Genomic DNA, 48,442 nt, shown 5'->3' on the forward strand with positions numbered 1-48,442 from the left:
TATATTCAATGTATCCGGCGCAGCTAAAACTGCAGATATCATCAAAAAAATTAGGGATTTAAATGATAAGGTTGCCATCATTGCCACGGGTGGAAAATCTGACGATTCTATAGTTGAAGCAATAGATGCCGGGGCAAATGCAATATCGTATACACCACCAAGTACAGGTGAACTGTTCAAGGAAATAATGGAGAAATATCGCGCTGAAGAAAATGCTTAGTTAGAGATGATTACACTACCACCACTAAAGGTAGTACGATATTCAAGCATGTCATAATATCGATTTTCATCATCTGGTCTATTCAATAGTTGACCGGTAAATAAGCTGTATTCATAATCTTCGCAAGAACACGTTGCAATTTGTCCATTTAGCTGCATGGTAGAGCAATCGTTAGGTGCATGATTTGGACAACTGGCCTCAAATGCCCTAAACTGATCAAAACCGGCATTGATGACAAAAACACCTCGTGTACCGGCAAGATCACTTTGAATATATACGGCACTACCCGTATTTGTAAGTGGGCTGTAGGAAGGCAAGTTTAAATTAGCTTCAAAACGAAAGCCTATTTCCTGTAAGTACGGATTTCTGTTGGTTCCATCATTGCTACAAGCAGTGATAATCAATAGAATTAGGATACTTAATCTTCTGAACATGCTATAATTTTGTTTTCAATAACTTCAACAAATGTGCGTAAAATTTATGTATATTTGTGTTAAATCCTCTCTTAAAAAGCCGAATTAACAGGCATTTGCAGAGGATTTGTCTATTTATAAAACGAGGAGGTTATGAGTAATATATCATACTATACTGTCGAAGGGTTAAAAAAACTAAAGGCAGAACTAGATCATTTAAGAGATGTTGAGCGCCCAAAGGCGTCTCAAGCAATTGCAGAAGCAAGAGATAAAGGCGATTTGTCAGAAAACGCAGAATATGATGCTGCAAAAGAAGCACAAGGTTTGTTGGAAATGAAAATTTCCAAGATGGAAAATACCGTGGCCAATGCACGTATAATTGATGAGTCGCAATTAGATACCTCTAAGGTATTGGTACTTTCTACCGTAAAGCTTAAAAACCAAAATAATGGTATGGAAATGACCTATAAATTGGTAGCGGAAAGTGAGGCGGATCTTAAAACGGGTAAAATATCTGTAAGCTCACCAATTGGCAAAGGTCTTTTAGGAAAAAAAGTGGGAGATACTGCTGAAATCACTGTTCCTAGCGGAGCAATAAAATTTGAAATTCTTGAAATAACAAGAGCTTAAATTTTTTAAATAACTATATTTAATCCTATCCTTTTGAAAAGGGTAGGATTTTTTATTTCCATTAAATAGTAAACGATTATGCCAACGATTTTTACCAAGATCATAAATGGTGAAATACCATGTTTTAAAGTAGCTGAAGATGAAAATTTCTTAGCATTCTTAGATATCAACCCAAACGCTAAAGGGCACACCTTGTGTATACCTAAAAAAGAGGTAAATAAAATATTGGACTTGGATGAAGAAACGTACTTGGGTCTCATGTCATTTTCAAGAAAAGTGGGCAAGGCTCTGGAAAAAACTGTTGAATGTAAGCGAATTGGTATGTCTGTTATTGGGTTAGAGGTACCGCATGTGCATGTTCATTTAATTCCGTTGAACGAAATGAAAAATGCAACTTTTCAATACAAGGTAAAATTAAGTAATGAGGAACTGGCAGACTTGGCCCAGGAAATTGGAGCTAAGATTTAAATGGCGCCAGAAATAAAAAGGTAAACAGCTCCTGCGACCAAGGCGATCATAACTAACAAAAGCCCATAAAATAATAGTGTTGGTTTAGATGATTTTTTAACTGGAACAGCCGTTTTTTGATAATAGTTGAACATTCGCTCTATATCATCCGTCCAACTTACTGGGTAGATTGTAGTGTGGCACGTATTGCAAACTAATTTATTGCTGAGGTCTCCAGTAATTTTATGAAAAAAGCTACCGTAGGTGTGTTTTTGATAAAAAGTAAGACTTAAATCCTGATTAAAACACTCCGGACAGTTATTGGTCAGTTGAGCTTCTTTAATAACTTCAAATTTTTCCTTCGCCATAATTAGTGAACCACTTTTAAAGAAATTTGCATTATAGTTCCTTCTTTGCCAGATGATAACACCTTTATTTTTCCATCGTGATACTCTTCCACAATTCGTTTAACCAAAGAAAGTCCTAAGCCCCAACCTCTCTTTTTTGAGGTGAAACCGGGTGTAAAGATACTATTATAGTTGCTTTTTGAAATACCGTGCCCGGTATCGGCAATTAAAATATTCACGAATTTATGATCTGGTACTATTTCAATGGCAATGCTGCCCTTGCCTCGCATGGCATCAATTCCGTTTTTAACCAAGTTTTCAATAGTCCAATTGTATAATGAACTGTTGAGCATAACGGGTAAGTGGTCCACTTTAGAGCTAAAAGAAAAGTGAATAAGTTTAGAACTTCTTCTTTTCAAATAATCAAAAGCATCTTGTGTTTCTTTTACAATATCACTTTCAACAAGTTTTGGCAATGACCCAATTTTGGAAAAACGTTCGGTAATGGTCTGTAGCCGGTCAATATCCTTTTCAATTTCTTTGGTAATACTTGGGTTAATGTCTTCAGATTTTAAAAGTTCGTTCCATCCTAAAAGAGAAGATAAGGGAGTGCCAATTTGGTGGGCGGTCTCTTTGGCCATACCTGCCCATAATTTATTCTGTTCAGCAGCTTTATTGGTCTTGAACAGAAAATAGATCACGGCGGCAAAAAGAAAAATAATAAGAAGTAAGGCAATAGGGTAAAACTTCAGCTTGGTTAAAACGTCAGAATTGCCGTAATACAAAGTGGCTAAATGTTCGCCTTGCTGATCAATTGAAATAGGGGTGTTTTCATTCTTGAATTTTTTTAGTTGACTTTGAATGTAGGCGGAGTCCTGTGCTTTGTTTGGCGGAAAATTATTCACCCTTATAGACTTGTCCTTGTTTATAAGGATCATTGGGGTAGAAGTGTTGTTTTGAAATACCTTTAAATGAAGACTGCCTAAATCTACAGTTTCAGAGGATTGCAAAAATTCTGATTGCGCAGTAGCCCAAATCTCCATTTTTAAACGCTCTTCCTCTTTAAATTGTTTAAAAAAGCTATTGGTATTCCATAAGATTAGACTAACCACAACAAAGGAGCCTACCAATAGAAAAATGTTGGAAATTTTGTTTTTAGGGATAAAGTTCATCCAATAGTTATCTAATACTAAAGATAACCCTAATTGTGAATAATTGTTGTGTTGTAATCAATGTACCGTGTTTTATTACCGCTTCATTTTATGTATTTTTGAAATCTATTGTAAAAAGAGTTCAAGATGGAAATAGAAGGTAAAGTTAAGTTGATAGGTGAAACCCAAACGTTTGGGTCTAATGGGTTTAGAAAAAGAGAGTTGGTCGTTACTACAGACGAGCAATATCCACAGCATATCATGATAGAATTTGTTCAAGATAAATGTGATTTGTTGAACAGTTATGCCGTAGGGCAAGATGTAAAAGTTAGTATTAATCTTAGAGGAAGAGAGTGGACAAATCCTCAAGGTCAGGTAAAATATTTTAACTCAATTCAAGGCTGGAGGATAGAATATTTATCTCAACAAGCACCGGCACCAGGTATGCCACCAGTACCACCAATGGAGGCATTTGAACCAGCTGATAATTTAAACGAAGAGGATCATGATGATCTTCCGTTTTAATAATTATAGCACAATAAAATAAGGGGTACTGTCCTTTAAATAAAAAACTTGTTTAGCTTAAAAAGTTGAACAAGTTTTTTTGTTTTCACACCTTTGGTTAATTTGAACAAAAACGAAAAAGCCTCAAAAAGAATCATGTACTTTATAACTGATGAACTTGTCTTTCCGCCCGTGGAAAATGCCAATGTTGAAGGCTTGTTGGCTGTTGGTGGCGATCTTTCCCCAGAGCGGTTGTTGTTGGCCTACCAAAACGGAATTTTTCCATGGTTTGATAACGATTCTATAATATTATGGTGGAGTCCGGATCCTAGAATGGTGCTATTTCCAAATGAGATTAAGGTCTCTAAAAGCATGAAAAAAGTAATACGAAACAAGCAATTTAGGCTTACTAAAAATACTTGTTTTGAAAGGGTTCTAGAATATTGTTCTTCCGTACCAAGAGAAGGGCAAGACGGTACATGGATTACCGAAGCAATGATAACCGCATATATTAAGTTACATAAAAATGGCATTGCCCAATCGTATGAGGTTTGGGAAGAAGATAAACTGGTAGGGGGCTTGTACGGTGTTGATCTAGGTCATGTATTTTGTGGAGAAAGCATGTTCAGTCTTACATCTAATGCATCAAAGTTTGCCTTTATTAAACTAGCGGAGGAATTGTCTCTAAATGAGTATAAGGTAATAGACTGCCAATTGCACACCGATCATTTGGCCAGTATGGGAGCCAAAGAAATTGCAAGAAAAGATTTTATGGCAATCTTAAAGTGATATAACCAAACTATTTAAAAAGAGAAAAACGTGTTCAGTTTTTTCAGTGTAATTCTCCATTCTGAACTGTACGCCCAATTGTGCTTTTAAATGGTTTGAAATAGACCAACCTACTTGCGATGTTATGCGTTGGTCATACATTGCTTTGGCATTTTTTTCAATGCTTAATAAAGATTCTGTGGTAGCCACTAAGTATGGTTCTCCAATATCTGTTCTTAAACCTTTTAAGGGAATGTCAATGGCAAAACGATATCTAAAACGATGAATAAGTGTAGAAGGTTGTATGCGCTGCTCAATTCTAAACCGGTTACCAAAGCGGACGCTATTGGTAATTTTGGTAATGTTGAATTGTTGCGTTAACCGTAGTTCATTTTCCTTGTCATTTTCAAATGCTTCTCTAAATCTATATTGTACTCCTAAGCCTATGCTCTTATAGGGATCTATTGTTAAAGAGGAAAAATGGGCTATTTCTATTTGGCGTACAGTTAACTGAGATTTGTTATTGTGATAGGTATAATTTCTATTTGATAAAGAAAAATTTTGTTTAAATAAAGGGGTTACTTTGTAGTTTAAAGCTACTTCAGGCTCCCAATATGCAACAGTGTTATTTTGAGATTGAACATAACGTACACATAAGAACAGCAATAAGGTAAAAATGAACCGAAATCTAGTACAATACATGGTCATAGTTAGGAGGAAGAGAGGTTCTTATATCCATAAAATTTCCATCAGCATCAAATAGAATCTCATAATCTAAATAGCCTTTTTCTTTTCTTCCAACAACTACCAGTTCGTAATTGTTAGAGGGTAGTATCAAGTTTTGAAATGCGTTTTTAAAAGTGTGATCAATAGGATCGGTATTTGAAGGATATTGCTGTTGCAACCTTTTAATACGATATTTAGTGAAATTATTGTTCAAATACTCTTCTATTCTGGCATAGGTATCATTAGGTATATCGTCTGGTTTAATTAGTATTTCAATATCTTCAAGATTGCCTTTTTTATCAAACTCAATGCTGTACCAAAGCTTGTCTTTTTTCAATTTCGCCTCATAACTAACTTTAGTGCTATCCGTCTCCTTATAGAACTTAATACGCCTATAATCTGTAACATTTTCTTCTATGGTAGAGATAGCAACAGCAGGAAACTGAGATTTTAAAATACGATGTTCCCTTTCGTATTTATACTGAGCCTGCCCAAACTGACTGTAAAAAAACAGAGTGGTTATTAGTAATAGCGTTTGAATATTTTTCATAATAACGGTGTTATGTTACTTACACTTCAGTGTATCTAAAACAATCTAGTTGATGATCATTTACCATGCCAGTGGCCTGCATAAACGCATAAATAATAGTACTGCCCACAAACTTAAAACCGCGCTTTTTTAGGTCTTTACTAATGGCATCTGATATGGGTGTATTGGCAGGGGCATCTTTGTAATTTACTACTTTGTTCTTAATAGGTTCATTGTTTACAAATTCCCAAATATAACTACTGAAACTACCAAATTCTTTCTGAATTTCCATGTAGGCAATGGCATTGGTTACCGTTGCCCTAACTTTTAATTTGTTTCTGATAATGCCCTCATCTTGTAGTAAAGAGAGGATTTTGGTTTCAGGATATTTAGCAATTTTTTTATAATCGAAATGATCGAATGCAACCCTAAAATTTTCTCGTCTTTTTAAAATAGTGATCCAGCTTAAACCAGCTTGAAAGGTTTCCAACACTAAAAACTCGAACAGCAAATCATCGTCTTTAACGGGTACGCCCCATTCTTGGTCATGATATGCTTCATAAAGCGTATCGCCCTTGCACCAACCGCATCTTACTGGTTCCATAGAAAGTTTCTTTAATGACAAAAGTATTTAAAAAGATCAGAACATGCATTTACCTATAATTTGGTAGTATAGTTTTTAATTTCTTTTAAACCCCATTAAAGAAAGTTTAAATTTAAGTTAATAGTTGTTAAACTATTATTAGTTGATAGTAATACTATTATATTTGCATTTTATGTAATTAATAGTATTATGGATATGCTGTTGCAAGGGGTGCGGATAAAAGTTAATGAGAAACTTTATTTAAAGGACCCTGAATCTTCTGGACTAGGTAAAAAAATCGTTGAGTACAGTATTCAAATGATCAACGAAATTGGTTTTGAAAGGTTTACTTTTAAAAAGCTAGGTCATCAAATAGGTTCTAACGAGAGTTCTATTTATAGATATTTTGAAAACAAACATAAATTACTTGTTTACCTAACCTCTTGGTACTGGGGGTGGATGGAATATCAATTGGTCTTTGCAACGCACAGTATCAAAAATCCAAAAGAAAAATTATTAAAGTCCATTATTATCATAACTAGGGAAATCAAGGAAGATTCCGCATTTTCTCATGTCAATGAGGTCTTTTTAAATCAAATTGTAATCAATGAATACTCTAAAGCTTATTTGACCAAGGAAGTAGACGAAGAGAATAAAGAAGGTTATTACGCTATATATAAAAGATTGGTAGGGCGTTTGTCTACTATGATTTCCGAGGTTGATGCAGATTATGAATATCCTACGAGTTTAGCAAGCACCATTTTGGAAAATGGTTTGCACCAACATTATTTAAGAGAGCACTTTCCGTCACTTACAGATTGTAATAAGAAAGTGACACCAACACAATATTTGACCCACCTTGTATTCAATACATTAAAACAACACTTAAATGAGTAAAAACATACTAACTGCCTGGCAGCGTTTTTTAGGACTGTTAAAACTGGATAAAAAGGATATTTTTCAAGTTTTCTATTATGCCATATTCGCGGGGGTCGTCAACCTATCGTTACCATTGGGTATACAGGCAATAATAAACTTAATGCAAGGTGCCCAAATTAGTTCATCTTGGATCGTATTGGTCATTTTGGTGACATTGGGTGTTGCTTTTGTTGGTGTGCTGCAGCTTATGCAAATAAGAATAATTGAAAATGTACAGCAAAAGATATTTACTAGGGCATCTTTTGAGTTTGCATATCGTTTTCCTAAAATTAAGATGAGCGAACTGCACAATTACTATCCGCCAGAATTGGCAAATAGGTTTTTTGATACCTTGACTATTCAAAAATCGTTATCAAAAGTATTGATAGATTTTCCAGCGGCATTACTGCAGATTGTTTTTGGGTTATTGCTACTATCGTTTTATCACCCATTTTTTATTGTTTACGGTATGTTGTTGCTGTTGTTGATTTATGTGGTGTTCAAGTTTACTGCTCAAAGAGGTCTGGATACGAGTTTAGATGAATCTAAGAGTAAATATAAAATTGCGCACTGGCTTCAAGAGATAGCCAGGTCTATAGTAAGTTTTAAGTTATCTGGTAAAACATCTCACGCATTGGATAAAAATGATACCCTCGTAGTCAATTACCTCAATGCAAGGGAAAGTCATTTTAGGGTTTTGGTATTGCAGTTTATTCAAATGATCGGGTTCAAGGTTTTGGTCACCGCAGGTCTTTTATTGATTGGTGGATTATTGGTGCTTAATCAAGAGATGAACATTGGTCAGTTCGTAGCGGCCGAAATTATTATTCTTTTAGTAATCGGTTCGGTTGAAAAATTAATCTTAGGATTGGAAACGTTTTATGATTTATTGACATCTCTAGAAAAGATGGGGCAAGTGGTAGACAAAGAACTAGAGGCTCAAGAAGGAGAAAAACCATTTATGGAGAACCAGGCTTTTACTGTTGAGCTAAGTGAAATATCTTACAGTGTACCACAGCCAAAAAGACAAATAATTAAAGATTTAAGTTTAACCATATCCCCTAGTTGTACTATTCTTCTAAGGGGTAATAGTGGTTCTGGTAAAAACACTTTATTGCGTTTAATTGCGGGAATCATTGAGCCAGACAGTGGTGGTGTTTACGTGAACGGAGTTTCGTTAAAAGGTATGAACCTTAATTATTACCGTTCGCACTTAGGTCAATCATTACCGGAAGAATCCCCATTTGAGGGTACGATCTTGAACAACATCACCTTTGGTGATAAAGAGACCACAAATGAGCAAGTGTATTGGGCGTTAGATAAAGTAGGACTTACGGATTTTGTGAAAAAACAACCAGAAGGTCTTAATACGGTATTGTACCCTGAAGGTAAACAGATTCCATATACCGTGTCAAAAAAGATAGTGTTGGCTAGAAGTATTGTCCGTAAACCAAAACTGCTCATTCTTAAAGACCCGCTTGATCAGTTCAATGTAGATGAAGCAGACCGTATTTTGAGTTTTTTAAGTGATCCAGCTAACGGTTGGGCATTACTTGTAGTAAGTGAGAACGATAAGTGGATCAAAAAATGTTCGCGTATCATAACCATGGAAAAAGGACAGATTATTAACGAAATCCAAGGAAAAGATGCTTAATATATCTCATAACAAACTTAACCAGAAAGTCTCTATAGATAGATTCAAATCGGTACAGAAGGTAAACCACAAGAGGCACTACAAGCATTTTAATAGGTTTCTTTTGGCATTTGCCGTGGTAGGTGTCATAGTACTGTTTTTGCCTTGGACGCAGACCATAACCGCTAGAGGTAATTTAACTACGTTGACCCCGGGGCAAAGACCTCAAACTATTCAATCACAAATACCGGGTAGAATAGAACAATGGTATGTACAAGAAGGAGATTATGTAGAAAAAGGAGATACCATATTGTTCATTTCTGAAGTGAAATCAGAATATTTTGATCCAGATTTAGTGGAGCGCACAGGGCAACAATTAAAATCTAAGAGTTCATCTGTAACCTCATATGGTGAAAAGGTGAAGTCGTTGGACAATCAAGTTGCGGCACTTATCAATGAAAGAAGGTTAAAACTTGAGCAAGCAAAGAACAAGCTGCTACAGGCCAAATTAAAGGCACAAAGCGATAGTATTGATTTTGAGGCCGCTAAGACAAATATTCAAATTGCTGAAAGACAGTTTCAAAGAACTGTGCAATTAGAGAGCGAAGGTTTAAAAGCGGTAACAGATGTTGAGGCAAAACGGTTGAAATTGCAAGAAACCCAAGCAAAGTTGCTCTCGCAAGAGAACAAATTATTGGCGGCCAAGAACGAAATAATCAATGCGGAAGTAGAGATCAATAGTGTTCAAGCATCATATACAGATAAGATTTCAAAGGCACAGAGCGATAAGTTTACGGCGATGTCCAATCAATTTGATTCTGAGGCTCAGGTCAGTAAGTTGGAGAATGATTATACCAATTATAAAATGAGGAGTGAGCTGCGTTATATTAAGGCACCGCAAAATGGGTATATCAATAAGGTATTAACAGCAGGTATAGGAGAAACGTTTAAAGAAGGCACGCCGTTGGTAGGTATTATGCCGGCAGATTATGATATGGCGGTTGAAACTTTTGTGGCGCCAATAGACTTGCCTTTGATTCATTTAGGAGAAAGTGTTAGAATACAATTTGATGGTTGGCCGGCTATCGTTTTCAGCGGATGGCCAAATGCATCATATGGTACCTATGCGGGCAAAGTGGTAGCTATAGAAACGTTTATAAACCCTAATGGTAAATATAGGGTGCTTTTATCTCCGGATGAAGAAGATCAAGCATGGCCAGATGCCTTGCGTGTTGGTTCAGGGGCAAATACTATTGCCTTATTGGAAGATGTGCCTATTTGGTATGAGCTTTGGCGTCAGTTAAATGGTTTTCCACCTAACTATTACCAACCTGAAGGTGCCCAGGACAAACCCGTAAAAAAATAATGATGAGAAGCATTTTTTTCTTTTTCTGTATATGTGCCGGTTTTTTTGTGTCGGCCCAAACGGTAGATTCTGTCCAGCTAGGGTTTAAAGAGTATTTAGGATATGTAAAAAAGTACCATCCTATTACTAAACAAGCTGAGATGGTAATGAGCGTTGGGCAAGCAAATCTAATGAAGGCCCGTGGTGGGTTTGATCCCAAAATAGCGGTAGATTATGCAACTAAAGAATTTAAGGGAACGGAATATTATGATCTTTTAAATACTACGTTTAAAATTCCTACCTGGTATGGTATAGAATTAAAAGGCGAGTTTGAGCAGTACTCTGGAGAATACTTGAACGCAGAGCGAAATGTACCTGATGATGGATTGTACAGTGCCGGGGTTGCCCTTTCTCTAGGACGTGGTTCATGGATCAATGAGCGTATGGCAACCGTAAAGAAGGCAAAGTTTTTTAGGGAGCAGTCTAAAGCCGATAGGGATCTATTGGTCAATCAAATTTTGTTCGATGCTTCATTGGCATATTTCAATTGGTTGCAGGCTTATAGAAATAGTATATTGTTCAATGATTTTTTAGAGAACGCTAAAGTAAGGTTAGAGGGGGTCAATAAAAGTGCCAACGCTGGTGAAATTGCTGCTATTGATACCGTTGAGGCTAAAATTGCCGTACAAAACAGAGCTTTGGAAAGAGAGCAGGCTAATGTAGTTTTACGTAACGCAAAATTGGAGCTTTCCAATTTTCTCTGGATGGGAGATAATATACCTATGGAATTACAACCAGGTGTGGTGCCAGAACTGTCTTTAGATGTAGAGATAGATCAAGCTTTGGAAATTTTAGGTAAACCTTTAGATAGTTTTGACCTTGAAAATCATCCTAAGCTAAAATCCTTAGGGTATAAAATAGATGGTTTACGCGTAGATAAGCGATTAAAAACAAATAAACTATTACCTAAAATTGACGTTGAATATAAGTTTATTACTGAAACGCCCGAGTATTTAAATTCATTGGAAACCCAAAATTATAAGGGTGGTTTAAATTTTGAGTTGCCTTTATTTTTAAGAAAAGAACGGGGAGATTTGAAATTGGCTAAACTGAAATTAAGGGATGCACAGTTTGAGTTAGATAACGCCGAGGTGCAAATTCAAAATAAGGTATTGGCTATATATAATGAGTTGGCTTCTTTTGAAAATCAGAATATTTTAATAGATGATATCGTTGCCAGTTATGAGGCGTTGCTAGCAGCGGAAGAACGAAAATTCAGTTTTGGGGAGAGCTCGTTGTTTTTGATCAATTCAAGGGAATCAAAGTTAATAGATGCGGTCTTAAAACAGAATCAAGTAGAAAATAAATATTTTACGGCGAAGGCCAAATTATTCAACAGCCTGGCCGTCAATCCTGAAAATTTGTAAGTATTCTATTTGTAACGCTACTAATGTGATCGATCAAGATATTTTAAAGTAAGCATTATGGAGTTATTATTGGAAGATATTAAAGCAAAGGGATTAAATAACGGTTATAGTTATGCCGAGTATAGGGCATTGGTTTCTGACCTAGCTGAAAAAGGAGCGTCTACCGGCCCTGAGCAAACTGAAGCACTTTCACAATATACCCAATTGAATAACAGCCGTATGCGTAGGTGGGATAAAACCTTAAAATTTACCGATGAGGTTGTTGACAAGATAAAGTCTGTGGATCAAAAAGTTTTATGGGTAGTATTATCAGAGAGCTGGTGTGGCGATGCTTCTCCTGCGCTGCCAGTTATGCATAAATTCACTGAAATCAATCCTAATATATCATTATCTATAATCTTAAGAGATGAGAACTTACATATTATGGATCAATTTTTGACCAATGGAGGTAGGTCAATACCAAAATTAATTGCCGTTGATGTTAAAGAAAATATGGTTGCGGCTACATGGGGTCCAAGATCTAAAAAGGCAACTAAGCTAGTGGAAGATTATAAGTCGGAGTACGGTAAACTAACGCCTGAATTTAAACAGGATCTTCAAATTTTTTACAATAAGGATAAGGGGCAAAGTATAGTTCAAGATCTGCTGGAATTACTTCCCTTGAAATAAATAGGTAATAGTGCCTTTTTGGGAATCTTTTTCAGAACTGTTGAATCTTGCTTTCAAAGCATAATTAATGGCGTTTTCAACAAGACATCCGTTAGATGTTCCAGAACTTTTTGCATTGTAATCTGCTTCGGTTACATAGCCTAGTGCATTTACTTCTATATTGATAACAACTTTTCCCCCTTCAATACAAGTGTATATTGGTGGGGGTAATTTATAATTATTTCTATCAACTAAAGAATAGGATACAGACGTTCGTCTGGCGGCAAGGTTATTGGTAAATTCTTTTTTTTGCGCTTCCTTTTCTCCTAAAAGCTGCTTTTTTTCTTCTCTCTTTTTGGCCAAGGCCTTTACCCTTTCAGAATAACCAGAATCGGAAATCATACTTTCAGTAGGGTCACCGTCACTCATTTCACTACGTTCTTCCATCAGCTCTTCTAAAGTCTGTAATGGTTCTGGGTTACCGTAGCTAGGTTTTGCGGTTTCGTTAAAAGCTAAATGACTTTTTATTGGATCGGCTTTCATTTCTTCATCAACCGGATCTTCTTCTTTGAGAATTTCTTCCAATACCTCTGGGTCCATGATCATTTCAACCACATAGTCTTCGTGAGATTCCTCTTGGCCACCGAACTGAATACCAAACAAAACCAGCACTACAATAGACAGGCTAAAGGTAGTGGCAAGTAATGATAATTGTTTTCTGTTCAGATTCATGAATATATAACCTTAATAATACCAAAATATTTTAGAAGATCGATAAATGGCATTTCAAAATCTGCTATTTATTTTCTTCTGGTGCCAATAATAAATCGGCGAAGTCCAAAGGGTCTTGGGCTTTATCTACGTTAAAATCACCTATTTTGGTTCTTCTAAGGGTCGTTAAATGTGCTCCGGAGTTTAATGCTTTTCCAAAATCGTGCGCCATAGACCTTATATATGTTCCTTTGCTGCATGCAATTCTAAAATGCACGTTCAAGTTGTCTATGTCGGTAATTTCAAATGCACTTACATGTACCTTTCTTTTTGGAATATCTACAGTTTTACCTTCTCTTGCCAGTTCGTACAAACGTTTACCATCTTTTTTTAATGCGGAAAAAACAGGCGGGGCTTGTTCTATTTCACCAATAAATTCATGGGTGGCAGCTTTTATAAGCTCTGGCGTTATATGATCCGTCAAAAAAGTCTCATTGATTTCGGTTTCCAAGTCATAAGAAGGTGTTGTACTGCCTAAAGTAATTATACCTGTGTATTCTTTTTCCTGACCTTGGAATTCGGTAATTTTTTTGGTGAACTTACCTGTACAAATCACCAAAAGACCTGTTGCTAAAGGATCTAACGTACCTGCGTGACCTATTTTAAATTTCTTTAAGCTGAACTTTTTTCTAATCGCCCATTTCAATTTATTGACCGCTTGAAAAGAGGACCATTCCAGTGGTTTATCGATCAATAATACTTGACCGTTTAAATAGTCTTCTTTGGTCAAATCTTTCATGAATTTGGGTGTTTTTGATGTTTTACGGATTAGTAAATCCGTAAATAACGGCGATCAATCCTACAATAAGACAATAGATGGCAAAATAGGATAACTTGCTTTTACGTACCAATTGGATCATCCAAGTACAAGCGGCAAGTCCCGCAACAAAGGCGGCAATGAATCCGGCACCCATTGCAACGTTGTTTTCCCCGTCAAAAGTTAAGTCTCCGCTCATAAGGTCTTTCGCGATCTTACCAAAAATCAATGGAACAACCATTAAGAAAGAGAATCTTGCGGCTTTAGATTTGTCTACGCCTAAAAGAACAGAGGTAGAAATAGTAGCACCACTTCGTGAAATACCGGGTAGCATAGCTATGGCTTGAGAAATGCCAACTATAAATGCATTTCCAAAACTTACTTTTTTATCGGTGTCTTTGGCTTTATCGGCAAAATATAAGAGTACAGCGGTAATGATCAACATAAAACCTACGAACCTTATATTGCCGCCAAAAAAAGCTTCTAATTGCTCTTCAAAAAACAGACCTACAAATACTGCAGGTAACATAGAGACAATTATTTTAGCAGAGAATTGGCTTTCTTCGTTCCATTTAAATTGAAACAAACCACTTATAATTTCCCAAATATCTTTTCTAAAGACTACAATGGTACTTAGTGCGGTAGCAAAATGAAGTACAACGGTGAACAATAAACTTTCTTCCTGTACAGAATTATCACCTAAAATAGCTTTACCCAATTCTAAATGACCACTTGATGAAACAGGTAAAAACTCGGTCAATCCTTGTATGATACCGAGTATAATAGCATCTAAAGTATCCAATTAATTTTTCTTTTTGTGTGGGTTCAACAAAATGGCATAAATTTCTATACCTAAGCCAATAAGCACTAAAGTAGGGGCAAGTCTTATTCTTCTAAAATTATATATTTCAGGGTTAAAAACGTTGGGGTCATCGCTGCCGCCACCGCTCATTAAAATAAATCCTATTGCAATACAGGCAAGTCCAATGAACATGAACATGTAATTCTTCTTTTGAAAAATAAATTCCTGTTTAGGTTGCTGTTCAATTTTGTTCTTTTTACTCATGCCGCAAATTTAATAATATAATTCGTCCGTTCTAAGGTTTAAGAAGCGCTGGGTGGCGAAATAGGTGCTAATGAACGAAATAAGTATACCCAGTAGAAAAACGCCTATAAATAAGGTGACTAAAATATAAGGTTCTTCTAGTAACCCTAAGTCTTCAAAATTAGTATTTACATAGTATACGACACCACCAATGGCCAACAATGCAATAGTAGCACCGATCATACCTAATTTAATATTTTGCCATATAAATGGTCTACGGATAAACGTTTTGGTAGCACCTACCATTTGCATGGTCTTTATGATGAATCTTTTTGAGTAAATAGAAAGGCGTATGGAGCTGTTGATCAGCAATACGGCAATAAAGGTGAAAATGGCGCTAGCTACTAAAATCCAGAAACCTATCTGTTCTACACTTTTTGCTACCATACTAACCAGCACCCTATCATAACTGACCTCGTCAACGAAACTTTTTTCAGAAAGTGTTGCGGCAATCTCTTCAACTTTTTCTGCGGTAACAAAATCAGCGTTTAGCTTTATGTCTATCGAGTTTTTAAGAGGGTTGTAGCCTAAGTAGTCTACAAAATCTTCCCCAATTTCTTCACTGTGTTGTTTTGCAGCTTCTTCTTTAGAAACATAGGTAGAAGACTTGGTGTATTCTGACATTGCCAAGGTTTTTTGAAGTTGTTCCACTTCAATTTCCTTGGTATTTTCTTTTAGAAATACAGAAATGGTAATCTGCTCTTTAGAGCGATCTGCCATTTTTTTGGTGTTTAAAACCAGTAGTCCTAAAATTCCCAATAGGAATAAGACCAATGCAATACTTAACACCACGGAAAAGTACGAGGAGATAAGTTTGCGTCTTTGATAATTTTCGAAAGAATTAGCCATAGTGCTTAAAAGTGCAGTAAAAATAGCAAAGTAAAGTGAAATGGTACTTAAAAAAATAAGCCTTAACGTTTTAAACTAAAGTGCCCCTTAAATTGAGCCGTGTCTGCTTCAATTAGATACCAATAGTCATCTTCTGGCATATCTTCTCCATTAAAGGTGCCATCCCAAGAGGTGGCGTTTGTGTTCCCAAATTTTATAAGCTTGCCATAACGATCATAAATAGAAATGGTGATGTTGCTAAAAGCCTCTAATCCGTCAGGTTCAAAAAAATCGTTGAACGTATCTCCATTAGGGGTAAAGAATTTTTGAATCACCAGATGATAAAAATCTTGGGTTACTACGCCACAATCTGTATTGTCCCGCACGTAAATAGTATAAAATCCACCTTCAACAGCATCAAAAATGGGGTTTTGTTGAAATGAAATTCCGTCTAGGGAATATTCAAAATTTCCATCGTTAATTGTAGTTATGCGTATTGATGCTCCATCGGATATAATGTTGTCTATTCTGGGAAGATCTATTTGTTCCACATTAAAATTTCGAATGGTAGAGCAACCATTTGCATTGGTAATGAACACATTGTAATCGCCCGGTGTGATAACATCAATTTGTTGTGTGGTTTCACCCGTGTTCCATTGATAGGCGACATTTTCAACCTCGGCATCTAAAGTGGTAAAAGAATCTTCACATAAAAATGTGCTCATGTCATCTGGTGCTATTGGTAAGGGGTTTACGGTGAGCGTTACTGCTGTTCTTGTGGTAGATGCACATACTATTTCAGTTGAGTTTGCTTCGGCATAATACGTGCCGCCGACACCAATTTCTAAATTTTGGCTATTGGATAAAATTAAATTTCCATCGGTAGGGGCGTCATACCAATTAACCGTGTAGTTATTTTGGGTGGCTACCGATAATATTCCCAATTCTCCTTCACAGACCATAATGTCCCCGTTACTTGTTGGAGCTGCTGGTATAGGTAAAACGGTAATATCAAAAACATCGGACACCACATTGCAAAGATCGTTATTGACATTGACTACATCTTCGGCAATTTTTGTTCTGAAATAGGTAGTTGTGGTTACTAATGGGGTATCTAAAATAGCACTATTCTCACCAGGAATATCTGCCCAGTTTTGTTGGTCCGTACTTTGCTGCCATTGATAGGCGTGTGTGCTAAAAACAGAAGAATCTGGTGTAGCCGTAAGTGTTCTTGAGACTCCGCCTTGGGTTTCACATACCACTAAACTTACTTCATTAGATGGTGTTGAGACCGTAACGTTGTCTCCGCATGATCTAAATAAAATGTCATCTATGGCTAAATCATTGCCACAACCGCCATTACTATTGTTTCTCATCTTTAAAATGACAGATGTTTGGCCTGGCTCGGTTTTAAAAACCAAGGCATATTGGTTCCACTCGGTGCTGCCGGTGTTGAAAATATTTCCTGTATCACCTTGGGCTAGAAGATTAGTGTCCGTTTCGTCCCAAATTTGAAAACGAACGTTAACGGGTATACTGTTGCCTTCGCAGCTATTTGCAGGTTGAAGGTTAATGAGCCAAGAAGAAAATTCATAGGTAGTGTTTTCACATAATCCCGTAACCTGACGTTGATAGAACTCCCCGGCAGTAAAACTGGCATTGACGATAAATGCTTTTCCATTGGTGTCTCCAGGGGTATGATCCTGTAATGATAGCCAATCAAAGTAATTTGTGGTGCTAGAAATAGTATAATCCCCATCATTAGGGGTAAAGGCGGTAAAGTTATATGTGGTTGTGCCAGCGGGCAAAGCTGGGCCGTTATTTGTCCCGGCACCAAAATCTTCTGTAAAAATAGGGTCGCCAGAATTGCCACCGCAAAATCCTAATTGGGCTTTCATTTCTATGGAAACCAAACAGAATATGAAAAGTAAAAAGACTAATTTTTTGGGACACATTAATTTCACGATTGTAAGATACCAAATTTAGTCAATAGGCAATAGTTCTATAGTTTGTAGAAGTAAAGCTGTTAATTAGCAATATCTTTTTAACTCTCAACGATTCAACCTATTTTTGCGACTTACAGAAAAGAAGTAACTATCATGCAATACAATTTCAACGAAATTGAGGCCAAATGGCAAAAATACTGGGCAGAAAACCAAACATTTAAAGCAGAGAATAATTCTGAAAAGGAAAAATTTTATGTGCTGGATATGTTTCCTTATCCTTCTGGTGCGGGACTCCATGTTGGTCATCCGTTAGGGTATATTGCCAGTGATATTTATGCACGTTACAAAAGACATAAAGGTTTTAATGTATTGCATCCGCAAGGGTATGATTCTTTTGGGTTGCCTGCAGAGCAATATGCCATACAAACAGGTCAGCATCCTGCAATAACCACTGCAGCCAATATTAAAACATATAGAAGACAATTAGATCAATTAGGTTTCTCTTTTGATTGGAGCAGGGAAGTAAGAACTTCTAGTCCTGAGTATTATAAATGGACACAATGGATATTCATTCAAATATTCAATTCTTGGTATAATACCGATACGGATAAGGCGGAAGATATAGATACTTTAATTTCAGTATTTGAGGCAGAAGGCAATGCCAATGTAAATGCGGTTTGCGATGATGACATTGCTATTTTTTCTGCGGAGGACTGGATCAATTTTTCTGATGTTGAAAAGCAAGAAATTCTTTTAAAATATAGATTAACGTACTTAGCGGATACCGAGGTAAACTGGTGCCCGGCATTGGGTACGGTTTTGGCAAATGACGAAATAGTAAACGGAGTGTCAGAACGTGGTGGCCACCCTGTGGTTCGTAAAAAGATGACCCAATGGAGCATGCGTATATCTGCCTATGCACAACGTTTGTTAGACGGACTGGATAAGATAGATTGGCCCCAGCCCTTGAAAGATTCGCAAACGAATTGGATTGGAAGAAGTCAAGGTGCATCGGCTATTTTTAATGTGAAAGACCATGATGAAAAAATAGAGGTTTTTACCACAAGACCCGATACTATTTTCGGAGTCTCTTTTATGACGTTGGCTCCAGAGCACGAATTGGTTGGTAAAATAACTAAGGCGGAGCAGAAAGCTGAGGTAGAGGCATATATTGAGGCAACGGCAAAACGCAGCGAGCGTGATCGTATGGCAGATGTAAAAACCATTTCCGGTGCATTTACAGGTGCCTATGCAGAGCACCCATTTACAAAAGAGCCTATTCCTATTTGGATCGGTGATTATGTATTAGCGGGTTATGGAACAGGCGCGGTAATGTCCGTACCATGTGGTGATCAGCGCGATTATGATTTTGCAAAGCATTTTAATATTGATATTCCTAATGTATTCGAAGGTGTAGATATTTCTGAGGAAGCTTTTGCTGATAAGGAAAAAACGGTTATTGCAAATTCTGATTTCTTGAACGGATTACCGTATAAGAAAGCCATGAAATTGGCAATCTATGAGTTAGAGAAAATAGGACATGGTGAAGGAAAAATAAATTATCGTTTGCGCGATGCTGTTTTTAGTCGTCAAAGATATTGGGGAGAACCTTTCCCTGTATATTATGTAGATGATATGCCGCAGATGATTGCAAAAGAACATTTGCCAATTGAGTTACCAGAAGTGGAAAAGTATCTACCTACTGAAACTGGTGAGCCACCATTAGGTAACGCTGAGGTGTGGGCTTGGGATACCGTTGCTAATAAAGTTGTCAATAATAGCGAGATAAATAATACCACTGTATTTCCATTAGAACTGAATACCATGCCGGGTTGGGCAGGTAGTTCGCAGTATTTTAATAGATATATGGATCCGCATAATAGCGAGGAGATATTTTCTAAAGATGCTATTAACTACTGGCAAGATGTAGATTTATATATAGGTGGTAGCGAGCACGCAACAGGGCATTTGTTATATAGCCGTTTCTGGCAAAAATTCATGTTCGATAAAGGTTTGGTACCTAAAGATGAGTTTGCTAAAAAACTGATCAACCAAGGAATGATTACGGGGACTAGTGCTTTTGTATTCAGAATAGTACCTGTTTTTAAGTATAATAACGAAGAAGTTCCGTTAGGTGGAGTTGTGTTGTTCCTTTCTAGAGGGCAAATTAATAAAGGAAAAGTGGAAAATGAAGAAGTTACTGAACTTGTTAAACAAAAATGGGATGAGTTTGTAAATTCTTTAGTTAAATCAGGTGAGAGATATGAAGAATTTAAGGGGATTAGTTCAAAACTTGATAAGGGAAAAATTTGGGTTGATACTAATTTAAACAATGTTCAAATACTGCATGCCGATGTTTCTCATGTGAATTCATCAAATGAACTTGATATAGAATCTTTTAGAAGTTGGCGAGAGGAGTATAAGTATGCAGTTTTTATAGGAGAAAAAGGAGAGATTATAAAAGATGAAAATGATAAGTATTTAGTAACTCGCGAAGTCGAAAAAATGTCCAAATCCAAATACAACGTAGTAAATCCAGATGCTATTTGTGAAGAATATGGTGCAGACAGTTTGCGTTTGTATGAAATGTTCTTAGGTCCGTTAGAGCAATCTAAACCTTGGAACACGGCAGGTATTACTGGAGCACATGGTTTTTTAAAGAAACTGTGGAAATTGTACACGCCATTTTTAGATGAAACTGCGATTGCTGAGCGTAGCCGAAGTGAAGAAGAGCCTTCTAAAGAATCTTGGAAAACATTGCACAAGACCATTAAAAAGGTAGAAGAGGATATTGAAAACTTCAGTTTTAATACATCGGTATCTACTTTCATGATCTGTGTAAATGAACTTTCAGCTCAAAAATGTGTCAGCAGAAAAGTGTTGGAGCCATTGGCAATATTGGTATCGCCATATGCGCCACATATTGCGGAAGAATTGTGGAGCAAATTGGGTCATTCAGATTCTATTGCTACGGCACCATTCCCAAAATTTGAAGAAAAGTATATCAAGGAAAGTGATAAAGAATATCCGATATCCTTTAACGGTAAAATGAAATTTACCATGCAGTTGTCTTTAGATTTAAATAAAGACGAAATAGAGGCGGCGGTTATGTCACATGAAAAAACCCAACAACAATTGGCAGGGCGTACTCCTAAAAAGGTGATTGTAGTACCTGGTAAAATTGTAAATATCGTTGGTTAATTCTTAGGTAGTATAACTAGAAAAGAGGCAATGGGAATTGCCTCTTTTTTTTGCGTTAAATATTCATCAAGGTAATAGCTAATTTTTGAAGTTTAATTGAATAATTCATCACAAAATGAAATGCACCCCCTAAAAAATAGGGGTATAGTGGTTATAAAATGATAATTATGACATGAGACCCCTGTGTTTTATCGAATTATTGTTTGATATATGACTAATTAGTATCAATTTTGCAGAGTAATATAAAATGATAAATCATGATTGTTGGTATTCCAAAAGAAATTAAGAACAATGAAAGCAGGGTAGGTATGACGCCGGCCGGTGTTTTCGAATTGGTAAAGAACAACCACAAAGTATATGTACAGTCAGAGGCTGGTGAAGGCAGTGGTTTTTTCAATCAAGATTATCAACAAGCTGGTGCAATTATTCTTGATACGATCGGGCAGGTATATGCCATGAGCGAAATGATCGTAAAGGTCAAAGAGCCTATAGAAGAAGAGTACGATCTAATTCAAGCAGGGCAAATACTATTTACATATTTTCATTTTGCATCTAGTGAAGCATTGACAAAGGCAATGATCAAACAAAAAGCCATTTGTATAGCGTATGAAACCGTTGAAGATGAAGAAGGGACTTTGCCACTTTTAACGCCCATGTCAGAGGTTGCAGGTAGAATGGCCATACAACAAGGTGCAAAATATTTGGAGAAACCTGTAAAAGGACGTGGAGTACTTTTGGGAGGTGTTCCAGGTGTTGCTCCAGGTAAGGTTTTGGTATTGGGTGCAGGTGTAGTGGGTATACAAGCTGCTAAAATGGCAGCAGGCCTAGGTGCGCATGTTACTATTTTGGATATTAACATGAAGCGCTTGCGTTATGTAAATGATGTAATGCCGCCACATGTGGTAACAGAATTCTCAAACGAGTTTAATATTAGAAAATTAATTAAAACGCACGACTTAATTATAGGTGGTGTTTTGTTGAAAGGTGCTAAAGCTCCTAATTTGATTACTAGAGACATGTTGAAAGAAATGAGACCAGGAACTGTAATCGTGGATGTTGCGGTAGATCAAGGCGGATGCGTTGAAACTACCAGGCCTACCACGCATGAAGATCCTATTTATATCATTGATGATGTGGTGCATTATTCTGTAGCTAATATGCCAGGTGCGGTACCTTATACGTCTACCATGGCATTGACCAACGTAACTTTGCCTTACGCGTTAAAGTTGGCTAATTTAGGTTGGGAAGCAGCCTGTGAAAAAGATGCATCTTTACATAAGGGATTAAATATTGTAGAAGGCAAAGTGGTATATCAAGAGATAATGGAAGCTTTTGGTTGGGAAGAGATTGTAGCCTAATCTGTACAAATTGTCAGTAAAATATGCCTCGTCATATCCGAAAGGAATTTGGCGGGGTTTTTGCTTTTATACATGTAGATTCATAATTAAGTATGAATCTTTAGTATATTTAATCGATTTAAAATTAGAAAAGTTATGATGGGATATTATATATTGATCGGGGCTATAGCTTTGGTCAGCTGGTTAGTTAGTAATAAATTAAAGAGTAAGTTCAAGCATTATTCTAAGGTGCATTTGCAAAATGGAATGAGTGGTGCCGAGATTGCTGAAAAGATGTTGGCGGATCATGGCATACGCGATGTAAAAGTGGTATCTACTGCTGGTATGCTTACAGATCACTACAACCCAAAAAATAAAACGGTCAACTTAAGCGAAGGTGTGTATAATCAAAGAAATGCTGCTGCAGCTGCGGTGGCCGCTCACGAAGTAGGGCATGCCGTACAGCATGCACAAGCCTATGAGTGGTTGGGTATGCGATCAAAATTGGTGCCTATTGTTAGTGTAACCTCTGGGATGTCTATGTGGGTTGTGTTTGGTGGTTTGGCATTGGGTGCCGCAGCCGGTGTTGGTTTTGGTTATTGGGTAGCTGTTGCCGGTCTAATAATGATGGGTATGGCAACACTGTTCAGTTTTGTAACCTTGCCTGTTGAATATGATGCAAGTAATAGGGCATTGGCATGGCTTAAGAATAAGAACGTTGTTACTCCACAAGAGTATGAAGGCTCAGAGGATGCTCTAAAATGGGCGGCACGTACATATTTAGTTGCTGCTATTGGGTCATTGGCAACTTTGGTCTACTGGGGGCTTCAAGTATTTGGAGGAAGAGACTAAACGTAAAGTATAAGTATAAAAAAAGGGGAGCTTACTTTTGTAAGCTCCCCTTTTTAAGTTAAATGAGTTATTTATTTAATACGCTCATCAATTAATTTAAGGGCAATTCCTTCTCTACCGATTACTTCAAATAGGTCTAGAATATCTCTCATAGATTTCTCTTCTTCTAATTGTTCTTTTACAAACCACTGTAAGAAATTCTCAACAGCAAAATCTTCGGTCTTTTTCGCCAAAGAAATGATTTTGTTGATCGAATTGGTTACGGCAATTTCTTGCTCTAATGCAGTTTCAAAAATTTCCTCTAAAGAAGAGAAGTCATGATTTATATTCGATATTTCCGGTGAAATTGCATTGCCACCACAATCGTTGATGAATTTGAAAATTTTCATCATGTGTTCACGTTCTTCATTTGCTTGTCGGTAGAAAAATTCTGCACTACCGGTATATGAATGCTGATCACACCATGATGCCATTGCTAAATAAGATGAAGAAGCCTTGCCTTCCATCTGTATTTGGTCATTAAGGGCATCTAAAGATGTTACCTTAATACTCATGTTTAATCTCGCTATATCTTTCATTTCTCTTAAAATTTAGTATAAAAGTAACGACTATAATATGAATTATAGTATTTGGGTCTTAATTTGAATTTGATTTAAGACCAATTATAAATAAGAAAACCGGGTAAACTTTAAGGTGTGGTTACTATGTGGTCTATATCAAGCGATATAAAACTATAGTCTACCAACGTTTTTAAGTCTAAAAGCTCAATGGTATTTAATATGAATAAGTGCTCTTTGTTGCAAAGCATTAATACTTCAAAACCATGTTTGTTAAGGTCAGAATCAAAATGATTTTCTATTGAAATATTTTGCACTTTGTTGCGTAGGGCAAGCAACTGGCAAAAAGATAGTTTAATGGTCTTTTGGTTCATGTCAAGGTAATGACATTTCTCTTTATCGGATTGATAAAGCGTATAAAATTTAGATTGAAAAACCACTTTCATAGGGCAAATCTAAAGCTTATTTAGATTAAATCAAAATATTAAATAGTGATTTGCCTGTCGATCTGTTGTGCCAATGAAATAAAGGTTTCTGTTCTTGAAACTCCCTCTATTGCTTGAATTTCCTTGTTTAACACTTGCATTAAATGTTCGTTGTCACGACAAAGTACTTTAATAAGAATAGACCAGTTTCCGGTAGTATAATGGCACTCTAACACTTCGGGTATTTTTTCAAGTTGTTTTACTGCCATTGGGTTGCTCATAGCTTTATCTAAATAAATGCCAATATACGCCATGGTAGTATAACCCAATGATTTAGGATTGACAATAAATTTAGAACCTGATAAAAGTCCAGATGCTTCTAGTTTTCTTAGTCGCTGATGTATTGCCGCCCCAGATATGCCAATACTTCTAGCAATTTCTAGTACTGGTTTACGAGCGTCTTCCATTAGAAATCGTAAGATCTTTTTGTCAATTCCGTCAATTTTAGCCAAAGAAGTAGGTGTTTTCATATATCGTTAAATCAATAACCCCAATCCATAGAATAGATTGGAGGTGAGCTTATGAATATGTTTATTATTTCAAGGAAAGCCTTAAAGAAATTGCATCTTCAATAAGGAATCAAAACATAAATGTACTTATTTGGTTTCAGAATGATAGTTAAAATACCTTATGTAATTACAGAATTGGGGTTGTACCCTAAATAAGGTACCTCATATTCCTTGAAATTTACACCATAAGTTTCCAGTTCCTTCAATATAGGTTCATAAACCTCTTTAGAAATGGGTATTTGAACTCCCGGTGTTGTTATTTCGCCATTAAGTATTTTTAATGCTGCCATGGCTACGGGTAAACCAACTGTTTTTGCCATGGCGGTAAAGGTTTGGTTCTCACCTGTTACCACCAATTTAGAATCAATTTGTTTTTTTTCTCCATCTAATTCATAACCAAATTTATGGTACATAACGATCATATCTTTTTCTTCGGCTTTAAGTGTCCAGCTATCTTCAAGAATTTTTTGAAGTGCTTGAGCTGGGGTGGCGTTTGGTATACCTAGTACTTTAGTTTGATCAAATATGTTGAGTTCAAGTAATTTATCCCATCTAATATCATCTTGGTCAAGTTTTAAGTAATGTCTTAGTTTAAGTTCTACGGAATCTGTAGGAGAATAAGGAAGAAATAGGTTAATGAATTCCCTGTAACTCATGTTTTCTGAGTTCTCAATGGAGTAAGTGTCATCTGTAACCCCTAATTGTATAAACATGTTCCATGCTTTGGAAAACCCTACACGGCGCATGGTACCTCTATATATGGTTAGGGCGTCTTGTAATTGGTAAGCTTCTCTATAGTTCAGTGAATCACGGTTGGCATAACCTTCAAATCTTCCGTAACCTTCAATTTCAAAAAATTCTGTTCTTCTAAAAAGTCTGTGGTAAGGTATGTATTTATAGGTGCCTTCCTGTATAAACTTAGCCGTGCCACCTTGTCCTGCGAGCACTACATTTCTTGGGTTCCAAGTAAATTTATAGTTCCATAGGTTGTTATCATGTTCAGGGGCAACAAGACCGCCACAAAAAGATTCAAACAGTATAATTTTGCCTCCTTTTTCACGAATACGGTCTATAACTTGCATGGCACTCATATGATCAACCCCTGGATCTAAACCTATTTCGTTCATAAAAACCAATCCGTTTTCCTTTACCTTATCATTTAAGCCCAATAATTGAGGGCTAACGTAAGATGCTGTGACTAAATGCTTCTTCAGTTGAACACAATCTTCTGCAACCTTAATGTGGAAATGGGCAGGTAGCATAGAAATAACCAAGTCAGAAGCTGCAATAGAATCCTTTCGCTCCGTTTCATTAAAAATATCTAAACCAATAACGGTACAATGGCTATGATTGGCAATAGATGTTGGTATGGCAGCGGGATTTATATCGCCAATAGTAATATGTAGATTTTCTGTGGTTGCTTTGCCTAATAGGTAGTCTAATAAATAGGAGGTAGATTTACCTGCGCCTATAACAAGAATTTTTCGCATCATACGATTTCAGTATTTTTGATTGGTAAGGATTTACTAAGGTATCAAATTGTTACATTTATAAAAAAAGTTATAGTTAAAGTTATGAAAAAAACAATTTTAACAACTGCATGCGTATTTGGAATGCTGGCGGTGGTGTTTGGAGCTTTTGGTGCACATGGGTTGAAGAAATTGGTAGATACCCAAGCAGTGACGACGTTTGAAACCGGGGTAAGGTATCAAATGTATCATGCTTTTTTCTTATTTGCGCTTGGTCTGTTGCCAAAAGAATTTCTAAAGTCAGAAAAAACAATTTATATATGCACGTTTATAGGAGTGCTATTGTTTTCATTCTCCATATACCTGTTGTCTTTGAATTCGCTATTTAGTATTGACCTCAAGGTAATTGGACCACTAACACCGATCGGAGGACTTTTCTTGATAGCGGCATGGTTGATCTTGGGTTATAATATATTAAGGTCTAAAATTGTGAAATAGCCGGCTAAATAGCTCTAGTTAGTTCTTAAATAACGTATTTTCAACCCGTTAATGGTGCTTTTATGAGTAAAACTAAATTATTGGGTCTGGTTTTGGGTCCTGTTTCCTTTATACTTATTCTGTTCTTTTTTCGTCCCGAAGGTTTGTCCGTACAGGCAAATGCCGTATTGGCATCTACCATTTGGATAGCTATTTGGTGGATAACCGAAGCAATTCCTATTGCGGTAACTGCATTGCTGCCCTTGGTGTTGTTTCCGTTATCAGGTGGTTTGGATCTATCGTCAACATCTGGCGCGTTTGGTCATAAGTATGTCTTTTTATATATGGGGGGCTTTATAATCGCCATTGCAATAGAAAAATGGAATCTACATAGAAGAATAGCGCTGAATATTATCAATTTAATAGGTTCTGATATTAGAAAGATAATTTTAGGTTTTATGATGGCAACTGCATTTTTGTCCATGTGGATCTCCAATACGGCTACGGCAGTGATGATGTTGCCCATTGGCTTGGCTATAATTAAACAATTACAGGATAACCCAGATACCGTAGAAGATGAAAACCAGACCTTTGGTAAGGCATTGATGCTGGCAATAGCCTACAGTGCATCTATTGGTGGTGTTGCAACCTTAATAGGTACTCCGCCCAATTTAGTGTTGGCAGGGGTCATATTGGATACCTATGGTTATGAAATAACGTTTATGCAATGGTTTGCTTTTGGTTTGCCTATTTCCGTTATCCTAATTTTTATCTGTTGGAAATACTTGACCAAATATGCCTTTAGCTTTAAACAAAAGTCTTTTCCGGGCGGGAAACAAGAAATACAACGCTTATTGTCAAGTCTTGGCAGAATAACTTATGAAGAAAAGGTCGTTGCCTTGGTATTTGCCTTGACCGCATTCTGTTGGATTACACGGTCAGTTTTATTACAAAAACTGCTACCAGCGCTTGATGATACCATAATAGCCATATTTTTTGCTATTGTGTTGTTTTTAATTCCTTCAAAGAAAAAAGGTGAGCAATTGATCAACTGGGAAGAAGCGGTAAAAATGCCTTGGGGAATTATTCTACTTTTTGGGGGCGGTATGGCCTTGGCCAAAGGTTTTGAATCTAGTGGACTAGCCGAGTGGATAGGTGGTCAAATGACAACTTTATCGGGTCTACCAATACTTATACTCATATTGGTATTGATAGCTTCGGTCAATTTTTTAACCGAGATAACCTCTAACTTGGCTACGACCGCAATGTTACTGCCGGTATTGGCGCCAATGGCCTTGACCATAGATGTGCACCCTTTTGTGTTAATGGTAGGGGCGGCGGTTGCGGCATCATGTGCTTTTATGTTGCCGGTTGCCACACCACCCAATGCCGTAGTCTTTGGTTCTGGTTACCTGCGAATTCCGGATATGGTAGGTAAGGGTTTATTTATGAATATAATTTCTATTTTTATATTGACCTTTTTTGTATATTTTATTCTCCCAGAATTATGGGATATCTCAATAAATAGTTTCCCCCAGAAATTTAAATAAATGAAACTATTACTAATTCCAGATAAATTTGAAGGCTCTCTAACGAGTGAAGCTTTTGCAGATGCATTTGTTTCCGGTATGAAAAAATTAGGGAAGCCTTTTAGTACCCAATATATTAAGGCAACCGATGGTGGAGAAGGGTTTTTAAATACCGTAGCAAAATATAGGCCATGTATTTCTGTTGATGTAATCAGTGAAAACCCAAAAGGTGAGCCAATACGATCGTACTACCTATATAATAAGCAGAGTAATTCCGCATATATAGAATTGGCAAATACTTCTGGTCTGCAATTGTTGTCCTATGATGAGCGAAACCCAATGCTTACTAGTACTTATGGAACAGGATTACAAATAAAAGATGCTATAGGGAAAGGTATTAAACATATTTATATAGGTCTTGGCGCAAGTGCTACCAATGATGGTGGAATTGGGATAGCCAGTGCTCTTGGATATGATTTTTTAGATGATAAGGGAGAAGTGCTAATGCCTTTGGGGTCAAGTTTGCAATTAATTAAATCCATAGACGAATCTAGAGTTATAGCACAATTGAAAGATGTAGACATTTTTATGGTTCATGATGTTGCTAATCCATTATTTGGTAAAGACGGTGCAGCTTTTGTTTATGCAAAATATAAAGGGGCAAGCGAAAATTCTATAATGGAATTGAATAAGGGTTTAATAAGGCTGAACAAAGTAGTTTCAGAAAAATATAAAGTATTTTATAATGATTTGCCGGGTGCAGGGGCTGCGGGTGGAGCAGCTTTTGGGTTGAAAACGTTTTTAAGTGCCAAAGGTTTGGGAGCCATGGACTTTAGTGTTGAATTATCTGGATTAAAACAACTGTTGAATCAAGAAAAATTTGATTATATCATAACTGGCGAAGGTAAAATAGATGAGCAAAACCTGAACAGTAAATTATTACAAGGAGTAATTAAACTTGGTAAAAATTATAAAATCCCGGTAATCACAATTTGTGGAGCACTACAAATATCAAAAGATGCTTTAAAGAGTAAAGGTGTTTTTGATGTATTGGAAATACAAGATACCAGTAAGGATCTTGATTATAATATGAAGAATGCCGCCCAACTTTTATCCGCTAAAACTGCAGAATATTTCATCTAAAAATTAGTAAAAAAAAGTCGTTTTTTTATTTATTTCTTAAAATTTTAAGGTGTAAATAACAATAATGCAATTATAATACGTTATTGCTTTATAATGTGTATTGAAAAATATAAAGTGCCTGCGAATAATTTTCCTTTTTACTCAATCTTTAATTGAATTCGTATTTCTTCGTGAAAAGGTGCTAATTGGACTCTGAAAATCAGAGGTTCAGCTTTTATTTTTTTAGTTTTACACGAACAAATTTTCTAAAGCATGAAAAGCTCAATGACAAATGCGAATACCATATCCCTAAAAAATTATGGGATTACACACGCCAATTTTCATTATCAAGAAACCCCTGAACAGCTTCAAAAAGCAACTCTGGAAATGGACATGGGAGTTGAAACCAGTAACGGAACACTTGCGGTCAAAACCGGTGAATTTACAGGCAGATCTCCTTTGGATAGATTTATAGTTAAAGATGATATCACAAAAGATAAGGTCTGGTGGGGTAATATCAATATTGCATTTGAAAAAGAAAAATTTCATGCACTATATACTAAGGTAATAGACTATTTAAACGAAAAAGAACTTTTTGTTAGAGATAGTTATGCCTGTGCAGATGAGGATTATAAATTGAATATAAGGGTCATTAATGAGTATTCTTGGTCTAATATGTTTGCGTATAATATGTTTTTACGACCTACCGAGGCGGAATTGGAAGATTTTACTCCAGAATGGACGGTAATTAATGCACCCGGTTTTATGGCAGATCCTGCTGTTGATGGTACAAGACAACATAACTTTGCTATTTTAAATTTCACCGATAAAATTGCTTTGATCGGTGGTACGGGTTATACGGGTGAGATTAAAAAAGGAATTTTCTCTGCATTGAACTTTATTTTACCGGTATATAAAGAAACATTGCCAATGCATTGCTCGTCAAATGTTGGTGAGGATGGTGATACAGCAATCTTTTTTGGACTATCAGGCACGGGTAAAACAACCTTGTCAACTGATCCCAATAGAAAACTAATAGGTGATGATGAACATGGTTGGACCAGTAGAAATACCGTTTTTAATTTTGAAGGCGGTTGTTATGCCAAGGTCATTAACTTGTCTGAAGAGCAAGAGCCAGAAATTTATGGTGCCATTAAGCCAGGGGCAATTCTGGAAAATGTGGTTTTAGATGATAAGGGTAATGTTGATTTTTCAGATACTTCAATTACTCAAAATACAAGGGTGAGTTATCCAATTCATCATATTGATAATATTCAGCAGCCATCAATTGGTAAGAATGTGAAGAATATTTTCTTTTTGACCGCTGATGCTTTTGGTGTGCTACCTCCAATATCTAAATTAACTCCTAGTCAAGCTGCATACCACTTTATTTCTGGTTATACGGCAAAGGTGGCAGGTACAGAAGCTGGTGTTGTAGAGCCGGTACCATCATTTTCTGCATGTTTTGGAGCTCCGTTTATGCCTTTGCACCCAACTAAGTATGCAGAAATGCTAAGTAAGAAAATGAAAGAGTCTGGTGTAGATGTATGGCTAGTAAATACGGGTTGGACAGGTGGTCCTTATGGAGTGGGAACTCGAATGAAATTAAAGTATACAAGAGCAATGATCTCAGCTGCCTTAAGTGGAGAGTTAGGTCTTTATTCTTATGATAAATACCATATACATTCAGTATTCGGTGTTGCACAGCCAAGAGAGTGTCCTGGGGTACCAACATCGGTTTTGAGTCCTAGAGCTACTTGGAACGATGATGAAAAATATTACACCACTGCGTTTAAGTTGACAAATGCTTTTAGGGAAAACTTTAAAAAGTTTGAAAGTTATGCCAGTGAAGAAATAAGAAGGGGCGGACCACAACGGTACGCGTTTTAGGAGATAAAAAAAAGCCTTGCATTGCAAGGCTTTTTTTTATGTATGTAGTTCGTTATTTGTTAACGCTCATAATATATTTCTGTAACGCCATAGTCATAGATGGTGTTTCTGGCGTTGGGGCTTTAATATCTATTCTTAACCCTGCGTCTGTTGCAGCATCTACGGTAGAATTTCCAAATACGGCTATTCTAGTATTTTTCTGGTCAAAATCTGGAAAATTCTGTAGTAAAGATTCAATACCGGACGGACTAAAGAAAACTAAAATGTCATAATAAACATTTCTTAGATCGGACAAGTCGCTTATAACGGTTTTGTAAAAAATTGCTCTTTTCCAATTGATGCCTAAAGATTCTAATGTTTCGGGCACATCTGGCTTTAATACATCAGAAGAAGGAAGTAGGAATTTTTCATCTTTGTACTTCTTGATCAATGGTACCAAATCGGCAAATAATCTTTTTCCAACGTATATTTTACGTTTTCTATAGACCACGTACTTTTGAAGGTAATAGGCAACCGCTTCAGATTGGCAGAAGTATTTCATTGAATCTGGCACTTTAAAGCGCATTTCATCCGCAATTCTAAAGAAATGATCTACTGCATTTCTACTGGTTAAGATAATCGCGGTAAAATCGTTCAGATCTATCTTTTGCTGGCGAACTGTTTTTGCGTCAACTCCTTCTACATGAATGAACGGTCTAAAATCAACCTTTACTTTCTCTTTGTCGATAAGCTTGGAATAGGGGGAGTTTTCCATTTTTGGCTCAGGTTGAGAGACCAAAATCGTTTTTACTTTCATATGCTGCACTATTTTAGAAAGCTTCCCATAATAACTAAGGGTGCAATTTCGAGTGCGCAAAGGTACAAAATAAAATAGAAAAAATAGGTGCTTATAAATTTTTGATAGTTGTTCAGAACTGTTATCCAACCAATTATATTGATAACTAAAAATAAAATTAAAGCTATGATTATGATAATTTTTGAGTCTATAAAAACATAAGCTAAAAATACGTTGGCTATAAACAGAATAATGCCAGAATAATTTAAGTAAGTTAATTTCTTAAATATCAGCTCGTTAAACGTATTGTATGAATTAAAAATGAATCCGTTAAAAAGCTGAGCCATGGTTTTTGTACCAATAAATAAGAAAACCCCTGCAAGTAGTAAAGGAAAAATATATGGGTTTTTTGCTTCGGTAGGATTAAAATAAGAACGCCAAATAAAAAAAATAAAAAGTGTAGAATTGATCACTTGAAACACGCTCATTAGAAAATGAAACCAATTAAACAGTTTTTCTTTCTTGGTGTACATGCTAATGTACTTGTTGTTGAACGGTAGTATTATAAAATTTAAAAAACGTGGATAATAGATGCTTTTTGCAATTATAGGGAACAAGAGACTAGCCATAAGGGTTATGGTAATCCAATCGGTTTGTCCAAATGTTCTTGCAATGGGTTCCATTATTTTACGGGAATTGGTTTTCCGTTTAGACCGTATAAAAGGTCATTTTCAGAAATCACAACCCTAAAGTAGCCAATATTTTCTGTTTTAGTTTTTGGTAGTTGAAATTTAAATACCGTAGTATCTTGCTTTTTCAAAGTTGTAATGCCATTAAGCAAAGTTTCTGGGGATATTCGTAAGGTTTCTAATGGATGTTTATAGTTATCCATGTACGTTACGGCGAATTTCAGTTTTTTAAGGTTTATGTCTTCTTTGTAAGGATTATATACTTTTAGGCCAATAGCCTTATCCGTATGCAATTTTACCTCATCATCTTCAATAATACAATCTAATTTGCGGTATGATTGAAAGTTAGAAATGTATTTACCTTTGTAGAGTCCGCCATCTTCTCTTGTATAGGTAAATGCAGGGTTGTTTAAATATTTAGAAACATAGGCAACATCTTTACCGCGCACTTGCTCTTCTGTATCGTTTATAGAATATTGATTTTTACGGTACATAAAGTTGTTTAAGGAAAACGTAGGTGTGCCATTTGTATAAAATGAATACATGGGGGCGTTTCTGTACGAGTTTTCAAACACTACCGGTATGTTACCAACCTCATCTTCAATGGCTTTTGCCCATTCTTTATTGCCGTGGCTTTCATAATAGAAATTAAAGAGCAAGGGCTGGTAGGCAAGTCCCATTCTCAAATAAAGTATTAAAACGGTATTGATGAGTCCTAATCTAAAAATCCAGGTTAAGGCTTGTTTGTTTTGTAGCATGTAGTTAAAAGCAATAACTACAAGAGGTATACAGACAATGATGATCCATTGTGTTTGTACTCTTCTATTGAAGCTAGAAATAAAAAAGAAAATCAAAACTCCGTAAGTTAGATATATTAGAGCTTTATTAAAGAGATCGTTGCCTTTGGTTTTAAAAAGTGCCTTATAGATAAAAGGAAAAGTTAGACCAAAGATAGCAACCAGGTTTACGAGAAAACCTAAAGTGTATTTTTCAAAACTATAAGCCGCATTGGGGCGTTCGTATAAATGATATTTAATGGATACAAAATCATTTTCATAAAGCCAGTAAAAATGAGGGGCATAACAACCTAATGCAACTATGACCGCTAACCAAGCATATTTGTTGGTAGTAAGTTTTAGGTTTGATAATAGCACAAAGAAAATTACCAAAACGGCATGATACTTACTGTACATTAACGCAGCCATAAAAACACCCATTAAAATGGCCAGGCCCCAAGTGTTTTTTTTGATGAAATGCTTATATGTCAACAAAAAACAACTTGTAAAAAATAAGAGAGGCGTATCTGGTAGAGTGAAAAAACCGTAGGCATTAAGCAGTGTCATGGAAAAAACCAGAACAAAATAGTGGGTAATGTAATCGTTCTTTTTTGGATTGTCTATCATTAACCACAGTAGAATAATATTGACGGCAGAAAGAATGCAGCTTATAAAGCGTACGCCAAGCTCACCATTAAAAAAGAAACTGCTGAGTTTTACCAGTAGGGCCACCATGGGTGGATGATCAAAATAGCCCCATGCCATTTTTTGGCTGTAATACCAGTAGTAAGCTTCATCAAAAATGAGTTGCGTAAAACTAGATTGAACAAGGTTTAGAATGAAAATTGCAGCCAAAAAAAAATAAAACTGCATGGGTATTTTAGTCAACATTTGCATAAAGTACTAAGTGGTAAAATTACAAATTTAAGACTACCTACCTAGATTAAATATTTCATAAAGATATTGTAGGCCATTTTAAGACGACTTTTAAAACCTTACTTTTGTCCAAACACCTAGAATTATCTTATGTCCAGTAGTATAGTAATCATACCTACTTATAATGAAATAGAAAATGTAGAGGCTATAATTAGGGCTGTATTTGTGTTGCAGAAAGAGTTTCATGTACTTATAGTAGATGATAATTCGCCAGATAAAACAGGAGATTGCGTTCGTGGACTGCAAGAAGAGTTTAAAGGAAGACTCTTTTTAGAAACTAGATTGGAGAAATCTGGTTTAGGTACTGCTTATATTCACGGTTTTAAATGGGCAATTGCAAAAGGCTACGATTATATTTTTGAGATGGATGCGGATTTCTCGCACACTCCATCAGACTTGTTAAGGCTTTTAAAGGCTTGTGAGAACGGGGCGGATCTTGCAGTGGGGTCTCGTTATAAAAAAGGGGTAAATGTGGTGAACTGGCCTTTGTATAGGGTGTTGTTATCCTATGGTGCATCAATTTATGTAAAATTGGTCACCGGTATGCGGGTAGATGATCCAACAGCGGGTTTTGTTTGCTATAGGAGAGAGGTGTTAGAAGCTATCAACCTAGACTCGGTTCGTTTTGTAGGCTACGCATTTCAAATAGAAATGAAATTTAGGGCGTACTTAAAACATTTTAAGATAGAAGAAGTTTCCATTATTTTTAGAGATCGGGTATTGGGAAAATCAAAAATGAGCTCGTCAATCATTAGTGAAGCGATTTGGGGAGTGTTTATAATGAAAATGAGAAGTTTATTTCTGAAAAATAAGTTTTAAATATGGGTAAAATAGTATTGAAGAACGGTACAATTGTTAATGAGGGAATAGTACAGGAAAAAGATATTCTAATAGTTGATGATGTAATTTCAAAAATAGCCGATGATATTTCTGATGCGGCTGCAGAGGTTATAGATGTTGCCGGTATGCATATTTTACCTGGGGTCATAGATGATCAGGTACATTTTAGAGAACCGGGCCTTACCCATAAGGGAACTATAGCAACAGAAAGTAGAGCGGCACTTGCCGGCGGTATAACTACGTTTATGGAGCAACCCAATACTACGCCGCAAACAACTACCATAGAGAAATTGGAAGAAAAGTTCGCAACTGCATCAAACTCTGCGTTTGCAAATTATTCTTTTCTATTTGGGGGAACCAATGATAATTTAGAGGAATTAAAAAGACTTGATAAAAATGCCTGTTCGGGAATAAAGTTGTTCTTAGGTTCTTCAACGGGCAATATGTTGGTAGATGATGAAAAAGTCATTGAAAACATATTCAGTAATACAGAGATGGTCATTTCTGCACATTGTGAAGATGAAACGACCATACGTGAAAATCTTGCGAAGTACAAAGCGGAGTATGGTGATGATATTCCGGTAGAGATGCATCCTATTATACGAAGTGAAGAAGCATGTTATTTGTCTTCATCAAGAGCAATTGCATTAGCTAAAAAAACAGGGGCAAGGTTGCATGTGTTTCATTTGTCTACCGGAAAGGAAACTGATCTGTTCCGTAACGATATTCCGTTAGGGCAAAAGAAAATTACGGCAGAAGTATGTATACATCATCTTTGGTTCTCAGATGCTGATTATGCAAATAAAGGAACACTGATCAAGTGGAACCCGGCGGTTAAAACCGCCAAGGATCGCGTTATGCTCTGGAATGCCTTGTTAGATGATAGAATAGATGTAATTGCAACAGATCACGCACCTCATTTATTAGAGGAAAAAAACAATGTTTATACTAAGGCACCTTCTGGCGGACCATTGGTACAACATGCCTTGAACGCAATGCTTGAAAAGGTCAAGGACGGTACCATTACCTTAGAAAAAATGGTACAGAAAATGTGTCATAATCCTGCAATATTGTTTCAGATAGAAAAACGAGGGTACATTCGTGAAGGCTATTATGCAGATTTGGTAGTAGCTAATTTAAATAGCCCTTGGACGGTTAGTAAAGAAAATATCGCTTATAAATGTAAATGGTCTCCTTTTGAAGATACTACGTTCTCATCTAAAGTGGTACATACTTTTATCAACGGTCATTTGGGATATAGCAATGGTGTGTTTTCTGAAAAACGAAATGCAAAAAGACTTACATTCAACAGATCATGAAACAGTTTCTATTTCTAACCCTGGCGGTGGTGTTATTTTCTTCTTGCGCGGAGGAACTTATTGAAAAACCGGATAATTTAATACCAGAAGATAAAATGGTCACCATAATTAAAGATATGGCCATTGTTAATGCCGGTAAAGCTACAAATCTTAGTAAGCTTAGGGAAAACGGTGTAGATCCAACGTCTTATATCTTTAAAAAGTATGAGATCGATAGTGCACAATTTGTAAATAGCGACAGGTATTACGCATCTAAACCACTGGTTTATGAAACTATGTACAAACAAGTGGAAAAAGAATTGGAAGAGCAACGATTAAAATTGGAAGCAGAAAAAAAAGTACGTGACAGTATGAACCAGGCAGAGAAGGTTAAAAAAAATATTGACCTTAATGAGAAAGACTCAACGTCGATCAAGAGTGTTCAGCAATAAATAGCTTTGATGAAAAAGTAATCTGCTCGTCCAAGCTCTCAAAATCGGTTTTTATGACCTGTTTAATTTTTGAGTTGTTGAAAATACTAGGGTGTTTTAAACCGTAAATGGTATTTTTAGTAATGGTTCTGTTGCTACCGGTAAATATTGTTTTTAATTTATCCAGTATTCTTCCAATATTCAATTGCCAAAACTTAAGTGGTTTTGTGGGAGGTCTTTTTCCCATGGTCAAGGCAATTTTATGCAGTACGTCTTTATAAGAAAGGTTTTCGGCCACTAGAATATAACGCTCACTATGAATATTAGAATTCATTAAAGTCGTCATTATCGTTACAACATCTGTAACGCTAATAAAACCAGAACCTCCAGGAGGGTAGTAGTTATAGCCTTTAGATGCTGTTTTGAAAAAAGAACCGCTGCCGGAATCCCAAAATCCCGGACCAAGAATTACGCCGGGGTTTACAATGACCACATTTAAATTTTCTTGGGCGCCGCGCCATACTTCCATTTCTGCAAGGTATTTTGTAATGGCATAAGGGTTGGCGTTTTGTCGGGTCCAATCGGTTTCTTCGGTTGCGGTTTCTCCGTTGAGTGTTCTTCCAATAGTGCCTATGGTACTTACGTGGCATAGGTTTTTGATACCCGCAGCAATACAAATGTTTACAATATTGGCGGTACCTTCTCTATTAACTCGTTCCAATTTTTTGAAATCGGAAGGGTCAAAAGAAATGAATGCGGCACAATGATATACTTGGGTGATATTTACAATTGCATTTTCTAAAGAGGGGATATCTAAAATATCGCCCTGGATCCATTCAATTTGGTTGAAAAGGGAAAGGGAATCATCCGTGTAATAACTAAAGATTTTTTTTACTTGAGAAATTTTGTCCGCAGATCTATATAAAGCCCTGACCGCAATATTTTCCCTTGTCAATTTCAGTAGCAAATGCGACCCCACCAAACCTGTGCCTCCTGTGACTAATACCATAATTCAAATTTAGGAAATACAGGTGGATAAATTCATGCTTTAAACTTCTGTGTACTGGCAAGAATTCCATTTATATTTGCAGTACAATTAAAATTAAGCAAGAAATGACAAATTTTGTCAAAGAATTACAGTGGCGCGGTATGTTGCATGATGCAATGCCAGGAACAGAAGAACATTTATTGGAAGATATGCAGTCTGCTTATGTGGGTATTGACCCTACGGCAGATTCTTTACATATAGGTCATTTGGTGGGCGTAATGATGTTACGTCATTTTCAATTGGCAGGGCATAAACCTTATGCATTGATCGGTGGCGCTACGGGTATGATCGGTGATCCATCTGGTAAATCTGCAGAACGTAATTTGCTTGATGAGAAAACGCTACGTCATAATCAAGAGGCATTAAAAGAGCAATTATCTCGTTTCTTGGATTTTTCAGGAGACGAAGAAAACGCTGCGGTATTGGTCAATAACTATGATTGGATGAAGAACTTCTCGTTCTTGGAATTCATTAGAGATGTCGGTAAGCATATTACCGTAAATTATATGATGTCTAAAGACTCTGTAAAGAAACGTCTTTCAGCAGAATCAAAAGAAGGCATGTCCTTTACGGAATTTACTTATCAATTGGTACAAGGGTATGATTTTCTTCACTTGTATAAAGAGCATAACTGCAGCCTTCAAATGGGCGGTAGTGATCAGTGGGGCAATATAACCACGGGTACAGAATTAATTAGAAGAATTGCCGGTGGTAAGGGGTATGCCTTAACCTGTCCGTTGATTACAAAGGCAGACGGTACTAAATTCGGTAAAACAGAAGGCGGTAATGTATGGTTAGATGCGGAAAGAACATCACCTTATAAATTTTACCAATATTGGTTGAATACCTCAGATGAGGATGCGGATAAATACATTAAAATATTTACTTTCTTAGGTCAACAAGAAATTGAGGAATTAATTGAGCAGCATAAAGAAGCGCCACATTTAAGATTGCTTCAAAAGAAATTGGCAGATGAAATTACCGTAATGGTACACTCCCAAGATGATCTTGATAATGCGGTAAGGGCCAGTCAAATTCTGTTCGGTAAATCTACGGCATTGGATTTAAAGGGGCTGAACGAAAAAACGTTCTTGGATATATTTGAAGGTGTACCGCAAGCGGAACTTTCTAAATCTGAGTTGGCAGACGGATTGGATATGATAGGTGCATTGGCTGCTAAAACAAACTTCCTGGGGTCAAATGGTGAAGCAAGAAGAGAATTGAAACAAAATTCTATTTCGGTAAACAAAGAGAAGGTTAAAGAAGACTTTTTAATTACTGAAGATGATTTGATCAATAATAAATTTGTGCTTTTACAAAGAGGAAAGAAAAATTATTTTGTACTGGTTTTCAATGACTAAAATGAAAACGTTTTTTGGCATGGAATAATTCTTTAAGTATCCCCTTAGTTATTAAAATAATTAAGGGGATACTTCGTTAATAAGCATAAACCCCTGAATTATGATCAAGAAGTATATTTCCATTATCTGTTTATTTGCCATTTTTTCTTCATGTGACAAATTAGATGAACTTACAAAGTTTGATATGGAATATAGTCAACGTGCTACCATACCATCTTCTGCGGGCATAGATTTACCTTTTGATGTTTTTACGCCAGAAATGGAAACGAACTCAGAATCTACTTTTGAAGTAAACGATACTAGAAAAGATCTCATAGAGGAAATTAAGCTCACCGAGTTAGAATTGGTGGTCATCTCTCCTGATACTGCAGATTTTAGTTTTTTAAACTCTATAGAGGTTTATATTTCGGCAGATGACCTAGAAGAAATTAGAATAGCTTACTTAGAAGAAGTGCCTGAAGATGCAGGCAATGTAATAACATTAGATACCTCTGATGCTGATTTAAAAGAGTATATCAAGAAAGATCAATTCAGTCTAAGGTTAAATACTGTAACCGATGAATTAATGAGTACCGATCATGAATTGGAGGTGAATTCTACGTTCTTTGTAGACGCCAAAATTTTAGGTCTTTAATAATTTAAGATTGCCTTAACGCAACGTTATGGACACTAGGGTATCTTGTAATTACTTACAAGTCTTGGTGCTATGAGAAATTATACAATTTATATTTTGTTAATAGTTACATTGGCTTCTTGTGCCAGTGATGATGATTATGGTTTAGCATCTACACAATTTGTGTTTTCAGAACAAAAATGGGTGTTGACACAAATGTCCGGAAGTTTCCAAAATTCTGAAACTAAGGGCGAGGATATGGAGTGGCAAGAGTATTATATTTTCTCTCCAGAAGGTACTTTTGTAAAATCTAGAACTGTGGAAGAAGAAGTAATGGAGGCAACCGGAAGTATTGAGGTTTTAGAATACGATGACGATCCAAATCATTATTTAGAACTCACTTTTGAAACAGGGAAAGAGTTAGCCGGTAACTGTACGGGCGATAATAAAGAAATACTGATCTACAGAAGTTCAACTGAAATTTCTAGTTTATGGATGGCCTGTGATGGTCCTGGGTTAGATTATCAACTGGTCAAATAATTGTTATTGCACAGTATTTTTAATGAATGATTCTGCTGTTATGGATTTGCTTTTGTTGTAAGTTGTAACAAAAGTATGTTTGACCCGATCAGAATATAGAAAATATGGTATCCAAATAGCGGCAGATAATGCAGCCCTAAAAATATCAGAACCAACAGTTGGGTCCGGTATACCAAATTGATTCAATAAAAAACTTTCCAATAAAATGATAACTAGGTTGCAACCGTAGAAAATCATCATCATAATTGGTGTACAGGTTCGTTTTTTAAATAGCAGAATTATAGTAAGGATTACGAATACTAAAAATGTAAAGTTGTAAAAAAGTTCCATACCTAAATACAACTTTAAAAAGCCTACATTGTCATAACCAGCATATTCAAAGCCTTCCCAGATACTATTGTTAAAATATCCGGTGTCAAATATTTGAGCTAAGATGAGAATTGGAGTAAGAACTATACCGATAATGGGTAAAATTAACCACCCGCCAAATGGTTGTGCAGGTAAAGCTGCAATTTCATTATTTGGGTTGAAATTTTTGAAAATTTTAAATGCAAAAAAAATGCTTATGGCAATAGCCGAAATTGCTATAAAAACTGAAAGCCAGCTAATGCCAGATGTGGCGGTGTTATAGGTATAGGTTAATTGAGTGCCAATATCTTCTCTTACCTTGTCAAGGCCGTTCAAAAATGTCTCGGTTTCTTTTGCGGGTACTATATCTGTTTTTAGTTCATAACTATAATCTATAGTGACCATATTACCGTTAACATGAATACTTTTCTTAAAGCTATAAAAATCATTATCTATTACAATGTCTTTTAAATCTATGTACCAAGGTTCTGGCATTAAAATACGGGTTACTTGGGTAAAGCTAAATGGTATGCCGGCATTGTAGGGCATATTTCTCTTTAATGAATTGTTGTAACTAACTAAACCATCTAACACCAAAGAATTGATGTCGAAATAAATGGTTTCTTCTCCCTCAATTGTGTTCCATAATTTTTCAATGGAATAATGCTCATTTGTTGTAACTATATTTTCATAAGGTCTTGTTTCGTCTAGTATGGTCACCTTGCCGCTAGAACTTATATTAGGGTAAAGGTTACTATAAAAACTTAAGTATTCTTTATTGATGTTTTGTTCGGTATTATTTTTAAAGTACGATCTTATCTCGTCGGCTTTACTACCAAAATATTCAGTTTTAACATCAAATTTTGCATTGCCGCCTATAGAATCCAATGTAATATCTTCTACTATATGGATCTTTGGTTTCGTAGAATTAGGTATTTCTTTAAGTTGGTTACTACCTTCTTTTAATACCAATCCAAATTTATAATTTGGCGTGGAAAGTCGATAAAGGTCTCCGCCTTGGTTGGCTATTGTAGGGTCTACAAAATACTCTTTGTCATCGTGTTCAAAATAGACGATACAATGATCAAAAATAAAGTGGTTAGGAGCATATTCATTTAAATGTTCATTTGATCCACTGTCAACTAAGATTGGATAAGCGTCCACTCCTTGTTGTTGCAATAATGTAGATAATAGCATTGATTTGTCTTTACAATCACCGTACCTGCGGTTCAATACATCATATGGTTTGTGCGGTTTAAATGCACCTACACCGGCCTCAAAACCTAAATATCTAATCTCATCTTGTACAAACCTGATTAGCTTTACAATGACATCTTGTTTTGAATCTAAGTTTTTGTCAATTGTAATAGGCAGTTTTAATGGCGTCCTTGGTATTTGGTAATGCGGTGTTAGCAATTCAGAAACATCTTTCCAGCTATTAAAAGTTGAAATGGAAATTCTTTTTTGCACGTTATACCAATACGGGGTATTGCTATCGTAAATTACAAATTCATTGCTATTGTTTTCCCAGGAATATTCTGTCCCAAAACTGGTATGTTCAATTTTAGGCTCATTGGCCCCATTTAATAATTTATAAAATATTGGGTTGTTTTTATCTGTTAAGACCTTACTGTATATTTTATTGACGGGTATAGTGTATTCCTCGTAAACTAAATTAGCGTAATTTCCTTTGTTTATAGGGTTGTAACCTTTTAAGGTGTAAGCATATTCAACGATATCACCAACTCTTATGTCCGATAGATTAATTACCGCAGTTAAGGAACCATCATATAATGAGCGCTCTAAATTGGTCTCTCTTTGGAAAGTATTAATAGTTGCGTTTTGTAGCTTATCTATTTTTTCACCATTACGAATAACTTGTATTTTGTGAAAAGCTATAGTTTGATATGCAGGGTCAAATACAGCATTTATGTCAGACATTTCCTGAATGCCTTCATTGTTTAAAATTTTAACCGCATAATGTATAAATTGCTCTTTTTGAACTAGATTATCCTGATAATCTAAAACCAGATATTTGTAAGCACCCTCATTATTAGGTTCTTTTTCTTCTTGGTATATAATTGGGGTTACCCAATTTGGAAGAGGTGTTTTTTTTACTTTTTGTGCATTAGTAGTAATGCTGAATATTAGATGTATGAAGAGATAAGTATAAAAGCGCATTAACATTTATTTACCGTAAATATGTTAATACACAACGTCTTGGTTTTATAAAACGTATAATTAAAAATTATTTGAACAATTAAAGCACCATAAGGTTACAGCCACGTACATCACTATTATCAAATCTACCGATTACTTCAAAAGTACCATCATGATTGATTTTTCCAAGGTCTTGTGTGGCAATGAACGAGCAAGAATTGATATTGGCAAGGTCAATGACATTGATTCCGCCAGATTTACCGTTCTTTAAATATGTAAGCGGGTCTTCAGTGTCCCTTACCAAAATTTTCATCCAAGAAGGGCAATCAAAAACACCGTTACCTTTAGAATAGGCTTGAGAAAGTAGTTCTGTCATTCCATATTCAGAATGTATGTGTGGTACACCAAAACCTTTAGAAAGTAGTTCATGTAATTCTTGTCTTACGATTTCTTTTCGGCGACCTTTCATGCCTCCGGTTTCCATTACTACTGCATTCTTTAAGTCTAATTGATACTGCTCAGTAAACCCCAGTAAAGCAAAAGATACCCCAATGATCAATATTTTGGTATCTGTTTTTTGTAGCTCACCAAGTAGCTTATAAAGCTGTTCATATTCATTTAGAAAAAAGCCACTTTTTGGGTGCTTTGATTTTTTGATCAAATCATCTGCCATATAGATCAGTGAAGATCCAGTACGTTCCAAATAAGAAGGTAAAAGGGCAAGTACACAATAATCTTCAATATCACCATAAAAATGATTGAATGCCTTTAAATAGCTTTCTTCATATAGACTAAGATCGGTAACATGATGTTTACTTGTTTCACTTCCTGTAGTACCACTACTGGTAAAGGTTATTTCTGCAGCATCAGTTGAGCTGAGAACACTTTTAGATTTGAAAAACTCAATGGGCAAAAACGGAATCTGTTCTAAAGTTTGAACAGCATTGGGGTCTGTATTTAAATAGGAGCAAAAAGCTTTGTACACTGGGTTGTGCGTGTGTTGAAACTTAAAAATACGCAATGCATGATGTAAAAAATCAGCTGCCGTGCGTATGTCAAAAATAGCATTGTGTTCCATGGTTCTTGCCTAAGGGGACAAAGGTACTGAACCAAATTATTTTTATGTATTTGTACCGTAATTAAGTAAGCTTTTATTTCACCACGAGTTTACGGGTAATAGATTTGTTGTTTTCGGTCATTTGAACAACATATACGCCTGGTGAAAGTTTTGAAATATTCAATGCTTTGGCAGATAGTTTATCGGTCAATACTAATTCGCCAAAAACATCATATACTCTAATTTCCTTTAAAGAGTTCTGTTGCGTAGTAACATAAACAACATCTGCAATTGCCGGATTTGGGTATAATTTGAATCCGGTAATTTCATCATTGTCCAAGTTGTTGATGTCTATGGTGTCTTGGGCATATAAACCAACGGAGACTACCATAAATAGCATTAAGTAGATTTTCTTCATTTTGTATTGATTTGGGATCAACACTACAAATGTAGATAGAAGTGTAACTGGTACACTGAAAATGTTGTGAAAGCTAATTTTATGTAGGTCAATGAAATAGCCTTTGCATTTCATCGTAAATATGTGTATTTAACCGAAGGTGATTTGTTGGAAAAGTTGTGGATAGAAGGGGCTAAGTTTACTTTACGATCAACTTACGTGTACACATTTTGTCCTTTTCAAGAACACGTAGTACATAAACGCCCGCATCTAAATCAGATAGATTTAACTCCTTGCCTAGGATGGTCGTTTTTAATAACAAGGTTCCAAAAACGTCATAAATGAAAATTTCTTTTGGAGCGTTAAGATTGGTAGAAATGTAAACTTTACCTGTGGTAACCGGGTTGGGGTACATGGTAAAACCACCTATATCACCATTGCTTTGGGTACTTTGCCCATAGCAGAAGGAAGTGAATATAAAAAAGATGATTAGGTAAAGGTGCTTCATACGCTACTACAATACAAATTGTATACCACAAATATATAAATATTGATGACTGAATGTCAATGTGGTAGACCCTTTCTTCTAAATTTTTCGATGAAATGCAAAAAAGCCCGCAATTTGCGGGCTTTTTCTAAATGAATGCATTATTTTTTAGAAAGAAAGGCTATATCCTAAAGAGAAAGATAATCCTGGATCTCTAAAAGAAGAGCGATTTGTGATTCCTCCGAAAGACTCATACAAGCTTTCTCTTGTATCTCCAAGTAAGTTATTAGCTTTAAAGCTTAGTTTAGAACGTTGTTCCTCTCCAAATTCTTTTGAGATATTAAAATTTAAGCTGTTAAATGGTTGGATAAACACATCGGCATTTTGTCCGAAACCTATGATCTCCAAGGTTTTTCCTTGTACATTATAGAAAAGACCGGTTTCAAATCCATTTTCTCTATTGTTATAGTTTAAGCCAACGTTGATCAAATATGGAGATTGACCTTGTAATTGTCTTGTGTCTTCAATAGTTTCACCATCTCGAGCAAAAATCTGTCTGGTTTCAAATTCTTGGTCCTCTCCTTTTGCCATTTCAATTTTAGAATCAATAACAGAGATATTTAAGTTAAGGCTTAAATCATTAAGGCTTTCAGAAATAAAACCGAAGTTTTTACGTGCTTCAAGTTCAACACCGAATACATCTGCCGATGGTGCATTACGTGGAGTAATTTGGTTTGGAGCAACGTTACTGTAAGCAACTATCTCGATAGGGTCTTCGAATTTTTTATAGAAACTACTAAAGGCAACCATTTGTGCTCTATCTCCGAAAACTTCAAATCTAAAGTCGAAGTTATCTATATAGGTAGGTGTTAATTCTGGATTACCGATAAATAATCTACCCGTTAATAAATCTGTAATTTGAACAACTGATAATTCTTTAAAACTTGGTCTTGCCGTAGTTTTTGAATATGAGAATCTGAAATTGATGTTCTCTTTCATACCATAAATTAAGTTAGCGGAAGGAAAGAAATCTAATTCATCTATCGTTTTTTCGTTATCGAATACTTCGGTACCTGTATTATTTTGTCCTGTGAAATGCGTAATAAATTGCTCTGCTCTTACCCCTAAAATAGCTCTGAATTTATCAGAAAATTTAAATTCATTAGATAGGTATGCGGCTGTTGTTTGCTGATCGGAATCATAACTATTCGCAGGCTGAAAATTACCTCTTATATAGGCTCCAGAGCCACTTTCAACTGTCCAAATATTCTCATCGGCTAGAATTGCATCAGGATCACCATTTAAACCAGCAGTAGCAAAATTTCTAAAGGCTATATTATAGTTTTGTATGTCATACTCTCTTTGTTTGTAGCTGTAAAGTCCTCCAAATTTTAGCATAGATTTATTGCCGAACATTTCATAGCTTTTAGAAAAGTCAACTTTTCCTACCGCATTAACTTCTTTAAGTTCTCTCCAAAGTCGTTGTGGAAAACCTGCGTCTGAGCTAATAGAGAAGCCATCAGGATCAATAATGAATGTTGTTAACCTAACATCTTTGTCATTTACATTTACCATGGTTGGCGATAAACTCCACTCGGTTATAAAGGAAGCATCGTCAGAGGTATGTTTTCCAGAAAGTAAAAGGTTAGATACCGCACGTTCGTAGTATTCTAAGTTGTCCCTAACTACATCAATATCATTGGAAAGCTGAGTTTCTTGATTGAAAAATGCTGCTTTCGTCTCTCCGTTTTGTATGTGCAACAAGTTTAATTTATATTTTGATTTTCCGGTTTTAAAGGACAAACCTGTTAAAAAGGAAGTCAAAACATTATTAGAACCCAAGTCTCCTTGTTGTATTCTGTCGAATCGTAATTCGTTAACATCAGAATCTGGACTTTTTTGGTAGATACCATTTTCAAATCCTTCATAAAAAGTAGTGGTGTTCTTGTGATCTATAGAAGCGATAAAACCAAGTTTGTTATCACCAACATTAAATTGATTTCCATAGCTGAATCCTAAGCTGAAGTCTGGTTTTGAATTTTCTCTTTGGGTAGCAAGTGTTTTATTAAATGAACGTGTAATACCTTCTAAAGTTCCGTTTTCTGCTGAATTGGAAGGATTAGGAATATCGGTTTCCTTTGATATCGGTAAATCTCTGGTTCCATCGTCAAAACCTAAAAAGTCAGTTCCACCACCTTCATAAGTAACATAGTTGTCCTTAAAATGCATGTCTGGATTAAAACCAACAGAAGCTGAGATAGACATTTGTTTTTGAGTAGGGAAATCTTTAGTAACGATATTTACAACACCACCGGTAAAGTCGGCAGGTAATTCAGCAGCAGCAGATTTAAGAACTATTACATTTTCTAAAATGTTGGTAGGAAATATATCCATTTGAACGGTGTTCTTATCTGGATCTAGACCAGGTATGTCCATTCCGTTTAAAATGGACTTGGTATAACGGTCTCCTAAACCTCTAACAAATACATATTTTCCTTCTTGTACAGATACGCCTGGTACACTTTTAATAGCGGATGCAATATTACTTGCACCAGTAGTTTTTATTGCTTCAAGCGATAATCCGTCCATTAAGGTTACCGAATTTTTCTGAAGATTTAAAACAGATGCTTCTGTGTTCTTGCTTACTGTAGTGGTTACCACAACTTCGTCTAATTGTGAAGAAGCCTGCTCTAAAGTTACGTTTACTTCAACTGTTTTATCAGCTTCAACAACAACATCGGATACTTGCTTTGTGGTATAACCAAGATAAGAGAACTTTAGTGTATAAATTCCGGGTTCAACTTCAAGAGTATAAATACCGTCAAAGTCAGATGAGGCACCTATAGTTGTGCCTTGTATTAATACATTGGCAAATGGGAGTACATCATTAAACTCGCCATCCATCATTTTCCCTGAAATGGTACCGGTTTGAGCAAAGGACCACTGTGCTAGTACAAGGGATGTTACAAAAAGAAATTTTTTCAACATTTTATTTAAATTTATAAGGCTCAGTTATTTAATAAAATAGTCCAAAGGCTTATTTAAAGCCTTTGGACATATTGTTTTTATTGTGTGTTTTTAGAATTACAAGCCTAATTCAGTTGCAGCCGATGCCCATGCAAAAGCTGATAAATCTGCACCTACAGTTGCTGTTTCCACTGCAGTAGCGTTGTCTGTAAATTTAGTTTCGTCTCCTGCATTGAAGTCACCGGCAAAAACTTCACCGATAGTAGTCAATCCTTCTGGAAGAACAATTTCCCAACCAGAGAAAGTGATACGATCTGCAGAAAGTTCAGTTGCAGAATCTTCTCCACTGATACTTACTGTAGCTTCTGCATTGAATCCTGAAGCGAAAACATTGTTAAGGTTTGCGATAAGACCATCTCTTAAGTCAGCATATTTACTAGAAGTACCAGCACCTATTAGAGTAATGTTCTCCATAGTGAAACCACCTTCTGTAGCGGCACTACCTTCAGGACCGTCAAGCTCAAGACCAGAACCAGACTCAGTTCCCATAACAACAACACCATTAGTAAGCGTACCGCTCCAAGCTTGATCGGTA

Annotated in this window: 48 protein-coding genes and 1 pseudogene (1 of these 49 only partly in view); 23 read left to right on the plus strand and 26 right to left on the minus strand. The window is 36.1% G+C overall.

What is annotated here, in order from left to right:
* Positions 1–220 carry the 3' end of a hydrolase gene (locus B2Z27_RS19055; protein WP_099190943.1) on the plus strand. 452 nt of this gene lie to the left of the window's left edge, so the window shows 220 of its 672 coding nt (coding positions 453–672); its start codon lies beyond the left edge, outside the window; the stop codon is at positions 218–220.
* On the opposite strand, the gene B2Z27_RS19060 is transcribed toward B2Z27_RS19055, so the two are convergent.
* Positions 217–654 (minus strand): hypothetical protein, encoded by a 438-nt coding sequence (locus B2Z27_RS19060; protein WP_074670299.1) that lies wholly within the window; start codon positions 652–654, stop codon positions 217–219. The two genes, B2Z27_RS19055 and B2Z27_RS19060, sit on opposite strands and share 4 nt — an antisense overlap.
* 132 nt (positions 655–786) lie before the next feature.
* Between B2Z27_RS19060 and greA the strand changes: the two genes are divergently transcribed.
* Together greA and B2Z27_RS19070 are read left to right on the plus strand one after the other, a co-directional pair.
* Positions 787–1,263: a transcription elongation factor GreA gene (gene greA / locus B2Z27_RS19065; RefSeq protein ID WP_058104901.1), complete on the plus strand. Its 477-nt coding sequence runs from the start codon at positions 787–789 to the stop codon at positions 1,261–1,263.
* A gap of 78 nt (positions 1,264–1,341) precedes the next feature.
* Complete coding sequence (locus B2Z27_RS19070) at positions 1,342–1,731, plus strand: HIT family protein (protein WP_286814862.1); 390 nt, start codon at positions 1,342–1,344, stop codon at positions 1,729–1,731.
* Here B2Z27_RS19070 and B2Z27_RS19075 read toward each other — a convergent pair.
* Both B2Z27_RS19075 and B2Z27_RS19080 read right to left on the minus strand, forming a co-directional pair.
* Positions 1,728–2,078 carry a hypothetical protein gene (locus tag B2Z27_RS19075; protein ID WP_286814863.1) on the minus strand — a complete coding sequence of 117 codons (351 nt, stop codon included), beginning with the start codon at positions 2,076–2,078 and terminating at the stop codon, positions 1,728–1,730. The genes B2Z27_RS19070 and B2Z27_RS19075 overlap by 4 nt on opposite strands.
* Positions 2,079–2,080: 2 nt before the next feature.
* Positions 2,081–3,229 (minus strand): sensor histidine kinase, encoded by a 1,149-nt coding sequence (locus B2Z27_RS19080; RefSeq protein WP_058104904.1) that lies wholly within the window; start codon positions 3,227–3,229, stop codon positions 2,081–2,083.
* A 126-nt stretch (positions 3,230–3,355) separates the two neighbouring features.
* Here B2Z27_RS19080 and B2Z27_RS19085 point away from each other — a divergent pair, with 126 nt between their 5' ends.
* Both B2Z27_RS19085 and aat read left to right on the plus strand, forming a co-directional pair.
* Entirely contained in the window at positions 3,356–3,733 is a 378-nt protein-coding gene (locus tag B2Z27_RS19085) for a DUF3127 domain-containing protein (protein WP_286814864.1), read from the plus strand.
* A 135-nt stretch (positions 3,734–3,868) separates the two neighbouring features.
* Entirely contained in the window at positions 3,869–4,501 is a 633-nt protein-coding gene (gene aat, locus B2Z27_RS19090) for a leucyl/phenylalanyl-tRNA--protein transferase (RefSeq protein ID WP_286814865.1), read from the plus strand.
* On the opposite strand, the gene B2Z27_RS19095 is transcribed toward aat, so the two are convergent.
* The 3 genes from B2Z27_RS19095 to B2Z27_RS19105 are packed head-to-tail and all read right to left on the minus strand — an operon-like array spanning position 4,493 to position 6,339.
* Positions 4,493–5,182: a DUF2490 domain-containing protein gene (locus B2Z27_RS19095; RefSeq protein ID WP_286814866.1), complete on the minus strand. Its 690-nt coding sequence runs from the start codon at positions 5,180–5,182 to the stop codon at positions 4,493–4,495. The genes aat and B2Z27_RS19095 overlap by 9 nt on opposite strands.
* Positions 5,169–5,756, minus strand: a complete 588-nt coding sequence (locus B2Z27_RS19100; protein ID WP_286814867.1) for a hypothetical protein — start codon at positions 5,754–5,756, stop codon at positions 5,169–5,171. The genes B2Z27_RS19095 and B2Z27_RS19100 overlap by 14 nt, the downstream gene beginning before the upstream one ends.
* 19 nt (positions 5,757–5,775) lie before the next feature.
* The gene (locus B2Z27_RS19105) at positions 5,776–6,339 is read right to left on the minus strand and encodes a DNA-3-methyladenine glycosylase I (RefSeq protein WP_286814868.1); all 564 of its coding nucleotides are present in this window, start codon (positions 6,337–6,339) and stop codon (positions 5,776–5,778) included.
* 189 nt (positions 6,340–6,528) lie between these two features.
* Between B2Z27_RS19105 and B2Z27_RS19110 the strand changes: the two genes are divergently transcribed.
* The 5 genes from B2Z27_RS19110 to B2Z27_RS19130 are packed head-to-tail and all read left to right on the plus strand — an operon-like array spanning position 6,529 to position 12,310.
* Positions 6,529–7,215: a TetR/AcrR family transcriptional regulator gene (locus tag B2Z27_RS19110; protein ID WP_286814869.1), complete on the plus strand. Its 687-nt coding sequence runs from the start codon at positions 6,529–6,531 to the stop codon at positions 7,213–7,215.
* Positions 7,208–8,890, plus strand: coding sequence for a peptidase domain-containing ABC transporter (locus tag B2Z27_RS19115; protein ID WP_286814870.1), 1,683 nt, complete (start codon positions 7,208–7,210; stop codon positions 8,888–8,890). The genes B2Z27_RS19110 and B2Z27_RS19115 overlap by 8 nt, the downstream gene beginning before the upstream one ends.
* Positions 8,883–10,235, plus strand: a complete 1,353-nt coding sequence (locus tag B2Z27_RS19120; protein WP_286814871.1) for an HlyD family secretion protein — start codon at positions 8,883–8,885, stop codon at positions 10,233–10,235. Before B2Z27_RS19115 ends, B2Z27_RS19120 begins: the two co-directional genes overlap by 8 nt.
* On the plus strand, positions 10,235–11,641 hold the full coding sequence (locus tag B2Z27_RS19125) for a TolC family protein (RefSeq protein WP_244745295.1): 1,407 nt from the start codon (positions 10,235–10,237) through the stop codon (positions 11,639–11,641). The genes B2Z27_RS19120 and B2Z27_RS19125 overlap by 1 nt, the downstream gene beginning before the upstream one ends.
* Before the next feature lie 57 nt (positions 11,642–11,698).
* Complete coding sequence (locus tag B2Z27_RS19130) at positions 11,699–12,310, plus strand: thioredoxin family protein (protein WP_286814872.1); 612 nt, start codon at positions 11,699–11,701, stop codon at positions 12,308–12,310.
* Here the strand turns inward: B2Z27_RS19130 and B2Z27_RS19135 are convergent.
* The 6 genes from B2Z27_RS19135 to B2Z27_RS19160 form a co-directional block, all read right to left on the minus strand.
* On the minus strand, positions 12,293–13,021 hold the full coding sequence (locus B2Z27_RS19135) for a hypothetical protein (protein WP_215997063.1): 729 nt from the start codon (positions 13,019–13,021) through the stop codon (positions 12,293–12,295). The genes B2Z27_RS19130 and B2Z27_RS19135 overlap by 18 nt on opposite strands.
* 64 nt (positions 13,022–13,085) lie before the next feature.
* A complete protein-coding gene (gene truB / locus B2Z27_RS19140) occupies positions 13,086–13,799 on the minus strand; it encodes a tRNA pseudouridine(55) synthase TruB (protein ID WP_074670274.1) in 714 nt (237 codons plus the stop codon).
* A gap of 22 nt (positions 13,800–13,821) precedes the next feature.
* Complete coding sequence (locus B2Z27_RS19145) at positions 13,822–14,619, minus strand: undecaprenyl-diphosphate phosphatase (RefSeq protein ID WP_058104916.1); 798 nt, start codon at positions 14,617–14,619, stop codon at positions 13,822–13,824.
* Positions 14,620–14,883: a DUF3098 domain-containing protein gene (locus B2Z27_RS19150; RefSeq protein ID WP_286814873.1), complete on the minus strand. Its 264-nt coding sequence runs from the start codon at positions 14,881–14,883 to the stop codon at positions 14,620–14,622.
* 9 nt (positions 14,884–14,892) lie between these two features.
* Entirely contained in the window at positions 14,893–15,771 is an 879-nt protein-coding gene (locus tag B2Z27_RS19155; protein ID WP_286814874.1) for a cell division protein FtsX, read from the minus strand.
* A 62-nt stretch (positions 15,772–15,833) separates the two neighbouring features.
* On the minus strand, positions 15,834–17,648 hold the full coding sequence (locus B2Z27_RS19160) for a T9SS type B sorting domain-containing protein (RefSeq protein WP_286814875.1): 1,815 nt from the start codon (positions 17,646–17,648) through the stop codon (positions 15,834–15,836).
* Between the two features lie 201 nt (positions 17,649–17,849).
* Here B2Z27_RS19160 and B2Z27_RS19165 point away from each other — a divergent pair, with 201 nt between their 5' ends.
* The 3 genes from B2Z27_RS19165 (at position 17,850) to B2Z27_RS19175 (ending at position 23,086) form a co-directional block, all read left to right on the plus strand.
* Positions 17,850–20,897 (plus strand): leucine--tRNA ligase, encoded by a 3,048-nt coding sequence (locus tag B2Z27_RS19165; RefSeq protein WP_286814876.1) that lies wholly within the window; start codon positions 17,850–17,852, stop codon positions 20,895–20,897.
* Positions 20,898–21,154: 257 nt separating this feature from the next.
* Complete coding sequence (gene ald, locus B2Z27_RS19170) at positions 21,155–22,255, plus strand: alanine dehydrogenase (protein ID WP_071340510.1); 1,101 nt, start codon at positions 21,155–21,157, stop codon at positions 22,253–22,255.
* Positions 22,256–22,390: 135 nt separating this feature from the next.
* Positions 22,391–23,086 (plus strand): zinc metallopeptidase, encoded by a 696-nt coding sequence (locus B2Z27_RS19175; protein ID WP_071340509.1) that lies wholly within the window; start codon positions 22,391–22,393, stop codon positions 23,084–23,086.
* Between the two features lie 71 nt (positions 23,087–23,157).
* Here the strand turns inward: B2Z27_RS19175 and B2Z27_RS19180 are convergent, their stop codons facing one another.
* From B2Z27_RS19180 to B2Z27_RS19195, 4 genes are all read right to left on the minus strand, one after another.
* The gene (locus B2Z27_RS19180; protein ID WP_058104923.1) at positions 23,158–23,664 is read right to left on the minus strand and encodes a ferritin; all 507 of its coding nucleotides are present in this window, start codon (positions 23,662–23,664) and stop codon (positions 23,158–23,160) included.
* A gap of 110 nt (positions 23,665–23,774) precedes the next feature.
* On the minus strand, positions 23,775–24,089 hold the full coding sequence (locus B2Z27_RS19185; RefSeq protein ID WP_286814877.1) for a hypothetical protein: 315 nt from the start codon (positions 24,087–24,089) through the stop codon (positions 23,775–23,777).
* 38 nt (positions 24,090–24,127) lie between these two features.
* Positions 24,128–24,598: an Lrp/AsnC ligand binding domain-containing protein gene (locus B2Z27_RS19190; protein WP_071340506.1), complete on the minus strand. Its 471-nt coding sequence runs from the start codon at positions 24,596–24,598 to the stop codon at positions 24,128–24,130.
* Positions 24,599–24,756: 158 nt separating this feature from the next.
* Positions 24,757–26,130: a saccharopine dehydrogenase family protein gene (locus B2Z27_RS19195; RefSeq protein WP_286814878.1), complete on the minus strand. Its 1,374-nt coding sequence runs from the start codon at positions 26,128–26,130 to the stop codon at positions 24,757–24,759.
* Positions 26,131–26,211: 81 nt separating this feature from the next.
* Between B2Z27_RS19195 and B2Z27_RS19200 the strand changes: the two genes are divergently transcribed.
* From B2Z27_RS19200 to pckA, 4 genes are all read left to right on the plus strand, one after another.
* Positions 26,212–26,604 (plus strand): DUF423 domain-containing protein, encoded by a 393-nt coding sequence (locus B2Z27_RS19200; protein ID WP_286814879.1) that lies wholly within the window; start codon positions 26,212–26,214, stop codon positions 26,602–26,604.
* 62 nt (positions 26,605–26,666) lie between these two features.
* The gene (locus tag B2Z27_RS19205) at positions 26,667–28,133 is read left to right on the plus strand and encodes an SLC13 family permease (RefSeq protein WP_286814880.1); all 1,467 of its coding nucleotides are present in this window, start codon (positions 26,667–26,669) and stop codon (positions 28,131–28,133) included.
* Positions 28,134–29,255: a glycerate kinase gene (locus tag B2Z27_RS19210; RefSeq protein ID WP_286814881.1), complete on the plus strand. Its 1,122-nt coding sequence runs from the start codon at positions 28,134–28,136 to the stop codon at positions 29,253–29,255. It abuts the gene before it with no gap.
* 252 nt (positions 29,256–29,507) lie between these two features.
* Positions 29,508–31,124 carry a phosphoenolpyruvate carboxykinase (ATP) gene (gene pckA, locus B2Z27_RS19215; protein WP_286814882.1) on the plus strand — a complete coding sequence of 539 codons (1,617 nt, stop codon included), beginning with the start codon at positions 29,508–29,510 and terminating at the stop codon, positions 31,122–31,124.
* A 52-nt stretch (positions 31,125–31,176) separates the two neighbouring features.
* Here the strand turns inward: pckA and B2Z27_RS19220 are convergent, their stop codons facing one another.
* Genes B2Z27_RS19220 through B2Z27_RS19230 form a run of 3 tightly spaced genes read right to left on the minus strand, consistent with a single transcriptional unit; the run spans position 31,177 to position 34,237 of the window.
* A complete protein-coding gene (locus B2Z27_RS19220) occupies positions 31,177–31,920 on the minus strand; it encodes a uroporphyrinogen-III synthase (protein ID WP_058104930.1) in 744 nt (247 codons plus the stop codon).
* 8 nt (positions 31,921–31,928) lie between these two features.
* Positions 31,929–32,582 carry a DUF4271 domain-containing protein gene (locus B2Z27_RS19225; protein WP_071340501.1) on the minus strand — a complete coding sequence of 218 codons (654 nt, stop codon included), beginning with the start codon at positions 32,580–32,582 and terminating at the stop codon, positions 31,929–31,931.
* Positions 32,582–34,237, minus strand: coding sequence for an ArnT family glycosyltransferase (locus B2Z27_RS19230; protein WP_286814883.1), 1,656 nt, complete (start codon positions 34,235–34,237; stop codon positions 32,582–32,584). The genes B2Z27_RS19225 and B2Z27_RS19230 overlap by 1 nt, the downstream gene beginning before the upstream one ends.
* A gap of 153 nt (positions 34,238–34,390) precedes the next feature.
* Between B2Z27_RS19230 and B2Z27_RS19235 the strand changes: the two genes are divergently transcribed.
* Genes B2Z27_RS19235 through B2Z27_RS19245 form a run of 3 tightly spaced genes read left to right on the plus strand, consistent with a single transcriptional unit; the run spans position 34,391 to position 36,890 of the window.
* Complete coding sequence (locus B2Z27_RS19235; protein WP_058104932.1) at positions 34,391–35,119, plus strand: polyprenol monophosphomannose synthase; 729 nt, start codon at positions 34,391–34,393, stop codon at positions 35,117–35,119.
* 2 nt (positions 35,120–35,121) lie between these two features.
* The gene (locus tag B2Z27_RS19240) at positions 35,122–36,459 is read left to right on the plus strand and encodes a dihydroorotase (protein ID WP_286814884.1); all 1,338 of its coding nucleotides are present in this window, start codon (positions 35,122–35,124) and stop codon (positions 36,457–36,459) included.
* The gene (locus tag B2Z27_RS19245; protein ID WP_286814885.1) at positions 36,456–36,890 is read left to right on the plus strand and encodes a DUF4296 domain-containing protein; all 435 of its coding nucleotides are present in this window, start codon (positions 36,456–36,458) and stop codon (positions 36,888–36,890) included. Before B2Z27_RS19240 ends, B2Z27_RS19245 begins: the two co-directional genes overlap by 4 nt.
* On the opposite strand, the gene B2Z27_RS19250 is transcribed toward B2Z27_RS19245, so the two are convergent.
* Positions 36,871–37,878 carry an NAD-dependent epimerase/dehydratase family protein gene (locus tag B2Z27_RS19250; RefSeq protein WP_286814886.1) on the minus strand — a complete coding sequence of 336 codons (1,008 nt, stop codon included), beginning with the start codon at positions 37,876–37,878 and terminating at the stop codon, positions 36,871–36,873. The genes B2Z27_RS19245 and B2Z27_RS19250 overlap by 20 nt on opposite strands.
* Positions 37,879–37,982: 104 nt before the next feature.
* Here B2Z27_RS19250 and tyrS point away from each other — a divergent pair, with 104 nt between their 5' ends.
* The 3 genes from tyrS to B2Z27_RS19265 all read left to right on the plus strand — a co-directional run bounded on the left by tyrS (position 37,983) and on the right by B2Z27_RS19265 (position 40,431).
* The gene (gene tyrS / locus B2Z27_RS19255; protein WP_286814887.1) at positions 37,983–39,278 is read left to right on the plus strand and encodes a tyrosine--tRNA ligase; all 1,296 of its coding nucleotides are present in this window, start codon (positions 37,983–37,985) and stop codon (positions 39,276–39,278) included.
* 100 nt (positions 39,279–39,378) lie between these two features.
* Positions 39,379–39,912, plus strand: coding sequence for a hypothetical protein (locus B2Z27_RS19260; RefSeq protein ID WP_058104937.1), 534 nt, complete (start codon positions 39,379–39,381; stop codon positions 39,910–39,912).
* A gap of 72 nt (positions 39,913–39,984) precedes the next feature.
* Positions 39,985–40,431, plus strand: a complete 447-nt coding sequence (locus B2Z27_RS19265; RefSeq protein ID WP_286814888.1) for a hypothetical protein — start codon at positions 39,985–39,987, stop codon at positions 40,429–40,431.
* A gap of 3 nt (positions 40,432–40,434) precedes the next feature.
* Here the strand turns inward: B2Z27_RS19265 and B2Z27_RS19270 are convergent, their stop codons facing one another.
* The 6 genes and pseudogenes from B2Z27_RS19270 to B2Z27_RS19295 form a co-directional block, all read right to left on the minus strand.
* Positions 40,435–42,960 (minus strand): DUF3857 domain-containing protein, encoded by a 2,526-nt coding sequence (locus tag B2Z27_RS19270; RefSeq protein WP_286814889.1) that lies wholly within the window; start codon positions 42,958–42,960, stop codon positions 40,435–40,437.
* A 79-nt stretch (positions 42,961–43,039) separates the two neighbouring features.
* Positions 43,040–44,017 (minus strand): acyl transferase, encoded by a 978-nt coding sequence (locus B2Z27_RS19275; RefSeq protein WP_286814890.1) that lies wholly within the window; start codon positions 44,015–44,017, stop codon positions 43,040–43,042.
* Positions 44,018–44,090: 73 nt separating this feature from the next.
* A complete protein-coding gene (locus B2Z27_RS19280; protein ID WP_286814891.1) occupies positions 44,091–44,414 on the minus strand; it encodes a T9SS type A sorting domain-containing protein in 324 nt (107 codons plus the stop codon).
* A 178-nt stretch (positions 44,415–44,592) separates the two neighbouring features.
* Positions 44,593–44,901, minus strand: coding sequence for a T9SS type A sorting domain-containing protein (locus tag B2Z27_RS19285; protein WP_058104942.1), 309 nt, complete (start codon positions 44,899–44,901; stop codon positions 44,593–44,595).
* Positions 44,902–45,048: 147 nt separating this feature from the next.
* Positions 45,049–47,868, minus strand: a complete 2,820-nt coding sequence (locus tag B2Z27_RS19290; RefSeq protein WP_286814892.1) for a TonB-dependent receptor — start codon at positions 47,866–47,868, stop codon at positions 45,049–45,051.
* Positions 47,869–47,964: 96 nt separating this feature from the next.
* Positions 47,965–48,442: pseudogene (locus B2Z27_RS19295) on the minus strand (hypothetical protein); the annotation flags it as partial.

It is taken from the genome of Maribacter sp. UBA3344 (assembly GCF_002362375.1).
Taxonomy (GTDB): domain Bacteria; phylum Bacteroidota; class Bacteroidia; order Flavobacteriales; family Flavobacteriaceae; genus Maribacter; species Maribacter dokdonensis.

Excerpts from the sequence above, each read along its gene's own strand:
- B2Z27_RS19150 (WP_286814873.1), bottom strand. The coding sequence starts at position 14,883 with ATGAGTAAAAAGAACAAAATTGAACAGCAACCTAAACAGGAATTTATT.
- B2Z27_RS19130 (WP_286814872.1), top strand. The coding sequence starts at position 11,699 with ATGGAGTTATTATTGGAAGATATTAAAGCAAAGGGATTAAATAACGGT.
- B2Z27_RS19135 (WP_215997063.1), bottom strand. The coding sequence starts at position 13,021 with ATGAATCTGAACAGAAAACAATTATCATTACTTGCCACTACCTTTAGC.
- B2Z27_RS19120 (WP_286814871.1), top strand. The coding sequence starts at position 8,883 with ATGCTTAATATATCTCATAACAAACTTAACCAGAAAGTCTCTATAGAT.
- B2Z27_RS19100 (WP_286814867.1), bottom strand. The coding sequence starts at position 5,756 with ATGAAAAATATTCAAACGCTATTACTAATAACCACTCTGTTTTTTTAC.
- B2Z27_RS19085 (WP_286814864.1), top strand. The coding sequence starts at position 3,356 with ATGGAAATAGAAGGTAAAGTTAAGTTGATAGGTGAAACCCAAACGTTT.
- B2Z27_RS19175 (WP_071340509.1), top strand. The coding sequence starts at position 22,391 with ATGATGGGATATTATATATTGATCGGGGCTATAGCTTTGGTCAGCTGG.
- B2Z27_RS19075 (WP_286814863.1), bottom strand. The coding sequence starts at position 2,078 with ATGGCGAAGGAAAAATTTGAAGTTATTAAAGAAGCTCAACTGACCAAT.
- B2Z27_RS19190 (WP_071340506.1), bottom strand. The coding sequence starts at position 24,598 with ATGAAAACACCTACTTCTTTGGCTAAAATTGACGGAATTGACAAAAAG.
- B2Z27_RS19105 (WP_286814868.1), bottom strand. The coding sequence starts at position 6,339 with ATGGAACCAGTAAGATGCGGTTGGTGCAAGGGCGATACGCTTTATGAA.
- B2Z27_RS19265 (WP_286814888.1), top strand. The coding sequence starts at position 39,985 with ATGAGAAATTATACAATTTATATTTTGTTAATAGTTACATTGGCTTCT.
- B2Z27_RS19155 (WP_286814874.1), bottom strand. The coding sequence starts at position 15,771 with ATGGCTAATTCTTTCGAAAATTATCAAAGACGCAAACTTATCTCCTCG.
- B2Z27_RS19250 (WP_286814886.1), bottom strand. The coding sequence starts at position 37,878 with ATGGTATTAGTCACAGGAGGCACAGGTTTGGTGGGGTCGCATTTGCTA.
- B2Z27_RS19220 (WP_058104930.1), bottom strand. The coding sequence starts at position 31,920 with ATGAAAGTAAAAACGATTTTGGTCTCTCAACCTGAGCCAAAAATGGAA.
- B2Z27_RS19115 (WP_286814870.1), top strand. The coding sequence starts at position 7,208 with ATGAGTAAAAACATACTAACTGCCTGGCAGCGTTTTTTAGGACTGTTA.
- B2Z27_RS19070 (WP_286814862.1), top strand. The coding sequence starts at position 1,342 with ATGCCAACGATTTTTACCAAGATCATAAATGGTGAAATACCATGTTTT.
- B2Z27_RS19200 (WP_286814879.1), top strand. The coding sequence starts at position 26,212 with ATGAAAAAAACAATTTTAACAACTGCATGCGTATTTGGAATGCTGGCG.
- B2Z27_RS19240 (WP_286814884.1), top strand. The coding sequence starts at position 35,122 with ATGGGTAAAATAGTATTGAAGAACGGTACAATTGTTAATGAGGGAATA.
- B2Z27_RS19270 (WP_286814889.1), bottom strand. The coding sequence starts at position 42,960 with ATGCGCTTTTATACTTATCTCTTCATACATCTAATATTCAGCATTACT.
- B2Z27_RS19110 (WP_286814869.1), top strand. The coding sequence starts at position 6,529 with ATGGATATGCTGTTGCAAGGGGTGCGGATAAAAGTTAATGAGAAACTT.
- B2Z27_RS19095 (WP_286814866.1), bottom strand. The coding sequence starts at position 5,182 with ATGTATTGTACTAGATTTCGGTTCATTTTTACCTTATTGCTGTTCTTA.
- B2Z27_RS19195 (WP_286814878.1), bottom strand. The coding sequence starts at position 26,130 with ATGATGCGAAAAATTCTTGTTATAGGCGCAGGTAAATCTACCTCCTAT.
- ald (WP_071340510.1), top strand. The coding sequence starts at position 21,155 with ATGATTGTTGGTATTCCAAAAGAAATTAAGAACAATGAAAGCAGGGTA.
- B2Z27_RS19275 (WP_286814890.1), bottom strand. The coding sequence starts at position 44,017 with ATGGAACACAATGCTATTTTTGACATACGCACGGCAGCTGATTTTTTA.
- B2Z27_RS19160 (WP_286814875.1), bottom strand. The coding sequence starts at position 17,648 with ATGAAAGCCCAATTAGGATTTTGCGGTGGCAATTCTGGCGACCCTATT.
- pckA (WP_286814882.1), top strand. The coding sequence starts at position 29,508 with ATGAAAAGCTCAATGACAAATGCGAATACCATATCCCTAAAAAATTAT.
- aat (WP_286814865.1), top strand. The coding sequence starts at position 3,869 with ATGTACTTTATAACTGATGAACTTGTCTTTCCGCCCGTGGAAAATGCC.
- B2Z27_RS19290 (WP_286814892.1), bottom strand. The coding sequence starts at position 47,868 with ATGTTGAAAAAATTTCTTTTTGTAACATCCCTTGTACTAGCACAGTGG.
- B2Z27_RS19165 (WP_286814876.1), top strand. The coding sequence starts at position 17,850 with ATGCAATACAATTTCAACGAAATTGAGGCCAAATGGCAAAAATACTGG.
- B2Z27_RS19180 (WP_058104923.1), bottom strand. The coding sequence starts at position 23,664 with ATGAAAGATATAGCGAGATTAAACATGAGTATTAAGGTAACATCTTTA.
- B2Z27_RS19125 (WP_244745295.1), top strand. The coding sequence starts at position 10,235 with ATGATGAGAAGCATTTTTTTCTTTTTCTGTATATGTGCCGGTTTTTTT.
- B2Z27_RS19210 (WP_286814881.1), top strand. The coding sequence starts at position 28,134 with ATGAAACTATTACTAATTCCAGATAAATTTGAAGGCTCTCTAACGAGT.
- B2Z27_RS19230 (WP_286814883.1), bottom strand. The coding sequence starts at position 34,237 with ATGCAGTTTTATTTTTTTTTGGCTGCAATTTTCATTCTAAACCTTGTT.
- B2Z27_RS19185 (WP_286814877.1), bottom strand. The coding sequence starts at position 24,089 with ATGAAAGTGGTTTTTCAATCTAAATTTTATACGCTTTATCAATCCGAT.
- greA (WP_058104901.1), top strand. The coding sequence starts at position 787 with ATGAGTAATATATCATACTATACTGTCGAAGGGTTAAAAAAACTAAAG.
- B2Z27_RS19280 (WP_286814891.1), bottom strand. The coding sequence starts at position 44,414 with ATGAAGAAAATCTACTTAATGCTATTTATGGTAGTCTCCGTTGGTTTA.
- truB (WP_074670274.1), bottom strand. The coding sequence starts at position 13,799 with ATGAAAGATTTGACCAAAGAAGACTATTTAAACGGTCAAGTATTATTG.
- B2Z27_RS19235 (WP_058104932.1), top strand. The coding sequence starts at position 34,391 with ATGTCCAGTAGTATAGTAATCATACCTACTTATAATGAAATAGAAAAT.
- B2Z27_RS19060 (WP_074670299.1), bottom strand. The coding sequence starts at position 654 with ATGTTCAGAAGATTAAGTATCCTAATTCTATTGATTATCACTGCTTGT.
- B2Z27_RS19245 (WP_286814885.1), top strand. The coding sequence starts at position 36,456 with ATGAAACAGTTTCTATTTCTAACCCTGGCGGTGGTGTTATTTTCTTCT.
- B2Z27_RS19205 (WP_286814880.1), top strand. The coding sequence starts at position 26,667 with ATGAGTAAAACTAAATTATTGGGTCTGGTTTTGGGTCCTGTTTCCTTT.
- B2Z27_RS19285 (WP_058104942.1), bottom strand. The coding sequence starts at position 44,901 with ATGAAGCACCTTTACCTAATCATCTTTTTTATATTCACTTCCTTCTGC.
- B2Z27_RS19080 (WP_058104904.1), bottom strand. The coding sequence starts at position 3,229 with ATGAACTTTATCCCTAAAAACAAAATTTCCAACATTTTTCTATTGGTA.
- B2Z27_RS19225 (WP_071340501.1), bottom strand. The coding sequence starts at position 32,582 with ATGGAACCCATTGCAAGAACATTTGGACAAACCGATTGGATTACCATA.
- tyrS (WP_286814887.1), top strand. The coding sequence starts at position 37,983 with ATGACAAATTTTGTCAAAGAATTACAGTGGCGCGGTATGTTGCATGAT.
- B2Z27_RS19260 (WP_058104937.1), top strand. The coding sequence starts at position 39,379 with ATGATCAAGAAGTATATTTCCATTATCTGTTTATTTGCCATTTTTTCT.